General features: G+C 66.9%; 52 protein-coding genes, 4 tRNA genes, 3 rRNA genes, 1 other RNA gene, 1 pseudogene and 1 riboswitch (2 of these 62 running past the window's edge). Of the genes and pseudogenes, 44 read left to right on the top strand and 17 right to left on the bottom strand.

Translation table 11 applies throughout. The features are described 5' to 3' along the window. Positions 1-367, bottom strand: partial view of a hydrolase gene (locus EES48_RS08640; RefSeq protein ID WP_122465979.1) — the start only. The gene continues 887 nt to the left of window position 1, outside the view; only the first 367 of its 1,254 coding nucleotides appear in the window; it begins with the start codon at positions 365-367; the stop codon falls past the left edge of the window. A 120-nt stretch (positions 368-487) separates the two neighbouring features. Here EES48_RS08640 and EES48_RS08635 point away from each other — a divergent pair, with 120 nt between their 5' ends. Then, positions 488-1,030: a hypothetical protein gene (locus EES48_RS08635; protein WP_122465978.1), complete on the top strand. Its 543-nt coding sequence runs from the start codon at positions 488-490 to the stop codon at positions 1,028-1,030. Positions 1,031-1,084: 54 nt separating this feature from the next. Here EES48_RS08635 and EES48_RS08630 read toward each other — a convergent pair whose 3' ends face one another. Together EES48_RS08630 and EES48_RS08625 are read right to left on the bottom strand one after the other, a co-directional pair. Then, positions 1,085-4,675, bottom strand: coding sequence for an ABC transporter permease/M1 family aminopeptidase (locus EES48_RS08630; RefSeq protein WP_122465977.1), 3,591 nt, complete (start codon positions 4,673-4,675; stop codon positions 1,085-1,087). A gap of 12 nt (positions 4,676-4,687) precedes the next feature. Next, complete coding sequence (locus EES48_RS08625) at positions 4,688-5,569, bottom strand: ABC transporter ATP-binding protein (protein ID WP_122465976.1); 882 nt, start codon at positions 5,567-5,569, stop codon at positions 4,688-4,690. A gap of 188 nt (positions 5,570-5,757) precedes the next feature. Here EES48_RS08625 and sppA point away from each other — a divergent pair, with 188 nt between their 5' ends. The 3 genes from sppA to EES48_RS08610 all read left to right on the top strand — a co-directional run bounded on the left by sppA (position 5,758) and on the right by EES48_RS08610 (position 8,716). Next, positions 5,758-7,539, top strand: coding sequence for a signal peptide peptidase SppA (gene sppA / locus EES48_RS08620; RefSeq protein WP_122465975.1), 1,782 nt, complete (start codon positions 5,758-5,760; stop codon positions 7,537-7,539). 96 nt (positions 7,540-7,635) lie between these two features. After that, positions 7,636-7,947, top strand: a complete 312-nt coding sequence (locus EES48_RS08615) for a hypothetical protein (RefSeq protein WP_122465974.1) — start codon at positions 7,636-7,638, stop codon at positions 7,945-7,947. 4 nt (positions 7,948-7,951) lie between these two features. Further along, positions 7,952-8,716: a peptidoglycan recognition protein family protein gene (locus tag EES48_RS08610; RefSeq protein WP_122465973.1), complete on the top strand. Its 765-nt coding sequence runs from the start codon at positions 7,952-7,954 to the stop codon at positions 8,714-8,716. A 6-nt stretch (positions 8,717-8,722) separates the two neighbouring features. Here the strand turns inward: EES48_RS08610 and EES48_RS08605 are convergent, their stop codons facing one another. Then, positions 8,723-9,520 carry a class I SAM-dependent methyltransferase gene (locus tag EES48_RS08605; protein ID WP_162998094.1) on the bottom strand — a complete coding sequence of 266 codons (798 nt, stop codon included), beginning with the start codon at positions 9,518-9,520 and terminating at the stop codon, positions 8,723-8,725. Positions 9,521-9,615: 95 nt separating this feature from the next. Here EES48_RS08605 and rnpB point away from each other — a divergent pair. The 12 genes from rnpB to EES48_RS08545 all read left to right on the top strand — a co-directional run bounded on the left by rnpB (position 9,616) and on the right by EES48_RS08545 (position 22,802). Further along, positions 9,616-9,994, top strand: an RNA gene (rnpB, locus tag EES48_RS08600) — RNase P RNA component class A. Positions 9,995-10,259: 265 nt separating this feature from the next. Continuing rightward, on the top strand, positions 10,260-10,724 hold the full coding sequence (locus tag EES48_RS08595) for a division/cell wall cluster transcriptional repressor MraZ (RefSeq protein ID WP_122465971.1): 465 nt from the start codon (positions 10,260-10,262) through the stop codon (positions 10,722-10,724). Further along, positions 10,721-11,671, top strand: a complete 951-nt coding sequence (gene rsmH / locus EES48_RS08590; protein ID WP_122465970.1) for a 16S rRNA (cytosine(1402)-N(4))-methyltransferase RsmH — start codon at positions 10,721-10,723, stop codon at positions 11,669-11,671. The genes EES48_RS08595 and rsmH overlap by 4 nt, the downstream gene beginning before the upstream one ends. Continuing rightward, on the top strand, positions 11,668-12,087 hold the full coding sequence (gene ftsL / locus EES48_RS08585; protein ID WP_122465969.1) for a cell division protein FtsL: 420 nt from the start codon (positions 11,668-11,670) through the stop codon (positions 12,085-12,087). The genes rsmH and ftsL overlap by 4 nt, the downstream gene beginning before the upstream one ends. Beyond that, on the top strand, positions 12,084-13,826 hold the full coding sequence (locus EES48_RS08580) for a peptidoglycan D,D-transpeptidase FtsI family protein (RefSeq protein ID WP_122465968.1): 1,743 nt from the start codon (positions 12,084-12,086) through the stop codon (positions 13,824-13,826). Before ftsL ends, EES48_RS08580 begins: the two co-directional genes overlap by 4 nt. Further along, the gene (locus tag EES48_RS08575; protein ID WP_122465967.1) at positions 13,823-15,310 is read left to right on the top strand and encodes a UDP-N-acetylmuramoyl-L-alanyl-D-glutamate--2,6-diaminopimelate ligase; all 1,488 of its coding nucleotides are present in this window, start codon (positions 13,823-13,825) and stop codon (positions 15,308-15,310) included. Before EES48_RS08580 ends, EES48_RS08575 begins: the two co-directional genes overlap by 4 nt. Next, entirely contained in the window at positions 15,310-16,740 is a 1,431-nt protein-coding gene (locus EES48_RS08570) for a UDP-N-acetylmuramoyl-tripeptide--D-alanyl-D-alanine ligase (protein WP_122465966.1), read from the top strand. The genes EES48_RS08575 and EES48_RS08570 overlap by 1 nt, the downstream gene beginning before the upstream one ends. Positions 16,741-16,750: 10 nt before the next feature. Further along, a complete protein-coding gene (mraY, locus tag EES48_RS08565) occupies positions 16,751-17,860 on the top strand; it encodes a phospho-N-acetylmuramoyl-pentapeptide-transferase (protein ID WP_122465965.1) in 1,110 nt (369 codons plus the stop codon). Continuing rightward, positions 17,861-19,318, top strand: a complete 1,458-nt coding sequence (gene murD / locus EES48_RS08560; protein ID WP_122465964.1) for a UDP-N-acetylmuramoyl-L-alanine--D-glutamate ligase — start codon at positions 17,861-17,863, stop codon at positions 19,316-19,318. It abuts the gene before it with no gap. Beyond that, positions 19,315-20,502: a putative lipid II flippase FtsW gene (gene ftsW / locus EES48_RS08555; protein ID WP_122465963.1), complete on the top strand. Its 1,188-nt coding sequence runs from the start codon at positions 19,315-19,317 to the stop codon at positions 20,500-20,502. The genes murD and ftsW overlap by 4 nt, the downstream gene beginning before the upstream one ends. A gap of 32 nt (positions 20,503-20,534) precedes the next feature. Beyond that, positions 20,535-21,626, top strand: coding sequence for an undecaprenyldiphospho-muramoylpentapeptide beta-N-acetylglucosaminyltransferase (gene murG / locus EES48_RS08550; protein ID WP_122465962.1), 1,092 nt, complete (start codon positions 20,535-20,537; stop codon positions 21,624-21,626). 60 nt (positions 21,627-21,686) lie between these two features. Further along, positions 21,687-22,802, top strand: a complete 1,116-nt coding sequence (locus EES48_RS08545; RefSeq protein WP_122465961.1) for a mechanosensitive ion channel family protein — start codon at positions 21,687-21,689, stop codon at positions 22,800-22,802. 1 nt (position 22,803) lies between these two features. Here the strand turns inward: EES48_RS08545 and EES48_RS08540 are convergent, their stop codons facing one another. Further along, on the bottom strand, positions 22,804-23,913 hold the full coding sequence (locus tag EES48_RS08540; protein WP_122465960.1) for an ABC transporter ATP-binding protein: 1,110 nt from the start codon (positions 23,911-23,913) through the stop codon (positions 22,804-22,806). A 105-nt stretch (positions 23,914-24,018) separates the two neighbouring features. Between EES48_RS08540 and glmU the strand changes: the two genes are divergently transcribed. Genes glmU through EES48_RS08525 form a run of 3 tightly spaced genes read left to right on the top strand, consistent with a single transcriptional unit; the run spans position 24,019 to position 26,623 of the window. Beyond that, positions 24,019-25,371 (top strand): bifunctional UDP-N-acetylglucosamine diphosphorylase/glucosamine-1-phosphate N-acetyltransferase GlmU, encoded by a 1,353-nt coding sequence (glmU, locus tag EES48_RS08535; RefSeq protein WP_420807946.1) that lies wholly within the window; start codon positions 24,019-24,021, stop codon positions 25,369-25,371. Beyond that, the gene (rpiA, locus tag EES48_RS08530; RefSeq protein ID WP_122465959.1) at positions 25,368-26,051 is read left to right on the top strand and encodes a ribose-5-phosphate isomerase RpiA; all 684 of its coding nucleotides are present in this window, start codon (positions 25,368-25,370) and stop codon (positions 26,049-26,051) included. The genes glmU and rpiA overlap by 4 nt, the downstream gene beginning before the upstream one ends. After that, on the top strand, positions 26,048-26,623 hold the full coding sequence (locus tag EES48_RS08525) for a hypothetical protein (RefSeq protein ID WP_122465958.1): 576 nt from the start codon (positions 26,048-26,050) through the stop codon (positions 26,621-26,623). Before rpiA ends, EES48_RS08525 begins: the two co-directional genes overlap by 4 nt. Positions 26,624-26,639: 16 nt before the next feature. Here the strand turns inward: EES48_RS08525 and EES48_RS08520 are convergent, their stop codons facing one another. Beyond that, positions 26,640-27,611: an NAD(P)H-quinone oxidoreductase gene (locus EES48_RS08520; protein WP_122465957.1), complete on the bottom strand. Its 972-nt coding sequence runs from the start codon at positions 27,609-27,611 to the stop codon at positions 26,640-26,642. Between the two features lie 78 nt (positions 27,612-27,689). Here EES48_RS08520 and EES48_RS08515 point away from each other — a divergent pair, with 78 nt between their 5' ends. The 5 genes from EES48_RS08515 (at position 27,690) to EES48_RS14845 (ending at position 32,635) form a co-directional block, all read left to right on the top strand. Further along, positions 27,690-27,899 (top strand): DUF1192 domain-containing protein, encoded by a 210-nt coding sequence (locus EES48_RS08515; protein WP_122465956.1) that lies wholly within the window; start codon positions 27,690-27,692, stop codon positions 27,897-27,899. 150 nt (positions 27,900-28,049) lie between these two features. Next, a complete protein-coding gene (gene rcdA, locus EES48_RS08510) occupies positions 28,050-28,565 on the top strand; it encodes a protease adaptor protein RcdA (protein WP_122466217.1) in 516 nt (171 codons plus the stop codon). Between the two features lie 29 nt (positions 28,566-28,594). Next, positions 28,595-28,704, top strand: a riboswitch (TPP riboswitch). Positions 28,705-28,770: 66 nt separating this feature from the next. Then, positions 28,771-30,642: a phosphomethylpyrimidine synthase ThiC gene (gene thiC, locus EES48_RS08505; protein WP_122465955.1), complete on the top strand. Its 1,872-nt coding sequence runs from the start codon at positions 28,771-28,773 to the stop codon at positions 30,640-30,642. A gap of 62 nt (positions 30,643-30,704) precedes the next feature. Beyond that, positions 30,705-31,505: a hypothetical protein gene (locus tag EES48_RS14850; RefSeq protein WP_162998093.1), complete on the top strand. Its 801-nt coding sequence runs from the start codon at positions 30,705-30,707 to the stop codon at positions 31,503-31,505. A gap of 176 nt (positions 31,506-31,681) precedes the next feature. Then, positions 31,682-32,635, top strand: coding sequence for a hypothetical protein (locus EES48_RS14845; protein WP_162998092.1), 954 nt, complete (start codon positions 31,682-31,684; stop codon positions 32,633-32,635). Between the two features lie 40 nt (positions 32,636-32,675). On the opposite strand, the gene EES48_RS08500 is transcribed toward EES48_RS14845, so the two are convergent. The 3 genes from EES48_RS08500 to EES48_RS08490 all read right to left on the bottom strand — a co-directional run bounded on the left by EES48_RS08500 (position 32,676) and on the right by EES48_RS08490 (position 34,845). Further along, positions 32,676-33,359 carry a DsbA family oxidoreductase gene (locus tag EES48_RS08500; RefSeq protein WP_122465954.1) on the bottom strand — a complete coding sequence of 228 codons (684 nt, stop codon included), beginning with the start codon at positions 33,357-33,359 and terminating at the stop codon, positions 32,676-32,678. Positions 33,360-33,484: 125 nt separating this feature from the next. Further along, entirely contained in the window at positions 33,485-34,513 is a 1,029-nt protein-coding gene (locus EES48_RS08495) for an alpha/beta hydrolase (RefSeq protein WP_205679408.1), read from the bottom strand. 161 nt (positions 34,514-34,674) lie between these two features. After that, positions 34,675-34,845, bottom strand: a complete 171-nt coding sequence (locus EES48_RS08490) for a YdcH family protein (protein ID WP_122465953.1) — start codon at positions 34,843-34,845, stop codon at positions 34,675-34,677. 127 nt (positions 34,846-34,972) lie between these two features. Here EES48_RS08490 and EES48_RS08485 point away from each other — a divergent pair, with 127 nt between their 5' ends. The 4 genes from EES48_RS08485 (at position 34,973) to EES48_RS08470 (ending at position 36,804) form a co-directional block, all read left to right on the top strand. Then, on the top strand, positions 34,973-35,551 hold the full coding sequence (locus EES48_RS08485; protein ID WP_122465952.1) for a UbiX family flavin prenyltransferase: 579 nt from the start codon (positions 34,973-34,975) through the stop codon (positions 35,549-35,551). After that, positions 35,548-36,042 carry a TIGR02444 family protein gene (locus tag EES48_RS08480; RefSeq protein ID WP_240623285.1) on the top strand — a complete coding sequence of 165 codons (495 nt, stop codon included), beginning with the start codon at positions 35,548-35,550 and terminating at the stop codon, positions 36,040-36,042. Before EES48_RS08485 ends, EES48_RS08480 begins: the two co-directional genes overlap by 4 nt. 55 nt (positions 36,043-36,097) lie before the next feature. Next, positions 36,098-36,325 (top strand): YdcH family protein, encoded by a 228-nt coding sequence (locus EES48_RS08475; protein WP_122465950.1) that lies wholly within the window; start codon positions 36,098-36,100, stop codon positions 36,323-36,325. Between the two features lie 164 nt (positions 36,326-36,489). Further along, positions 36,490-36,804: a DMT family transporter gene (locus tag EES48_RS08470; RefSeq protein ID WP_122466215.1), complete on the top strand. Its 315-nt coding sequence runs from the start codon at positions 36,490-36,492 to the stop codon at positions 36,802-36,804. Here EES48_RS08470 and EES48_RS08465 read toward each other — a convergent pair. The 4 genes and pseudogenes from EES48_RS08465 to hfaA form a co-directional block, all read right to left on the bottom strand. Further along, positions 36,721-39,255, bottom strand: a pseudogene (locus tag EES48_RS08465) (helicase-related protein); the annotation flags it as partial. The gene EES48_RS08470 and the pseudogene EES48_RS08465 overlap by 84 nt on opposite strands. 88 nt (positions 39,256-39,343) lie before the next feature. Beyond that, the gene (hfaD, locus tag EES48_RS08460; RefSeq protein WP_162998091.1) at positions 39,344-40,624 is read right to left on the bottom strand and encodes a holdfast anchor protein HfaD; all 1,281 of its coding nucleotides are present in this window, start codon (positions 40,622-40,624) and stop codon (positions 39,344-39,346) included. Continuing rightward, positions 40,554-41,555, bottom strand: coding sequence for a holdfast anchoring protein HfaB (hfaB, locus tag EES48_RS08455; RefSeq protein WP_122465948.1), 1,002 nt, complete (start codon positions 41,553-41,555; stop codon positions 40,554-40,556). The genes hfaD and hfaB overlap by 71 nt, the downstream gene beginning before the upstream one ends. Further along, positions 41,548-41,967, bottom strand: coding sequence for a holdfast anchoring protein HfaA (gene hfaA / locus EES48_RS08450; protein WP_122465947.1), 420 nt, complete (start codon positions 41,965-41,967; stop codon positions 41,548-41,550). The genes hfaB and hfaA overlap by 8 nt, the downstream gene beginning before the upstream one ends. A gap of 90 nt (positions 41,968-42,057) precedes the next feature. On the opposite strand from hfaA, the gene EES48_RS08445 reads away from it, so the two are divergent. The 14 genes from EES48_RS08445 (at position 42,058) to EES48_RS08380 (ending at position 52,997) form a co-directional block, all read left to right on the top strand. After that, entirely contained in the window at positions 42,058-42,822 is a 765-nt protein-coding gene (locus EES48_RS08445) for a rhomboid family intramembrane serine protease (protein WP_240623284.1), read from the top strand. Positions 42,823-42,924: 102 nt separating this feature from the next. Further along, on the top strand, positions 42,925-43,353 hold the full coding sequence (locus tag EES48_RS08440) for a CBS domain-containing protein (RefSeq protein WP_122465945.1): 429 nt from the start codon (positions 42,925-42,927) through the stop codon (positions 43,351-43,353). Positions 43,354-44,097: 744 nt separating this feature from the next. Continuing rightward, positions 44,098-45,581, top strand: a 16S ribosomal RNA gene (locus EES48_RS08435). Between the two features lie 200 nt (positions 45,582-45,781). Then, positions 45,782-45,858 (top strand) — tRNA-Ile (locus EES48_RS08430). Between the two features lie 54 nt (positions 45,859-45,912). Then, a tRNA-Ala gene (locus EES48_RS08425) sits at positions 45,913-45,988 on the top strand. A gap of 205 nt (positions 45,989-46,193) precedes the next feature. Continuing rightward, positions 46,194-48,978, top strand: a 23S ribosomal RNA gene (locus EES48_RS08420). Positions 48,979-49,135: 157 nt separating this feature from the next. Then, positions 49,136-49,250, top strand: a 5S ribosomal RNA gene (gene rrf / locus EES48_RS08415). The 16S, 23S and 5S rRNA genes sit together here with 3 tRNA genes alongside, the layout of an rRNA operon. A 106-nt stretch (positions 49,251-49,356) precedes the next feature. Then, a tRNA-Met gene (locus EES48_RS08410) sits at positions 49,357-49,433 on the top strand. Between the two features lie 161 nt (positions 49,434-49,594). Beyond that, positions 49,595-50,209 (top strand): helix-turn-helix transcriptional regulator, encoded by a 615-nt coding sequence (locus tag EES48_RS15020; RefSeq protein ID WP_205679407.1) that lies wholly within the window; start codon positions 49,595-49,597, stop codon positions 50,207-50,209. A gap of 195 nt (positions 50,210-50,404) precedes the next feature. Beyond that, the gene (locus EES48_RS08400; protein WP_122465944.1) at positions 50,405-50,758 is read left to right on the top strand and encodes an AtpZ/AtpI family protein; all 354 of its coding nucleotides are present in this window, start codon (positions 50,405-50,407) and stop codon (positions 50,756-50,758) included. Between the two features lie 6 nt (positions 50,759-50,764). Continuing rightward, complete coding sequence (locus EES48_RS08395) at positions 50,765-51,550, top strand: F0F1 ATP synthase subunit A (RefSeq protein WP_122465943.1); 786 nt, start codon at positions 50,765-50,767, stop codon at positions 51,548-51,550. Positions 51,551-51,606: 56 nt separating this feature from the next. Beyond that, a complete protein-coding gene (locus EES48_RS08390) occupies positions 51,607-51,831 on the top strand; it encodes a F0F1 ATP synthase subunit C (RefSeq protein WP_122465942.1) in 225 nt (74 codons plus the stop codon). A gap of 64 nt (positions 51,832-51,895) precedes the next feature. Next, a complete protein-coding gene (locus tag EES48_RS08385) occupies positions 51,896-52,483 on the top strand; it encodes a F0F1 ATP synthase subunit B family protein (RefSeq protein WP_122465941.1) in 588 nt (195 codons plus the stop codon). Position 52,484: 1 nt separating this feature from the next. Beyond that, entirely contained in the window at positions 52,485-52,997 is a 513-nt protein-coding gene (locus EES48_RS08380; RefSeq protein WP_122465940.1) for a F0F1 ATP synthase subunit B, read from the top strand. A 76-nt stretch (positions 52,998-53,073) separates the two neighbouring features. Here the strand turns inward: EES48_RS08380 and EES48_RS08375 are convergent, their stop codons facing one another. The 4 genes from EES48_RS08375 to EES48_RS08360 all read right to left on the bottom strand — a co-directional run bounded on the left by EES48_RS08375 (position 53,074) and on the right by EES48_RS08360 (position 54,782). Beyond that, the gene (locus EES48_RS08375; protein ID WP_122465939.1) at positions 53,074-53,556 is read right to left on the bottom strand and encodes a DUF6789 family protein; all 483 of its coding nucleotides are present in this window, start codon (positions 53,554-53,556) and stop codon (positions 53,074-53,076) included. Between the two features lie 99 nt (positions 53,557-53,655). Further along, entirely contained in the window at positions 53,656-54,102 is a 447-nt protein-coding gene (locus EES48_RS08370) for a hypothetical protein (protein WP_162998090.1), read from the bottom strand. 258 nt (positions 54,103-54,360) lie between these two features. Then, on the bottom strand, positions 54,361-54,561 hold the full coding sequence (locus EES48_RS08365) for a hypothetical protein (protein WP_122465937.1): 201 nt from the start codon (positions 54,559-54,561) through the stop codon (positions 54,361-54,363). Between the two features lie 145 nt (positions 54,562-54,706). Next, positions 54,707-54,782, bottom strand: a tRNA-Ala gene (locus tag EES48_RS08360). 164 nt (positions 54,783-54,946) lie between these two features. Here EES48_RS08360 and EES48_RS08355 point away from each other — a divergent pair. Both EES48_RS08355 and EES48_RS08350 read left to right on the top strand, forming a co-directional pair. Next, positions 54,947-55,255 (top strand): YggT family protein, encoded by a 309-nt coding sequence (locus EES48_RS08355; protein WP_122465936.1) that lies wholly within the window; start codon positions 54,947-54,949, stop codon positions 55,253-55,255. After that, a protein-coding gene (locus tag EES48_RS08350; RefSeq protein ID WP_122465935.1) for a polysaccharide deacetylase family protein crosses the window boundary here: on the top strand, positions 55,255-55,515 show its start. It continues 729 nt past the right edge of the window; only the first 261 of its 990 coding nucleotides appear in the window; the start codon lies at positions 55,255-55,257; the stop codon falls past the right edge of the window. The genes EES48_RS08355 and EES48_RS08350 overlap by 1 nt, the downstream gene beginning before the upstream one ends.

The following is a 55,515-nucleotide window of genomic DNA, read 5'->3' as shown; positions in this document are numbered from 1 at the left end:
CGCCGTCGGGACGGCTCACGACTGTTTGGAACGGGCTGTCGGCGGGAAAGACGGTGTCGTAGTGGCCGGTCAGGATCACCTGGATCTCGGCCTCGGGACGGGTGGTGATCCTCAGCGCCGGGGCGGTCGGCTCCTCGACCACCCGGCCGTCGTCGGCGACGGTGACGATGGGGGCGGTGGCGACACGCTCGACCATGCCGGGCAGACGTCGCGCCTCGATCTCCAGGGCGTCGAGCACGGCCATCAGCCCGGCGCCGTTGCGGCTGCCGGAGTTGAGATTCGACCAGGCGACGGCGCGCGAGACGAGGCTTTCGGCCCGGGCCTCGACGGCGTCGAGAACGGCCTGATCTGCGGCGGGGATCGGCATGCGCGCGGACCCTAGCCGGGGCGACGGCTCAGGTGAAGGCGGCTGGATGAACGAATCCGGGTGGCGCGCCTGCCAATTATGGCTAGGCTCTTCGTCTCATCAGAAGGGGGCTTCCAGACCATGAGCAACATGATCGCCGCGGCCAATCCGACCGCGCCACTCGACACGCCGGAACAGGCAGAGGCCGCCGCGCGGTCCAGCGCCTGGGGCGCCTGGCTGGGGGCCGCCGTCGGCGTCCTCGGATCCGTCATGACCTATATGCAGCGCGACACCATCATCGAGGTCACCCGTCAGGCGATGGAGCAGGAGTTCGCCAAACAGGGGACCGACCCCGCCCAGGCCGAGGCGGCGATGGCGATGGCGTCGGGCGGCTTCATGTTCGGGATCGGCGTCACCCTATTCTTCGCCTTGGTCTACGTCATTCTGGGCTTCGTGCAGTGGAAGAAGCCGAATGTGGTGATCCCGATCATCCTGCTGCTGCTGACGGCCCTGAACGTCCTGATGACGGTTTATGGACTGGTCTCCAGCCCGGCCAGCATGGCGCTGTTCGGCCCGGCCCAGATCATCGTCTTCCTGCTGACGCTGGTGACCCTGGTTCTGCACTGGGCCGGCCTGCGCGGTGCGCTGGCGCACCGCCGCTTTGTCGAGATGGCGGGCGGCTAAGAGGATCGGTGAGGCCCGGGTCGATCCCGGGCCTCACACGCCGTTACGGCAGCCTCAGCCGATCGCTTCGACGTTGTCGTCAGAGTTGCGATCAATCCACTTGTTGTAGGGGTCGACCCCGCCGAACTTCGGCTCCTGGCTGGTGACGAAGCGGAAGGTCTGGGTCCCGCTGCGGATCGGGCGGCGCTCCATCAGGATGACATCTTCCTGATCGAATACGCCGCGGCCCGGCTCGGCGGTGAACAGGCCGATCTCCATGGTTTCGTTCAGCGGCGCCTCGGTTTCCACGCCCTGCGCATCGGCATAGAGTTTCCGCGCCTCCACCGTCAGTTCGACGTCCCAGCGGCCGTTCGGCAGGCGGGTCGCCTCGGCCTCGGTCACCTTCACATCATACAGGGTGATGCGTTCGAACAGGTCGGTGATCAGCGCCTGTTTCGACGCCGGCGCCTGGGCCCGGATCGCCGCGATCAGGTCGACCGAGCGCGGATAGGGCGCCTCGCCGAACTTGTGCGCCTCCAGCAGAGAGCGCAGGGCGGCGTTGACCGCCTCCTCGCCCAGCTGGTCGCGCAGCAGATAGAGGACGTGGCCGCCCTTCTGATAGTGGATGTAGCCCTGGCCGGCCTCGACGCGGACCAGCGGGAACTCGCCCAGCCGCTCCGACCCGCGTGAGCGCAGATAGGTGTCCAGGTCGTACTTCAGGAACCGCCGAATCTGGTCGGGGCCGTACAGCTTCTCCATCACCATCAGGGCCGAATACTCCGCCAGGGTTTCCGACAGCGTCGTCGCACCCTGGACATTGGCCCCGACGATCTGGTGCGCCCACCACTGGTGGCCCAGCTCATGGGCGGTGACGAAGCTGACGTAGTCGATCTTGTCCGGATTCCTCAGGTCGGCGATGAAGCCGATGTCCTCGGAGTAGGGCATGGTGTTCGCGAAGGCCTGGGCGAAGGACGCATAGGCCGGGAACTCGATGATCCGCGCCTGGCGGAACTGATAGTCGCCGAACGCCGGCTGCATGTAGTCCAGCCCCGCCTTCAGCGCGTCGATCATGCGCTGGACGTTCTGGTCGTGGTCGGGGTGGTGATAGATTTCCAGAGCCACCCCGTCGTGGACCTCGCGGGTGATGTCGTAGTCGGCCGACTGCACCGAGAAGAAATGCAGGATCGGCGCCTCGGTGACGAACCGGGCTGTGCGACGGTCGCCGGTGGTCACGTCCGACACCTTGTAGCCCGGCGCGATCGGCGTCTGATCGGCATCGGTGGTCAGGGTGATGTCCGCGTTCACCCAGTCGACGCCGATGTAGTTCTCGGTCAGCCCTTCGGGGTCGTTCAGGTCACGCATGCGCAGCTCGGCGGGCAGACCGAACTTGCGGCGCTTGGTGCGATCGGTCAGCAGGCCGCCGCGATCCATGCCGATGTCGATAGCGAAGCCGCCGTTGTTGATGAAGGTGCCGTTGTCGACGATCGAGGTTAGATTGCCGCCATTGGTGAACCCGCGCTGGGATCGCACCGTCTGGAAGTCGATCGTGCGGCGCTCGCCCGGCTGCATCGGCTGATCGAAGCGATAGATGCGGTACTGATAGTCCGGCCACTCCCGCTCGATGGTCGCGCCCTGGACGTCCAGTCGGGTGACGTCCAGGTCCTCGATCCAGCGAAGGTGGACGGCCGGCAGCGGCGCGCCGGTCTTGTTCTGGATCACATAACGGCCGGTGGTCTCCAGCCGCGGCGCATGGGGATAGAGGTCGAGGTCCAGGGTGACGTCGACCACCGCCGGCTGCGGCGTGTCTTCGTACTGCAGCAGCGCCTTTTCCATATTGGCCAGGCGCAGTTCGCTGTCGTCGCGGCTGCGATAGTCGTTCCAGACATTGGTGTTGACGAAGACAAAGGCGCCGAGGCCGACGAAGGCCACCAGGGCCAGGCCGGCGATGACCCCGGCCGGTCCCTTCAGGCGCTGCGGCGCGCGCTTCAGACGAGGCTTGAACCGCGTCTCGGTCCCTCGCCGCCACAGGGCGAAGGTGACCACCAGCAGCAGGATCGCAAAGGCGCCCCAATAGGCATTGGTCACCGCCTCGAAGCCGATGAAGTCACCCGCTCCGTTCAGGTCCGACAGCGGCACCCCCGGCCCGACCCCGTAATTATAGAGGTAGTGGTCGAAGCCGAGATTGCCCAAGACGATCGTGGCGATCAGATAGACCACCATCAGCGCCCAGCCGACGAACTTGTTGGGAGACATCGCCTGGATGAAGATCGCCAGGGCCGCCAGCAGCGACATGCTGATCGTCTGACGCCAAACGTACCAGTACAGGTACTGGCCCAGCTGATAGTCGAAGTTGCCGCGAATGGTCTGCCAGATGATCCCGGCGATCATCGCCACGATCAGGGTCGAGGCCAGGACCAGGGCCAGGGCCAAGGTCTTGGGAAGCAGGAAGGTCCAGTCGGGCGCCGAGGAGGCGTCGACGATCTCGTGGACCTTGCGGTCGCGGTCCCGCCAGACCAGCTCGCCGGCGTAGTAGATGGCGATGATGACGGTGATCAGGCCGAACGCGCCCTCCAGCGTGCCGATCACTGCTCGCGTCACAGGAATGGATGGCGTGCCATAGACCTCGCCCGAGAACACCAGATTGGCGAAGGCGAAGGCGGCGCCCAGCAGGATCAGCACCAGATAGGCCGGGCTCCTGAAGATCAGGGCCATCTCGAACCGGGTCCGCGCGGTCAGCTGGGCCCAGGCCGTCTTCAGATCGTGGCGGGTGTCGGGCAGGCGGGCGCTGCGGACGGCGACGGGCGCGGCCTTGGGCGCCGTCTCGGCCATCTTCCTGAGCTTGTCTTCCTTTTTGGCCTTGGCGCCGCGCGCCGAGGGTGAGAACAGGGCGTAGGCGCCGGCCAGGAACACCAGGCCGATGCCGGTCCAAAGCAGACGGTTATACAGCAGCACCCCGACCAGTTCGGGGTTCAGCGTGTTGCGCTCCTCGGGCGTCCAGTAGCGGCTGACCAGGCCATAGGCGGCGCTGCCGAACGGCTCGACCCAGGCCGAGATGTCGATCAGCTCGGGCCGCGAGCCCAGCGTCCCGCCGGCGATCAGATAGGCGATGATCAGGCCGACGACGCCGACATAGGTCGCCATCATGGAACGGGTGGCCGTGGCCAGGGCGAACAGCACCGAGGAGGTGAAGAACAGCCCCGTCAGGCCGAACACGCCATAGGCGTAGAGATAATCTAACGGCCGGAACGCCCCCAGCGTCTCCGAATCCACCCACGGCATCACCGTGCCCAGCATCATGCCCAGGCTGATGGACAGATAGGCCAGGGCCGCCACGGCGAAGGCGCCGAAGAAGCGGCCATAGACATAGTCGAACTTGGAGATGCGGGTGGCGTGGATCAGGGGGCCGAAGCCGGTCTGGGTGTCACGCGCCACCGCATTGGCGACGATCGCCGCCGTCGCCAGCATGAAGAAGACGTTGAAGACCTGGTTCGCGACCGAGATCGCATAGGGGGCGTTGACGTGGGTGTTGCCGCCGCCGCCCAGGCTGATGTTCTCGCTGGCCGCGATCAGGCCGAAGCCCATCAGGCCGAACAGGATGCAGATGACCCAAAAGGCCGGTTGTTTCAGCTGGTAGCGGAACTCGAAGGCCGCGATCTTGAAGAACATGCGTCCGGCCCCTTACGCGGCCTGGCGGCGCGAGGCGCTCAGGGTCGAGAAGTACACGTCCTCGAGCCCGCCCGGGACCGGCTCGAAGCCGAGGCCCGGCGAGGTGTCGGCCAGCACGTGGATGACCGTCTTGCCGGCGAACAGCCGGGTCGAGATGACCTCGTAGCGCTCACGGTGATCCTCCAGCTGTTCGGAGGGGATGGTCTTCTTCCACACCCGGCCGTCCAGACGGCGCATCAGTTCGCCCGGCGCGCCCTCCAGCTGGATCTTGCCGCCGGCCAGCACGGCCATCTTGGGGCACAGGTCGGCCACGTCCTCGACGATGTGGGTCGACAGGATGATCACCACCTGTTCGCCGATCTCGGCCAGCAGGTTGAGGAAGCGGTTGCGCTCTTCCGGGTCCAGGCCCGCCGTGGGCTCGTCGACGATGATCAAGCGGGGGTTGCCGATCAGGGCCTGGGCGATGCCGAAGCGCTGGCGCATGCCGCCCGAGAAGCCCGCCAGCGCCTTCTTGCGCACCGACCAGAGATTGGTCTGGTTCAGCAGGGTCTCGACCGTTTCCTTGCGGTCCTTGTGACCGGCCACGCCCTTCAGCACCGCCATATGGTCCAGCATGTCGTAGGCCGAGACGCGCGGATAGACACCGAAATCCTGGGGCAGGTAGCCCAGCGTGCGGCGCAGCTTCTCCGGCTCCTTGATCACGTCGATGCCGTCGAACTCGATCGAGCCCGAAGTCGGCGTCTGCAGGGTGGCGACCGACCGCATCAGGGTCGACTTGCCCGCGCCGTTCGGCCCCAGCAGGCCATACATGCCGCGCGGCACCTCCAGGCTCACGTCGTCGAGGGCGCGTGTGCCGTTGCCATAAACGTGGACGAGATTCTTGATCGACAGCATGACGGTCCCCCTGGATCGAACCCCAAGGCTGTCGGCTCGCGGCGCGCGGGGCAAGTTACGATTGAGAAAGATTGCACACCGGATCGGCGAAAAGGTTACGCCGCCGTCATTTGTGCGGTCCCGTCCGGCCCCCTATGCTCACAGGAACGGCCATCTGGCGCCGTCATTCCTTCGCCTGACCGGGGTCCATGAAGCAGTTCTTCCTCACCATCGCCGGCGTCTTCGCCGGGCTGATGCTCTTTTTCGTGGTCCTGCCGATCCTGCTGATCGTCTCCGTCGCCGCCTCGGCGTCCAGCGATACCGGCGTGCCCGCGCGGTCGGTGCTGGAGATCGACCTGCGTCAGGGGCTGACGGATCAGGCCCCAACCAATCCCTTCGCGGCGCTCGGCGGTGGCGGTCTGTCGGTGCTGAACATCGTCGAGACCCTGGATCAGGCCGAGGACGACGACCGCATCAAGGCCGTGCTGATCCGCCTGCCGGAAATGGGCATGAGCCCCGCCGCCGCAGACGAGCTGCGCCAGGCCGTCGACCGCTTCGAGGCGTCGGGCAAGCCGATCGTCGCCCACAGCCAGGGCCTGTATCCGATCGGCGCCTCGGTCTCGACCTATATGCTGGGCGCTTCGGCGGGCGAGCTGTGGATGTCGTCCACGGCCCAGCTGGGGGCCACCGGCCTGTCGATCGACGAATTCTTCCTGGGCCGCGCCTTTGACCGCTACGGCGTCCAGCCGGAGTTCGAGCAGCGCTATGAGTTCAAGAACGCCGTCAACACCTTCACCCAGAGCGACTACACCGAGGCCCACCGCCAGGCCCAGACCGCCTGGATGAGCTCCATCTACAACGCCTCGATCGCGGCCGCCGCCGTTGGTCGCGAGATGGAGGCGCCGGCCCTGCGCGCCGCCCTGGAGTCCGGTCCCCATTCCGCCGAGGAAGCCCGCCAGCTGGGCCTGATCGACCAGATCGGCGAGGCCGAGGCCGTCGAGGCCTCCCTGCTGGAGCGGGCCGGCGACAACGCCGAGATCCTCGAATTCCACGACTACGCCTCGGTCGTCGGCGAGCGCGCCGGCTCCGGCTCGGACGCCATCGCCATCGTCGGCGGGGAGGGGGCCATCGTCACCGGCCGCACCTCGGCCGACCCGTTCGGCGGCGGCTCCATGATCGCCTCGGACGACACCGCCGAGGCCATCTACGACGCCATTGAGGACGACGCGGTCAAAGCCATCGTCTTCCGCGTCTCCTCGCCCGGCGGCTCGCCCGAGGCGTCCGAACAGATCCTGACCGCCGTCCGCGCCGCCAAGGCGGCGAACAAGCCGGTGGTGGTGTCGATGGGCGACTATGCCGCGTCCGGCGGCTACTGGATCAGCGCCGAGGCCTCGGCCATCGTCGCCCAGCCTTCGACCCTGACCGGCTCGATCGGCGTGTTCGGCGGCAAGTTCGTGTTCGACGAGGCTTTGGCCCGCTTCGGCGTCGACATGCGCCACATCGCGGTCGGCGGTCCCTACGCCGACGCCTTCTCGGTCGACCAGCCATTCACCGACGCCCAGCGTCAGGCCTTCTCCGGCAATATGGACGCCATCTACGCCCAGTTCCTGACCCGGGTCTCCACCGGTCGTGACATGACGCGGGACCAGGTCCACGAGGTCGCCCGCGGCCGGGTCTGGACCGGCGCCCAGGCGCGTCGCCTGGGTCTGGTCGACGAGATCGGCGGCCTGTTCGAGGCCGTGGCCCGCGCCAAGCAGCTGGCCGGGATCGACGCCGACGCCGACGTCCGCTTCAAGCGCTTCCCCAAGCCGCAGTCGGCCTTCGAGGCCTTGTCCGAGGTGTTCGGCGTCTCGGGCGAGGCGGCCCAGGCGCTGGTCGCCATCGGCGCGGTGACCCGTGATCCCGACGCCCAGGCCGTGCTGTCGCGCATCCGCACCGAGCGCGCGCGCGCCGGCGGCGCCTCGGTCCTGGCCGACCAGCCGCTTGGGTGATCGACGGGAACTGCGACGTCGCGCCACGGATTGACGATCGACGACGCGAAGCCGACATTGGCGTTGAGGCGTTAAGACGCTGGAAAGGTTATCCGCATGCCCGACACCGACCGCCTGACTGGATCCAGCTCTCCGCGCGGCGCCGGCCTGCTCGCGCCGCTGGCCTGGCTGGGCGGTCTGATCGCCGCCGGCGTGGCCGTGACCGTCGGCGCCATGCTGGCCATCTTCACCGCTGCGGCCGTGGCGCTGATCGCGGTGGTCGCGGGCGTGGTGGTCTTCCTGGGCGGGATCGCTCTTCGCGCCCGCCGCTCGCTGCGTCCCCGCCCCGTGGCGGCCGAGGGCGTCATCGAGGCCAGGAAGGTCGGCGACACCTGGGTGACCTACGGCTGGGAGCGGCAGGACCGCTGACCCCGTGACTCTGGAGCTGATCGCGGCCCCCTCGCCGAACTTCGACGCGCGCCGCGCGCCCCCCGACCTGATCCTCCTCCACTACACCGGCATGCAGACGGGCGAGGCCGCCCTTGAGCGCCTGCGTGATCCCGAGGCGCGCGTGTCGTCCCACTACCTCGTCGAGGAGGACGGCCGGCTGTTCCAGCTGGTGCCCGAGGAGCGCCGCGCCTGGCACGCGGGGCAGGGGGCCTGGCAGGGAGAAACCGACGTCAACGCCGTCTCCATCGGCATCGAGATCGTCAATCCCGGCCACGAGTGGGGCTATCGCGATTTCCCCGAGGCCCAGATCGCCACAGTGACGGCCCTGGTCGCCGACATCCGCACACGCTGGTCCGTGCCCGACGCCCGCATCGTCGGCCACTCCGACACCGCGCCCCACCGCAAGACCGATCCCGGCGAGCGCTTTCCCTGGAAACGCCTGGCCGAGGCCGGCCACGGCCTGTGGTTTGAGCCTGCCCCCGAGCGCATCGCCGCCCTGGGCCAGCCGCTGGGGCCGGGCGACGAGGGTCTGGGCGTCGTCGTCCTGCGCTCGGCCCTGCACCGCCTCGGCTACGGCCTCATGCCCGGTGGCGACTACGACGACGACACCCGCCTGACGGTGGAGGCCTTCCAGCGCCACTGGCGGCCCGAACAGGTGGACGGCGTCGCCGACGGCGAAACCCGCGCCCGCCTCGTCGGCCTGCTCCAGCTGGCCCAAGTCGAGAGTGTCACGGGCGTGCTGAACTGACGCGGTTCAGTCGGGCAGGGTCAATCCGCCCGGTTCGGGCTCCGTGGGTTTCCAGGCTCCATATGATCCAGATCGATCCCGGATCGTCTCGGCCAGCCGCTGCCGCATCGCGGCGCCGTAATGGGCGCCGATGGTCGTGAATCGCTCCAAGGCGCGCGGTGGAATGGCCACATCCCAGTCCGGGGCCAAGCTGGCGATCACGCTGTCGGCGATCCGCTCCGGCGTCGGTTGGTCGAGGATCGCCAGGCCTGTCGCACCTTCGTAGCGGGTCTTGGGTCCGGTCCAGGCCCGATAGAGATCTCGCGCCCCGTTCTTGCCGCCCTGCCGCCAGCGCGGCTGGAAGGTCATCTCCACATCGTCCAGGGCGATCCAGCCGCCGGGCTTGAGGAACCGTCCCAGCGACAGCACGTCGAAGGCCGGCCAGGGCGTGGCGTGGCTGCCGTCGATGAAGAGGAAGTCGAGGGGCGGCTGGGCCTCGATCGCCGCCGTCGAGGCCCCGGTGGTCAGGTGAAAGCCGGTTGTGTCGCCGTGAATTTCCGCGACCGCCTGCCCCGTCGCCCGGCCGGGGTCGAAATAGCATCGCTCGGCCGTGTCGAAACTGTGCAGGTTCGTCTCGCCGGCATTGGCCGCCATGGCCGCGATCAGGACTGCCGAGGAGAAGCCCGACGCCACCCCGACCTCCGCGCCCCGCACGGCCCCGGTCGCTCGGATCCGCCGCGCCAAAATCGCGGCCTCAGGTCGGGAGATTTCCCGCTTCACCCAGGCGGGCTTGCGACGGAACACGTCGTTCAAGGATGTCAGCATGGCTCCTCCGACAGCGGCGCCACACCATGGGGCGAGCACGCGGCGCGGTCGAGCGTGCTTGACCAATCTCGCCTTCCAGCCCATCTGTCGCCCCGCCAGACGGCCGGGCGGTCGCGGCGGGATTTCGGTCTCGTCGAGGAAAGTCCGGGCTCCACGGTGAAGAGGCGGCGGATAACTTCCGCCCGGGGCGACCCGAGGGACAGCGCCACAGAAAGCAAACCGCCCGGGCTTCGGCCGGGGTAAGGGTGAAAGGGTGGGGTAAGAGCCCACCGCGGTCTCGGCAACGCGACCGGCATGGCAAGCCCCGCCTGGAGCAAGACCGAATAGGGACGTCGCGCGAAGCTCGCTTCGCAGGGTTCACCGCCCGAGGCGTCCGGGTTGGTCGCGAGAACCGGTCCGCAAGGGCCGGTCCAGAGGAATGATCGTCGCCGCCTTCGGGCGGAACAGAACCCGGCTTACAGGCCGTCTGGCCCTCTCTCTAACGTTAACTATTCCGGCGGAAGCTGGGCGGCCATGCTGTCCACAGCCTGTGAATACTTGCGATGTTCCAGCTTTGTTCATGGTTTTGACTGTGTTGCGCGGTCGTCACGGCCCGAATTTGGTTAAAAGGTGTCAATCAATCCCATTGTCGCCCATCTGAGCCCATGCTATCCCATTCAAGTCGATGGGTGGGGTGAGTGTCGACGCCTTCGGTGCGTGACGATCAGGGACGGGCCTCGCGGCCCGAGTGGGCTGAACCTTGTTTTCCGGAACCTATGAGAAGCAGCTGGACGGCAAGCGCCGTCTCCTGATTCCTCAGGAGTTCCGCTCGGCCGAGCTGGGCGCCCAGCACGGCGTCTTCGTTTTCCCCTCGATCGAGGCCGATTGCCTGGAAGCGGGCGGCGACAAACTGTTCGGCGAATATCGCGCGGTGATCGAAGGCCTGCCGTTCGGCGACCCCTACCGTTCGGCGCTGGAGGCCTCGGTCTATGGCGAGCTGCGCTCCCTGACCTATGACGCAGGCGGCCGCATCGTCCTGCCGGAGATGCTGTGCCGGGAAATGGGACTGGACGACACCGTGGTCATCTACGGGGTTGGTGAGAGGTTCCAGATCTGGAACCGCGAGCGCTGGACCGCCCACCGCACCGAGCAGCGCCGTCTCGCCAACGAGGGCCGGGCCCGCTACGCCGAGATGCGCCGGGCCGTGATCGGGGGCGGCGCATGAGCGCGCCTCACGCCCCCGTCCTGCTGGCCGAGGTCGTCGAGGCTCTGGCCCCCGCGCCCGGCCAGGTGATGATCGACGCCACCTTCGGCGCCGGCGGCTACACCCGAGCCCTGCTTCAGGCCGGGGTCGAGGTCGTCGCCCTGGATCGCGATCCGACCGTCGAACCCCACGCGGAGGCCGTGGCCCGCGATTTCCCCAACCGCTTCCGTCTGGTCCGCACCCCCTTTTCCGGTCTGGCCGAGGCCTTCGCGTCCACCGGCCTGCCGCGCCTGGACGGCGCCGTGTTCGACATCGGCGTCTCTTCGATGCAGCTGGACCAGGCCGAGCGCGGCTTCTCCTTCATGCGCGACGGGCCGCTGGACATGCGGATGTCCTCGGAAGGCGAGAGCGCCGCCGACATCGTCAACGGCTGGGAGCACGGGCCGCTGGCCCACATTCTCAAGCTCTATGGCGAGGAGCGGCAGTCGGGCCGTGTCGCCACCGCCATCCTGCGCCGCCGCGCCGAGCGGCCGTTCGCGCGCACCCTCGACCTCGCCGAGGTGGTGGAGAAGGCCTTGGGCGGCCGCCGCGGCGCCGCCATCCACCCGGCCACCCGAACCTTCCAGGCGCTGCGCATCGCCGTGAACGACGAGCTGGGCGAGCTGCGCGCCGGGCTCGAGGCCGCCGAGGCGGCCCTGGCGCCCGGCGGTCGGCTGGCCGTCGTCACCTTCCATTCGCTGGAGGACCGGATCGTCAAGGCGTTCCTGGCCGAGCGTTCAGGAAACACGCCCGCCGGATCGCGCCACGCGCCCCAGATCGTCGAAGCGCGTCAGCCGTCGTTCGAGCTGTTGTTCAAAGGCGCGCGCGAGGCGGGTGAGGCGGAACGCGCCTCGAATCCCCGCGCGCGCTCCGCCAAGCTGAGGGCCGCGCGGCGCACCGACGCCCCCGTCTGGAGGGCGGCCGCATGACCGCGCTCAAGCGCCTGTTCGACTGGAAGCTGCGCGGCGTTCGGGTCGTCGAGATTTTCGGCGCGGTGATCGCGTGCGCCCTGATCTTTTCGGTCTATGTCACCAAGGCCGCCGCCGACCGCGAAAACCGCCAGATTGCGTCGCTAGAGGCCGAAATCGCCGACGACGCCGAGCGGGTGCGTCTGCTGCGCGCCGAGATCGCTCGACTCGAGCGCCCCGACCGTCTGGAGAGCCTCTCGCGCCAGGCCGGCCTCCAACCCGTCAATGTCGAACAGCGCGCCTCGGTCGGCCAGATCGAGACCCTGGCCCCGGCGAATGAGCCCGCGCCGTCGCCCGCCGCTGTCGATGCGGCCGCCACGCCCGCCGCCACGGCGGCGACGGCCGCTGCGCGCGCGGTCACGGAGGCGCGCCCATGAGCCACCAGCCTCTGCGCGAAACGCCCCGGGTCGTCGCCCCGTCCTTCCGCTGGGTGTCGCGGCTGATCCTGTCGCTGGAGCACAGTTTCCAGCGCGCCAAGGCCGCCGGTCGGGCCGAGGAGGACACCCGCGTCCGCATCTTCCTGATCCGCATCGTCTTCGGCGCCCTGTTCGTCGCACTATCGGCCGGAGCGGTGAACTCCGCCCTGTTCCGGGGCGAGGCCCCGACCTTCGGCGTCGGGTCGCCGGGCGCGGTGTCGCGTGCCGACCTGGTCGATCGCAACGGCCACCTTCTGGCCTCCAACATCGAGCACCACGGCCTGTTCATCGATCCGGCCGAGGTCTGGGACCGTGAACTGGCCAAGACGCAGCTGAAGCGCGCCCTGCCGAAGCTGTCCGACAGCCGCCTGCAGCGCGTTCTCTACGGTGACCGCCGCGCCATGGTCATGGGCGGCCTGACTCCCCAGGAAAAGGCCCGCGTCCACGCCCTGGCGCTCGGCGGGATCAGCTTCGAGCCCGAGGATCGCCGCGTCTATCCGCTGGGCCCTTCGGCGGCGCATGTGATCGGCCTGACCGAGACCGGCGGCAAGGGTCTTTCCGGGGCCGAGGCCGCCTTCGACGCCGACATCCGCGCGGCGGGCCGCATGGGTGAACCGTTCGCCCTGTCGATCGACCTGCGCGTCCAGGGCGTGCTGGAGAACGAGCTGCGCGCGGCCGCCGTTGAGAACGCGGTCAAAGGCGCCGTCGGCATCGTCACCAACGCCAACACCGGCGAGATCCTGGCCCTGGCCAGCTATCCCGAGTTCGACCCCAACGACCGCTCGGCGTCGATGGACGCCCGCATGAACCGCGCCGCCGCCGCCCACTACGAGATGGGCTCGGTGTTCAAGAGCTTCACCGTCGCGGCGGGTCTGGACGCGGGCTACGCCGACCTTGCCACCACCTTCGACGCCTCGGACCCGCTCAAGATCGGCAGCCGCTCGATCCGCGATTTCCACGCCCAGAACCGGATCATGACCCTGGAGGAGGTGTTCATCCACTCCTCCAACATCGGCACCTCGCGCCTGGCGGTGGAGATGGGCCCGGCGGTCATGCGCCGCTATTTCCAGAACCTCGGCCTGCTGGACGCAACGCCGGTGGAACTCAAGGAATCCGCTGCGCCGGTCACCCCGCGCAACTGGACCGACACCACCCTGGCCTCTCTGTCCTTCGGCTACGGCCTGATGGCCACGCCGCTTCAGGCCGTGGCCGCCACGGGCGCCTTGGTCAACGGCGGCGAGTTCGTGCCGCTGTCGCTGAGGAAGGGCGGCCAACAGGGTGGACGCCGCCGCGCCGTCAGCGCCCAGACCTCGGCCACCATCCTGCAACTGATGCGCGCCAATGTGATCAAGGGGTCGGGCGGCCGCGCCGACGCGCCGGGCCTGCGCGTCGGCGGCAAGACCGGTTCGGCCAACAAGCTGGTCAACGGCCGCTACAGCTCGGTCCACGCCCTGGGTTCCTTTGCCGGGGTCTTCCCGACCGACGGTCCGGCCGACACCCCCCGCTATGTCGTCTTCATCCTGATGGACGAGCCGGCGAACTATCCGCGGACCGGCGGCTTCGTCGCCGCCCCGGCGGTGGGCCGGGTGATCGACCGCTCGGCCGGCTTCCTGGGCGTGGAGCGCGCCGCCGACCGCTGGCGCACCGCCACGGGCGAGAAGATTCCCCAGCCCGAAGATCTGACTGAGGCGGCCCAATGAGCGCCGTCGCCATCACGCGCGAAACGGGCGTGCGCCTGTCCGACCTGCTGAAGCGGGACGTGGCCTCCGATCCGGTGATCACCGACGTCACCGCCGACAGCCGCCGGGTCGGTCCCGGCGCCCTGTTCGCCGCCCTGCCGGGCGCGCAGTCCGACGGCCGCGCCTTCATCCCCCAAGCCCTGTCCCAGGGCGCCGCCGCGGTGCTGGCGCCCCAGGATACCGCCGAGGGCACGGCGCCGGTGCTGGTCACCTCCCTGGATGTGCGGCGATCCTACGCCCTGGCCGCCCACGGCTTCCACGGCGCCCAGCCCAAGGTCTGCGTCGCCGTCACCGGCACCAACGGCAAGACCTCGGTCGCCTCCTTCTGCCGCCAGATCTGGGCCACTCTCGGGAGGTCGTCGGCCAGCATGGGGACGCTCGGCGTCATCACCCAGACGGGTAACGTTAATCAATCATTGACGGGGCCGGGCCTGACCAGTCTCGACGCCGCCGACAACGCGCGCGTCCTGGCCGATCTGGCGGGGCGGGGCGTCACCCACCTATGCCTCGAGGCCTCGTCCCACGGCGTCGATCAGCGTCGCATCGACGGGGTGCAGCTCAAGGCCGCCGCCTTCACCAACCTGACCCAGGACCACCTCGACTACCACGGCTCGATGGACGCCTATCAGGCGGCCAAGCTCCGGCTGTTCGACACCCTCCTGCCGCGCGGCCGCACGGCGGTGCTGAACGCCGACAGCGGTTCCTATTCGCGCTTCGCCGCCGCCAGCATCATGGCCGGCCTGTCGATCGTGGGTGTGGGCGAGCGGGGCCGCGACCTGACCCTGATCGAACGGCGGGCCACGCCCGAGGGTCAGCGCCTGACGCTCGATCTGCGCGGCCGGACGGTCGAGGTGCTGCTGCCGCTGGCCGGCGCCTTTCAGGCCTCCAACGCCCTGGTGGCCGCCGGTCTGTGCATTGCCGGAGGCGAGGACGCCGAGGCCGTGGTCGGCGCCCTGGAGAGCCTGCAGGGCGCGCGCGGACGCATGGAGCGGGTGCCGGGAAGCGGGCGAGGCGAGGTCTATGTCGACTACGCCCACACCCCCGACGGTCTGCAGACGGTGCTCCAGGCCCTGCGCCCCCACGCCGCCGGTCGGTTGATCGTCGTGTTCGGCTGTGGCGGTGACCGCGACAGGGGCAAGCGTCCGATCATGGGCCAGATCGCCGCCTCCATGGCCGATATCGCCATCCTGACCGACGACAATCCCCGTTCCGAGGACCCCGCCGCCATCCGCGCCGAGGTCCTGGCCGGCGTCCAGAATCGCGGCGGTCTGATCGAGATCGGCGACCGCCGCGCCGCCATCCGCGAGGCCATCGCCATGATGGGCGACGGGGATGTGGTGGTCGTCGCCGGAAAAGGGCATGAACAGGGCCAGATCGTCGGGGGAATCACCTACCCCTTCGACGACGCGACCGAAGCCGCCGAGGCCCTGAAGGACGCCCAGTGATGACCGCGACCAAGCCGCTCTGGACCGGGGCGGAGATCGCCGCCGCGACGGGCGGGCGGCTCATCGGTGACGATTTCGCCGTCTCCGGCCTGACCTATGACAGCCGCGAAATCGGGCCGGATCAGCTGTTCCTGGCGCTGAAGGGCGCGCGCGACGGCCACGACTTCGCGGGGCAGGCCTTCGCCGCCGGCGCGGCGGGCGCCCTGGTCGATCACGCGGTCGAGGGCGGCCCCCAGGTGGTGGTCGCCGACACTCTCAAGGGCTTGGAGGCCCTCGGCGCCACGGCCCGCACCCGGGCTCATCTGCGGGGCGCCGTCACCGGCTCGGTCGGCAAGACCAGCGTGACCCAGGCGATCAAGGCCGGGTTCGATCTGGCCGGACCCGCCCATGCCTCGATCAAGAGCTACAACAACCACATCGGCGTGCCCCTGACGCTGGCCCGCACCCCGCGCGGAACCGAGCGGGCGGTCTTCGAGATCGGCATGAACGCGCCCGGCGAGATCGCGCCGCTGTCCCGCATGGTCCAGCCCCACGCCGCCTGCGTCACCACCATCGGCCCGGTCCATGTCGAGGGCTTTTCCGACGGCGAGGCCGGCATCGCGGCCGAGAAGGCGGCGATCTTCGAGGGCCTGTCGCCGGGCGGCGTCGCCGTTATCAACCTCGATACGCCCTGGACCGAGGTTCAGGTCGCGGCGGCCGAGGCGAGGAAGGCAGAGGTCTGGGGCTTCGGTCGCCATCTGTCGGCCCGCGCCCGCCTGACCGGCCACCGCGTGACCGAGGGCGGCGCGGTGGTCTCCGCCGAGATCGACGGCCGATCCATCGAATTCCCGCTGATCCAGACCGGCGCGCATTGGGCGATGAACAGCCTGTGCGTCGCCCTGATGCTGGAGGCGCTGGAGGTGCCGCTGGACACCGCCCAGGCGGCGCTGGCGGCCTTCTCGCCCCTGGCCGGGCGGGGCGAGACGCGTCAGGTGGCGATCCCCGGCGGCGCCTTTACCCTGATCGACGAAAGCTACAACGCCAATCCGCTGTCGATGACGGCCGGCTTTCTGACCCTGGGCCGTCGCCCCGTGCCCCAGGGCACCCGCCGCGTGGTCGTGCTTAGCGACATGCTGGAGCTCGGCGAGCGCTCGACCGAATTGCATCAGGGCTTGGCCGGCCCCATCGCCGAGGCGAACATCGATCTCGTCCACACCGCCGGCCCACGCATGAAGGCGCTGCACGACGCCCTGCCGCCTGACCGGCGCGGTCTCTGGACCGAAACCGCCGCCGAACTCGCCGCCCAGGCCGCGCACCTGATCCGCCCCGGCGACGTCGTCATGGTCAAGGGCTCGAACGGCTCCAAGGCCTCGCTGGTCGCCAAGGCCTTAGCCGCCCTCGACGCCGACACCCCTCCCTCAAGCAGCGGCTCGCCGCGCGAGCCGCGATAGGGAACGCATAATGTTCTACCTGCTCTACCTGTATTTCGCCGACATCGCCTCGGGCTATCCGCTGCTCAACCTGATCCAGTACCAGACGGTCAGGGTCGGGCTGGCCATGGTCACCGCCATGATCGTCGCCGTGGCGATGGGCAGCCGCTTCATCAACTGGATGCGGGCGAAACAGGGGCGGGGCCAGCCGATCCGCGACGACGGGCCGGTGACGCACCTGTCCAAGGTGGGCACGCCCACCATGGGCGGGCTGATGATCCTGGCGGGCATCGGCGCGGGCGTGTTTCTCTGGGCCGACCTGACCAATCCCTACATCTGGATCGTGTCGCTGGTGACCGCCGCCTTCGGGGTGCTGGGCTTCATCGACGACTACGCCAAGGTGTCGAAACAGACCTCGGCGGGCCTGACCTCGAAGCAGAAGCTGCTGGCCCAGGTCGTGGTCGCCGTGGTCGCGGGCGTGCTGACCGTTCTGTGGATGACCGTCTCGCCGACCTCGCCTGGGCTGGAGACGTCGATCGCCTTCCCCTTCTTCAAGGCGGTGCTGCTGAACGTCGGCTGGTTCTATGTGGCCTTCGCCGCCTTCACCATCGTCGGCTTCTCCAATGCGGTGAACCTGACCGACGGCCTCGACGGCCTGGCCATCGTGCCGGTGATGATGGCCGCCGCCGCCTTCGGGGTGATCAGCTACCTGGTCGGCAACTTCCTGTTCTCGGAATATCTCCAGGTCCACCATGTGCCGGGCGCGGGCGAGCTGGCCATCTTCTGCGCCGCCATCATCGGCGGGGGCATGGGCTTTCTCTGGTACAACGCCCCGCCGGCCAAGATCTTCATGGGCGACACGGGCTCCCTGGCCCTGGGCGGCGCGCTGGGCGCCATGGCGGTGGCCACCAAGCACGAACTGGTGCTGGGCATCGTCGGCGGCCTGTTCGTGATCGAGGCCGCCTCGGTGATGATCCAGGTCGCCTATTTCAAGATGACCGGAAAGCGCATCTTCCTGATGGCCCCGATCCACCACCATTTCGAAAAGATGGGCTGGCCGGAATCCACCGTGGTCATCCGCTTCTGGATCGTGGCGGCCTTGCTGGCCCTGGTCGGGCTCAGCACGTTGAAGCTGCGCTAGATGATCCCCGTCCCCGGCTTTGAAGGACAGACGGTCGCCGTCTTCGGCCTGGGACGGTCCGGCCTGACGGCGGCGCGCGCGCTCAGGGCCGGCGGGGCGAACCCCGTGCTCTGGGACGACAGCGTCTCCAGCCGGATGCAGGCCGAGGCCGAGGGATTCGAACTCCGCGACCTGACCACCGCCGACTGGTCGGGCTTCGCGGCCCTGGTCCTTTCGCCCGGCGCCCCCCTGACCCACCCGGCGCCGCACTGGACCGTGGATCGAGCGCGCGAAGCGGGCGTCGAAATCATCGGCGACCTGGAACTGTTCGCCCGCGCCCTCGCCGCCCTGCCGGACGACGCCCGCCCAAAGGTGATCGGCATCACCGGCACCAACGGCAAGTCCACCACCACCGCCTTGATTGGCTGGGTGCTGAAACAGGCGGGCATGACCGTCCACGTCGGCGGCAACATCGGCATCGGCGTCCTGGCCCTGCCGGCGCCCACGCCGGACGCCGTCTATGTGATCGAATGCTCCAGCTACCAGCTGGACCTGACCACCAGTTTCGCCCCCGATGTCGCCACCCTGACCAACATCTCGCCGGATCACCTCGACCGGCATGGCGACATGGCGGGCTATGTCGCGGCCAAGGCGAGGATTTTCCAATCGCAGGGCCCGAAGGCGCTGGCTCTAGTTGGGGTGGACGGTGGCTTCGACGTGGCCATTGCCAGAGACCTCGCCACCCTGCAGCGTCGTAACATCATCGCCGTTTCGACTAGCGTGCACGGGCCGACCACGGTCGAGTTCGTGAAATCGTATCTCTGGGCATCAGGGCCTTCGGTTATTGATGTGACCGAATTGGTTTCGGGCCCAACCTGGCCTCCGCCAGCCGATAGCCGGTTGTTCGACACAACGAGCGCCCGCTCTCTCCCCGGTCGCCACAACGCCCAGAACGCCGCCTTCGCCTATGCCGCCGCTACCGCACTCGGCGTATCGCACGAGGATGCGGTTGCGGGGCTGCTATCCTTCCCCGGCCTGGCCCATCGCATGGAGCATGTCGGGACCCTCGGCCGCGTCCGCTTCATCAACGACTCCAAGGCCACCAACGCCGACGCCGCACGCCAGGCCCTATCCTCTTACGACCGCATCTTCTGGATCGCCGGAGGCCGCGCCAAGGCGGGCGGCATCGACGACCTGGCCGACCTGTTTCCGCGCGTCACCGAGGCCTTCCTGATCGGCGAGGCGGCCGGACCCTTCGCCGCCGCGCTCGGAGAGACCCCCCACCGCGTCAGCGGCGACATGGCCTCCGCCGTGGCCGCCGCCGCCAAGGCTGCCGCCGCGACCGGCCGCGACGAGGTGGTGCTGCTCTCGCCCGCCGCCGCCAGTTTCGACCAGTTTCCCGACTTCGAGGCGCGCGGCGAGGCTTTCCGCGCCGCCGTCCTGTCCTTGGGCGCCGCCCCGCCGGAGGTCCGGCCATGACCGACCGCTCCCACCACGCCCCGGCCTATACCCCGGCCTTCTCGCGCAACGATCAGTCGCTGATCGCCCGCTGGTGGTGGACCATCGACCGGGGCCTGCTGGGCGCGGCCTGTCTGCTGATCTTCATCGGCGTGGCCCTGTCCTTCGCCTCCAGCCCGGCGGCGATCAACGCCACCGAGGCGATCACCGACCCCTTCTACTATTCGTGGCGGATGATGGTGTTCTCGGGCGCCGGCCTGGTCGCCATGCTGGTGATTTCGGTCTTCTCGCCCAAGGGGGTGCGGCGCCTGGCCGTGCTGGCGCTGGGCTGTTCGATCCTGGTGATGATGGCCCTGCCCTTCATCGGCGACGAGGTGAAGGGCGCCGCGCGCTGGATCAATCTCGGCCCCTTCAGCCTGCAGCCCAGTGAGTTCGCCAAGCCGGCCCTGATCGTCTTCGCCAGCTGGATGTTCGCCGAGACGCAGAAGGGCCAGGGCGTGCCCGGCGTCTCCATTGCGTTTGGCGTGTGGGCCCTGACCGTCGGCCTGCTGCTGATCCAGCCCGATATCGGCCAGACCCTGCTGATCACCACCATCTTCATGGCGGTCTTCTTCATGGCCGGGGTGCCGCTGAAATGGATGGCCGGCATCGCCACCGTGGCCATGGCGGGACTGGTGTCGCTGTATTTCACCTTCGGCCACATGCGCGACCGCCTCAGCCGCTTCCTGTCGCCCGAGAGCACCGACACCCACCAGATCGACCGCGCGTCGGAGGCCATCCGCGCCGGCGGCCTGGTCGGCCGCGGGGTGGGGGAGGGGGTGATGAAACGCTACGTCCCCGACCTGCACACCGACTTCATCTATTCCGTCGCGGCCGAGGAGTTCGGCCTGATGCTCAGCCTGGTCATCATCGCGCTCTATGGCTTCATCGTATTGCGCGGCCTGGGCAAGGCGATGCGGCTGAACGATCCGTTCGAACAGACGGCGGCGGCGGGGCTGTTCCTGCTGATCGGCCTGCAGGCCTCGATCAACATCGCGGTCAATCTGAACCTGATCCCGACCAAGGGCATGACCCTGCCCTTCGTCAGCTATGGCGGCTCCTCCATGCTGGCCATGGGGCTGACCATGGGGCTCGCGCTGGCCCTGACCCGCAAACGCCCCGGCGCCTATGAACCCGGCGCGCACCTGAGGCGCGGGGTGGTCTAGCGGCCACCGGCCATCTCGGGCACACAGCGCCCATGACCTCACGTCTCTGCGTTTTGGCCGCCGGCGGCACCGGCGGGCACATGTTTCCGGCCGAGGCCCTGGCCCGCGAGCTGGCCGATCGCGGCTGGCGCATCGTCCTGGCCACCGACAAGCGCGGCGAGGCGTATGCCGCGACCTTCCCGGCCGAGGAGCACCTGGCCCTCAACGCCGCCACCGGCTCGGGCGCCGTGGCTCTGGTCAAGGCCGGGGCGGCCATCCTCGGCGGCGTCCGACAGGCGCGGTCAGCCTTCAATCGCCTGAACCCGGACATCGTCGTCGGCTTCGGCGGCTATCCCTCGGCGCCCGCCCTGCTGGCGGCGATCAGCCAGGGCCTTCCCACCGCCATTCACGAACAGAACGCCGTCCTTGGCCGCACCAACCGTTTGCTGGCGTCGCGCGTCGACGCCGTCGCCTCGGCCTTCCCGACGCTGGAGCGCGCCTCCGCCCGGGTGAAGCGAGACGCCCGCGTGGTCGGCATCCCGGTGCGTCCCGCGATCCGCGCGTTGTACGAGACACCCTATCCGACGCCGAAGGCCGGCGGGCCGATCGAGCTTCTCGTCACCGGCGGCAGCCAGGGCGCCCGCATCCTGGCCGAGACCGCGCCGCGCGCCCTCGCCGACCTGCCGGAGCCGCTGCGCGCCCGCCTGCGCGTCGCCCAGCAGTCGCGGCCCGAGGGCGTCGAGGCGGCCCAGGCTGTCTATGCCGACGCGGGCATCCAGGCCGAGGTCCAGCCCTTCTTCGCCGACATGGCCGAGCGTCTGGCGCGCACACACCTTGTCATCGGCCGCGCCGGCGCCTCGACCTGCGCCGAGCTGGCCATCGCCGGGCGGCCCGCTGTCCTGATCCCCCTGGCCATCGCCACCGACGACCACCAGACCCTGAACGCCCGCCTGCTGACCGATGTCGACGCCGCCGCCGTGATCCCCGAGCGTGAGCTGACGCCGGAGCGGCTCTCGGCCGTGCTCGCCGACTGGCTGGCCGACCCCGAGGCGCTGACCCGCCGGGCCACCGCCGCCCATGCCGTCGGTCTGCCCCACGCCGCCGCCGCCCTGGCCGATCTGGTCGAGGCGACCGTGGGGTGCTGAGCGGCTGACGCGCAGGCTTGGCCGTTTCGCCTCGGCCTGTGAGGCGCTACAAACGCCGCCATGCCCGCCTTCGTCACCGATCTGACCCGCGAGGTCTTCCGCCTGTGGCGCGAGTTCTACTGGCTGCCCGAGTGGGTGGTCATATCGACCATCGTGGCGGTCTTCGTCTTCGTCGGCTGGGCGGCCAACCAGATCGTCTTCGCCCTGCTGACCTTCGCGGTGCGCAAGCGGGACGTCTTCTGGCGCGGCATCGTCAGCCGGGCGCGGCTAAAGGTCCGGATCGTGGTGATGATCCTGGCGCTGGGCCTGGCCGTCACCGTCTCGCCGCTGGACCCCGATCCGTCGCTGTGGATTCGCCAGACCCTGCTGTTCCTGCTGGTTCTGACCCTCGGCTGGATGCTGGTGGGGGCGGTCGACATGTGGGCCGTGGTCTATCTGCGCCGCTTCAACATGGAGACCGAGGACAATCTGATCGCCCGGAAGCACGTCACCCAGACGCGCATTCTTCAGCGCGTCGCGGCTCTGCTGATCGGCGTCATCACCCTGGGCCTGGCGCTGCTGACCATCCCCGAGGTCCGCCAGTGGGGCCTCAGCCTGCTGGCCTCTGCGGGGGTCGTCGGCATCATCGCCGGCCTGGCGCTCCAGCCCTTCCTGACCAACCTGATCGCCGGCGTTCAGATCGCCACCGCCCAGCCGATCCGCATCGACGACGCGGTGATCGTCGAGGGCGAGTTCGGCAACATCGAGGAGATCACCTCGACCTATGTGGTGGTCCGCCTGTGGGACTGGCGCAGGATGATCCTGCCGCTCAGCTATTTCATCACCACGCCCTTCCAGAACTGGACGCGCGAGAACACTCGCCTGATGGGCTCGGCCTTCCTCTATGTCGACTACGAAGCGCCGATTGACCGGCTGCGCGAGGGGTTCGAGGCCATCGTCCGCGCTTCGCCGCACTGGGACGGCGACGTCATCACCCTGCAGGTCACGGATGTAATGGAGCGGGTCGCTCAGGTGCGCATGCTGGCCAGCGCCAAGAACGCCGGCGTCGCCTTCGACCTCCGCTGCGAGATCCGCGAGGGCATGCTGGCCTTCATGCGTGACCACTGTCCCGAAGCCCTGCCGCGCGACCGCCTGGCCATGGATCGCAACCGCGAGGCGATCTCGATCGGCGGCTAGATCAGGCCGCCATCTTCCGGCTCTCCAGCCGGCCAAAGGCGCGGCCCTCCGCGTCGAACAGATAGGTCTTGTCGGCCGGCGCGTGCAGGGTAAGGGCGTCGCCGGCGGCGGGCCTGACCTCACCCGGCAGCTGCACCGTCAGGGTCTCGTCGCGTCCCTCGCGCGCCACATAGGCATAGGTGGCGTTGCCCAGGCTCTCGACGAAGGACGCCGTGACCGGCAGCTGACCGCCCGCGCCCGTGGTTGACAGATGTTCGGGCCGCACACCCACGGTCACGGCCTCGCCCGGCCGGGCCGATGACGCATCGACGGCCGCCTTCAGCGTCTCGCCGGAGTCCAGCCGCACGGTCGCGCCGCGCGCGCCGGCCTCGACGATCTCGCCGGGGATCAAGTTCATCTTGGGGCTGCCGATGAATTCGGCGACGAACAGATTGGCCGGGTTCTCATACAGATCCATCGGCGCCCCGACCTGTTCGATCACCCCGCCGTTCAGCACCACGATCCGGTCGGCCAGGGTCATGGCCTCGACCTGGTCGTGGGTCACATAGATCATGGTCGTCTTCAGCCGCTGGTGCAGCCCGGCGAACTCGTAGCGCATCCGCACCCGCAGCGCCGCATCCAGGTTCGACAGCGGTTCGTCGAACAGGAAGACCTCGGGCTCGCGCACAATGGCCCGGCCGATGGCCACGCGCTGGCGCTGGCCGCCCGACAACGCCTTGGGCTTGCGGTCCAGCAGGTGGGCGATGTTCAGCACCTCGGCCGCCGCCTTCACCCGCCGCGTCGTCTCGGCCTTGTCCGCCTTGGCCAGCTTGAGGGCGAAGGCCATGTTCTCGGCCACCGTCATGTGCGGATAGAGGGCGTAGGACTGGAACACCATGGCGATGCCGCGCTCGGCCGGCTCCTGATCGTTCATGACCTTGCCGCCGATCGCCACCGTCCCGGCCGTGACCTCCTCTAGCCCGGCGATCATGCGCAGCAGGGTCGACTTGCCGCAGCCGGACGGGCCGACGAAGACCACGAACTCGCCGTCGGCGACTTCCAGATCGACGCCCTTGATGACCTGGACCGGTCCGAAGCTCTTCCTGACGCCCGAAAGGGTGACCGCGGCCATGCGCATACGCTCCTGCTGACTGACCCGATTGCTAACCCCTTGTGCGCGCGGGGGCCAGCGCCCGCGCATCGACAGGTTTCCCGTCGCCTCCCGCCGCGCTAGGGAATGGCCATGAGCACCACGCCCCGCGCCGCCGTCATCCTCGCCGCCGGACAGGGGACGCGCATGCGCTCTCCGGTCCCCAAGGTGCTTCACCGGGTCGGCGGCCGCGCCATGCTGGACCACGCCATCGAGGCCGCCGAGGCGCTGGGCTGTGAGCGCATCGTTGTGGTCGTCGGCGACCATTCGCCCGAGGTCCGCGCCCATGTCGTCAAACGCCTGGGCGAAGCCGCCGTGGCCGTTCAGGATCCGCCGCTCGGCACCGGCCACGCCGTCCTGGCGGCGCGTCAGGCCCTCGCCGGCTTCACCGGCCGCGTCGTCGTCACCTATGGCGACGTGCCCCTGCTCAAGGCCCGCGACATCGAGCCCGTGGCGGCGGGCGAGGGCCTGGCCGTGCTGGGGTTCGAGGCCCGCGACCCCGCCGCCTACGGCCGTCTGGTGCTGGGTTCCGACGGCGGACTGGAGGCCATCGTCGAGGCCAAGGAGGCGACGCCCGAACAGCTGGCCCTGACCCTGTGCAACTCCGGCGTTCTGGCCGCCGAGGCCGAGCTGTTGTTCTCCCTGCTCGACGACGTGACCAACGAGAACGCCAAGGGCGAATACTATCTGACCGACGTGGTCGGCCTGGCGCGCGGCCGCGGTCTCGCCGCCCGCACCGCCACGGCGAACGAGGACGCCGTCATGGGCGTCAATGCCCAAGCGGAACTCGCCCAGGCCGAGGCCCTGTTCCAGTCGGTCCAGCGCGGCGCCCTGCTCGAGGCCGGCGTCACCATGCCCGCCCCCGACACCGTCCATCTCAGCTGGGACACGAAAGTAGGCTCCGGCGCGGTGATCGAACCCTATGTCGTCTTCGGCCCCGGCGTCGTGGTCGAGGGCGGCGCCCGCATCCGCGCCTTCTCCCATCTGGAGGGCGCGACCGTCGCCTCCGGCGCCGAGGTCGGCCCCTACGCCCGCCTGCGCCCCGGCGCGAAACTGGCCGAAGGCGTGAAGGTCGGCAATTTCGTCGAGGTGAAGAATGTCGCCATGGCCAGGGGCGCCAAGGCCAACCACCTGGCCTATCTGGGCGACGGCGAGGTCGGGGCGGGCGCCAACATCGGCGCCGGGACCATCTTCTGCAACTATGACGGCTTCTTCAAACACAGGACGGTGGTCGAGGCGGGGGCCTTCGTCGGCTCCAACTCCTCCCTGGTCGCGCCGGTGACGGTGGGGGCCGGGGCCATGATCGGCTCCGGCTCGGTGGTGACCTCGGACGTGGCCCCCGGCGACCTGGCCCTGGCCCGCGCCCCCCAGCAGGCGCGACCGGGATGGGCCGCCCGCTTCATGGAGCGGATGCGGGCGAAGAAGGCCGCCAAGGCATGAGCGACATTCAGAAGCAACGCGCCGGCGAGGCCGCCGCCCTGCGCGTCGAGGCCGGCATGATCGTGGGCCTCGGCACCGGTTCGACCGCCGCGTGGTTCGTCAAGGCGCTGGCGGCGCGCAACCTCTCCAACCTGCGCTGCGTCCCGACGTCGGAGGCCACCGCCGACCTCGCCCGTTCTCTGGGCCTGCCCCTGACCACGCTTGAGGACGTCTCGCGCATCGACCTGACCGTCGACGGCGCCGACGAGGTCGGGCCTGGGCTGGCCCTGATCAAGGGCGGCGGCGCGGCGTTGCTTCGCGAGAAGCTGGTGTGGGAGGCGTCGGACCGCTGCCTGGTCATCGCCGACGCGGCCAAGGTCGTGACGACGCTCGGCGCCTTCCCACTGCCGATCGAGGTCGTCGCCTTCGGCCACAAGACCACCGGCAACCGCATCGCCGATGTCCTGTCCGACCACGACATCTCCCAGCCCGCCCGCCTGCGTCAGGCCGATCGGGGGATCGTGAGAACCGACGGCGGCAATGTCATCTACGACGCCCGCTGCGGCGCCATCCACGATCCGGCGCGCCTCGCCGACGACCTGAAGCTGATCACCGGCGTGGTGGAGCACGGCCTGTTCCTCGACCTCGCCGACGAAGCCATCATCGGAACGGACAGCGGCGTCGAGACCCTGACCCCGTGACCCGCCGCGCCGTCGCGCTGACGACGGCCATGACCCTCGCCCTGATGGCGAGCGGTTTGGCGACTTGGCATCAGGTGAATCGCCCCGGAATGATCGGGGCCCTTTGCCAGGCCGGCCTGCCGAACCTGTCGCGGCCGCCAAATGTCGATGTGGATGCGCTGGGGTGCGTCGTGCTCGGAGAGAGAGAAGCGCTCACGGGTTTGATCATAACCACCTTTGAAACAGCGGACTTTCTGCCGGACGGAGAGCCGATTAGGGGCGCGTCCTTCGCGCAAACCGAGGGTCTCATGAGCCGCGGGGGCCGCGATCTCAGAGCCGCCGTTGAAATGAGCAAGCCCCTGACGTGTGGCATCGGCCTTTCAAGAGTCAGGGTCGAAGGCTGGATGACGGTCACGCCTGGAAGCTATGGTCATCTGGGAATGGCGCCCCGAGAATTTTACGCCGATCGCATCCTGACCGCACGGGCTCCATCGGCCACCGAGCTCGACCCGATCCTTCCAGCGGTGGCCGAAGTCATGCGGAACGGCGGCTGCGACCGGTTAGGTCGGACGTGGACCCTTGAGCCTGAATGATCGGTCTGACGCTCGGTCACACCGCCAGCACGATCTTGCCCACATGCCCGCCTGCCTCCATCCGCCGGTGGGCCTCGGCGGCCTGATCCAGCGGCAGGACCGTCTCGATCGGCGGCCTGACCCGGCCGTCGATGACCCATGGCCACACCGTCGCCTCGACCGCTCGCGCCAGCCGCGCCTTCTCTTCGACCGGCCGGCTTCTCAGGGTCGAGCCGGTCAGCACCAGCCGCTTCAGCATCACCTGCATCAGGTCGATCTCGGCGCGCGCCCCCGCCTGGGTGGCGATCACCACCCAGCGCCCGCCGGGCTTCAGGGCCCGCGCATGCCCGGCCGCATAGGCCGCCCCGACCATGTCCAGCGCCACGTCGGCGCCGCCGGCCGCGACCACCGCCTCGGCCCAGTCCTCGGCGCTCGCGTCGATGGCGACATCCGCGCCCAGCGCCCGCGCCGCCTCGGCCTTGTCCGCCCCGCGCGAGGTGGCGATCACCCGCGCGCCCGCCGCCCTGGCCATCTGGATCGCCGTCACCCCGATGCCGCTGGTGGCGCCGTGGACCAGCAGGGTCTCGCCGGCCTTCAACCCGCCCGCCTCGAACACATTGGCGAAGACGGTCATCACCGTCTCCGGCAGACCCGCCGCCTGCACCGCATCGACGACGTCAGGAATGGGCAGGCAGCTGCCCTCGTCGGCCACCGCCAGTTCCGCATAGCCGCCGCCGGGCAACAGGGCGCAGACCCGGTCGCCGACCGACCAGCGCGCCACGCTCTCGCCGACCGCCGCGATTTCGCCCGCGACCTCCAGCCCCGGCACATCGCTGGCCCCCGGCGGCGGGGCGTAGAGCCCGCGCCTCTGCAGCACGTCCGGCCGGTTCACCCCGGCCGCCTCGACCCGGATCAGCACCTGACCCGGTCCCGGCGTGGGATCGGGCCGTTCGCCGAGCACCAGCGCCTCGGGACCGTCGGTGGCGGGGTCGATCAGAATGGCGCGCATGGCTCGGACCTTGAAATTTCGGGCGTTCGGGGGCCTAGATAGGGGTTCGGCCGGTCCAGGCCCACCGGGAGGGACGCCATGACTTTGTTCGACGAGAACGAGCCCCGCCCCTCGCGCGGCGCGGCCCTGCTGGCCCTGACGCGCGAGGACCTGACCCTGTTCGGGGTCGAGGAGCTGAAGGAGCGGATCGAGACGCTCCAGTCCGAAATCGACCGCTCCCGCACCGCCCTGGACGGCAAGCAGTCCACAAAAAGCGCCGCTGACGCCCTGTTCAGTTTCAAAAGCTAGGCTCATCCTCCCCCGAGGCGGGAAATCCGTGTCACAGGGGCTGGCACGGCCGTTGCTTCCTCGCCTCGGCAAGCGGATCACGACGGTCCGGAGTAAGGTCTGGACCGAATGGCTGACACCCTGACGCGCGTGGCGGGAGCGACTGCGACCATGACTGAGATCTCCGCTCCGCTCCCGAACGCCGTCGACGCGCGCTCGGCCACGGTGCGCGACTTCGCCCAGTCGGAACTGTTCGAGCGCACCTTCAAGGAGGGCATGGCCCTGGTCGAGGAGACCGCCGCCTATCTGGACGGCGAGGGCCGCCGCGATTCCAAGCTGCTGTCGCGCCAGGCCGCCCTGGCCTATGCCGCCGAGAGCATGACCCTGACCACCCGGCTGATGCAGATCGCCAGCTGGCTGCTGGTCCAGCGCGCCGTGCGCGAGGGCGACATGGAGCCGTCCGCCGCCTGCGCCCCGCGCTATCGCCTGGCCCCGCGCCCGGTCCCGGCCACGCCGACCTCGCTGGACCTGCCGATCGCCCTGATCGAATATCTGGTCCGGGCCGAAAAGCTGCACGACCGCATCGTCCATCTGGACCGCCGCATGTTCGTCGACGCCGCCGCCGACAGCGCCGCCAATCCCGTCCAGTCGCAGCTCGACCGCCTCGCCGCCGCCTTCGGGCGCTAGCCATCCCCGGCGATTGCGCCTAGGCTCCGACCCGTTCTCCCGGGGGCGGCAACGAAGCCGCTGAGATAAGGGTATCTCCCTTGACCGGCCGAACCTGATCCGGGTCATGCCGGCGAAGGGATGGGAACGGGCCGGCCGCCGTCACACGCTTTCAGGCCCCTCGCACCGCTCGTCGGCGCACCCTCTTGAACCGAGAGGCCGCGCCATGAACATCCACGTCACGCCTACAAAGAAAAACCCTTCACGCGCCCCCGCCACCGGCGATGTGACGACGGGCCCCCGCCTGGGCGGCATCAAGGTCTATGAGCCCGGCGTCATCCATCCCGACCTGCGCGTCCCGTTCCGCGAGGTGGCCGTCCATCCCAGCGCCAACGAGCCGCCGCTGACGCAATACGACCCCTCCGGCCCCTACACCGACCCGGCCGCCTCCATCGACATCGCCCGGGGCCTTTCCCCCATCCGCGAGGCCTGGATCGCCCGCCGGGCCGAGGCCGAGGCCGTCGCCGATCCACGCCAGGTCAAGCCCGAGGATAACGGCGGCGCGACCGGCCAGGCCCTGGCCCCCGCCTTCGACGACACCCGCCGCCCGGTCCGCCGCGCCCGCCCGGGCGCCCACCTGACCCAGCTCGACGCCGCCCGCGCCGGCCGCATCACCGAGGAGATGGAGTTCGTCGCCATCCGCGAGAACCTGCGGCGCGAGCGCCTCGCCGACGCCCCGCGCGACGGAGAGGATTTTGGCGCCTCCATCCCCGACTACGTCACCCCCGAGTTCGTGCGCGACGAGGTCGCCCGCGGCCGAGCCGTCATCCCCGCCAACATCAACCACCTGGAGCTCGAACCGGCCATCATCGGCCGCAACTTCCTGGTCAAGATCAACGCCAACATCGGCAACTCCGCGGTGCTCAGCCATGTGGCCGACGAGGTCGACAAGCTGGTCTGGGCCATCCGCTGGGGCGCCGACACGGTCATGGACCTGTCGACGGGCCGCAACATCCACAACATCCGCGACTGGATCGTCCGCAACAGCCCCGTCCCCATCGGTACCGTCCCCCTTTATCAGGCGCTGGAGAAGGTCGGCGGCGTGGCCGAGGACCTGACCTGGGAGGTGTTCAAGGACACCCTGATCGAACAGGCCGAACAGGGCGTCGACTATTTCACCATCCACGCCGGCGTCCGCCTGCCCTTCGTGCCCATGACCGCCTCGCGCGTCACCGGCATCGTTTCACGCGGCGGCTCGATCATGGCCAAGTGGTGCCTGGCCCACCACCGCGAGAGCTTCCTCTACGAACGCTTCCCCGAGATCTGCGAGATCATGCGCGCCTATGACGTGACCTTCAGCCTCGGCGACGGCCTGCGCCCCGGCTCCATCGCCGACGCCAATGACGAGGCCCAGTTCGCCGAGCTGCGCACGCTGGGCGAGCTGACCAAGGTCGCCTGGGACCACGGCTGCCAGGTGATGATCGAGGGCCCCGGCCACGTGCCGATGCACAAGATCAAGGCCAATATGGATGAACAGCTGAAACACTGCGGCGAGGCGCCCTTCTATACGCTTGGCCCCCTGACCACCGACATCGCGCCGGGCTACGACCACATCACCTCGGCCATCGGCGCGGCCATGATCGGCTGGTTCGGCACGGCCATGCTCTGCTACGTCACGCCCAAGGAGCACCTGGGCCTGCCCGACCGCGACGACGTCAAGACCGGGGTCATCACCTACAAGCTGGCCGCCCACGCCGCCGACCTGGCCAAGGGCCACCCCGCCGCCCGCCTGTGGGACGACGCCGTCTCCCGCGCCCGGTTCGAGTTCCGCTGGGAGGACCAGTTCAACCTCGGCCTCGACCCCGACACCGCCCGCGCCTTCCACGACGAGACCCTACCCAAGGAGGCCATGAAGACCGCCCACTTCTGCTCCATGTGCGGCCCCAAGTTCTGCAGCATGAAGATCAGCCACGACATCCGCGACGCCGCGCGCGGCCAGAACGACGCGGGGGGAAGCCTTGAGGAGGCCGAGGCCGGGATGAAGGAAATGGCGGAGAAGTTCAGGGCCGGAGGCGGGGCGTTGGAGGTGAAGGTGTGAGGCTTGCAACTTGGTGGAGTTTGAACGCGCAACCTGCTTAGCTACAACTAGGAGCGCATCACATGACGAGCCCGAGTTCGCGGGAGGATTTCAGAGACTGGGTGAACGGCCTTCCTTTACCCGCTTGGCCGGTAATGCCGCTTACCCACATAACTAAAGCCTTCGTCGCTCAAGACATAGTCCGTAAAGGCATGATTGAGCCGAATGAGGTAGGCCCTCTAGGGATTCCTCTAGCCTACATGTTTTATGGCCGCCCTGGTTACCGTGTATCGGGCGACGGGGCCATCAAAGTCGCAGCGGCTTGTCCGATTTGTTTCATATTTGATCCAGATACATTGAAATCCGCCGAGCTCATTCATGGGTTCGACACCGGCGCATTCGGAAAGCGCCTTTATAGCCACGTGCTGCTCGACGAGATGTCTGTCGATGACTTCCGTCTAGGACCGGATTTAGATGACGCTAATCGAATAATATCTGCGCTATTCAAGTCACGGGCTTCTTACTTCGATGGGGACACGACTAAAATAGGTGAACCTAACGATTACGCCCCCGACTGGAATTTTTTAGCACAGGCATACATTCAGCTCTTGGCGTCAAAAGGACGAAACGAGCCAGACGATCGCCTCGGTTCCATCGAAATAGCCTTTTCGGATGCCGTTGCCCTGTCGAAAAGCCTTAAAGCGATCATAGTTCCTCACTCAATCTGGGATGGAACAGATAATGCTCCGTGGCTGAATGAATTAGATGGAACGGGAATTGAAGTAATTCCCTATAAGTTTACCCCAGGCAAATCTCCTGAACATTACTTTACACTTATCGAGTCTGAAGTTCGTGCTCTTTTCAAAGATTGGGGCCACCTATGAATCCTAAGCTGTTCGGGATTTACCCATTTTCGGATAAGAGGCCTACGTTCGGAATTCCGATATTCCGTTTTGGCGATGAGTGGCTCATTCAGAGACCAAAATTTCAAAATGAGGAAAAATTTTCATTCGAGTCAATATCAGAATCGGACGTGGAATCACATGTTATACCTACACGCATGAACGTAAACCATAACGACCGGATATTCGCGATCGTTGGTGTTGGAGATGTTATCCATGTGGGATCAAAGGACCAGCTTTCAGATAAGCTAGCCAGTCTTTCAAACTGCAGTGGAGGGGCAGCCATGGCTTTACAGGCATCCGAATTACTGGATCGGAATGCTGATCGTAAGAACGCCATCGCTCAGGTTTCCAAGGCTTTGCAGAACAGGCGTCAAATACGTGCAGCATCTTCATTCGCTAAATCAGCAGCATTGGCTGTGGCGTGGGATCATATACAGAGATCTGATATTAGCGATGAGAATAAAAAATCTGTGCTGTCTCAGCTACATTTGATCAACATTGATGTGACTGGTCCCTCTGCGAAAATAGATTTATCTGATATCAATCACGAATTGAGGCAATTTATCGATGTAGAGAGTATATGCCAGTCGATAAATTCGGATGTTATTGAGCCAATACTATCTGTAGCAGATAATGACAGGGGGCTGAATTTCGATATAGCTGGTGAAGTAGCTCTTCTTAAGCGGGCTTTGGATGATGTTTTAGGTCCGGACAAACGAATCACATCATCCACCTATTATCGCTTTGTGAGGCTTGCAGGCGTTATGGGCATTCATGGGGTTGGTGAAATACTTGATATGATCCGCGGATATGACGATTCCGAGATAAGCCACATAGCGACAGGTGCACGACAAGGTCAGATTGGACGCGTGGAGCTTATGATGATTGCAGCGATGGGGGATGAGTTCATCAATAGATTCCCGTACTATAATGGGGAGCACCACCGAATGTATCACAGAAATATACTCGAGCGCTTGCGCGCAGAAGGGGTATCGACGGGCAAGAAGAAACCAAGGCACCCGCTAAATCGAAGGTTTGGCTCCGTCAGAAAGAGTTCCAAGAACGCATCAAGTCCGTCGCTTTTCGATTTAGACCCCCCTTCCGCGTAGGCATCATAAATTTACAGACATTGGGAAGGGATCTCGGAACTTATTCTGGCCTACCTCCCGCCATCTTCCGTAACGCCTCCTCAAACACCCCCGCCGGCTGGCCACCCGAGATCAACCACTTGCCCTCGACCACCACGGCCGGGACGCTGGTGATGCCGCGCCCGCGCCACAGGGCCTGTTCGGCGCGCACCGCCTCGCCGTGGCGGCCCGAGGCCAGGACCTCGGCGGCCTCGGCCTCGTCCAGCCCCGCGAGCGCCGCCGCCGCCGTCAGCACGCCGGGGTCGGTCAGGTCGCGGTTGTCGGTGAAATGGGCGTGGAACAGGGCGGTCTTCAGCGCCCTCTGCGCCTCCGGCCCCACTTCCCCGGCCCAATGCAGCAGGCGGTGGGCGTCGAAGGTGTTCCAGATGCGGCTGTCCTCGCCCATCCGCATCTCGAACGGTTTTCCCTCGTCATCGGTCATGGCCTCGGCCGCCCGCGCCCGGATCATCTCGCGGTTGGCGGCCGACTGCTCCGGCGTCGCGCCGTATTTGCGGCCGATATGCTCGACGATGTTCTCGCCCTCCGGCGCCATGTCGGGGTTCAGCTCGAACGGCCGAAACGCGATCTCGGCCGTGATCCCCTCGGGCGCCAGCCGCCTGAGCGCCGTCTCCAGCCCGCCCAGCCCCACCACGCACCACGGACACACCACGTCCGAAACAAAGTCGATCTTCAGCATCCGGGCCATGGCGCATCCTCATTCCGCAAGGCCCCGCAGATGTGGGCGGGGGGCGGCTGGCGCAACGATCCTTCTCCCGGTGGGAGAAGGTGGCGGGCGAAGGCTGACGGATGAGGGTCGCGCACCCCCAAACCTCAATCCCCCAACACCCCCCGCTCCCTCAGCCAGGTCTCCAGCAGGCCCGGCCAGACCGTGTCCGGACTGTGGTCGCGGCGCAGGCCGAAGGCGTGGCCGCCGGTGGAGAACAGGTGGACCTCGGCCGGGACGCCGGCCTGGTCCAGCGCCCGGGCGTACAGGGTGCTGTTGCAGATCTCGTTGGTCGGATCGTCCCAGGCGGCGATCAGGAAGGTCGGCGGGGCCCGCTCGCTGACCGGCAGATCGGGGGCGAAAACCCCGCCCCGGCGGCAGATGTGACCGGGAAAGAAGGCGATGGCGAAGTCGGGCCGGCTGCTGACCCGATCGACCACGTCGATGGGCGCATAGGCGGGCTCCAGGATGTTGCTGGTCTGGGCCACCAGATAGCCGCCGGCGGAAAAGCCCATCACTCCGATCTTGCCGGGGTCGACCCCCAGCGCATCCGCCTGGGACCGGACCAGCCGGATGGTGCGCTGGGCGTCCTGCAGCGCGCGCGGCACGTCCGGCGTCACCGCCCGACCCAGCTCCGGGTCGAAATAGTGGTTGCTGCGCGGCACGCGGTATTTGGACAGGATGCAGGTGATCCCGCGCGCGGCGATCCAGCTGCAGATCTCGGTGCCCTCCAGGGTCACCACCACCGCCCGGAACCCGCCGCCGGGAAACACCACGATGGCCGCGCCGGTGTTTTGCCCTCGCGCCGGGAACACCGACATCGTCGGCTCGGTGACGTCGAACACCGCCTGGGAATAGTCGCCGTCGACCGCCTCGGGCGAGTGGCGGGTCAGCACGCTCTCGGGCGGCTGGTCCACGCCCGCCATGTCCGGCGCTCCGTCGGGCCAGATCGGAACCTGGCGCACGCCCGCGGGCGCCTGCCACACGCCGGCCACCTGGCCCTCCGCGGGTGAGGCGGTGGCCGGTGAGGGTGCGACGCCCGGCTGGACCTCGGCACCCCGCGTCAGGGCGAACCCGCTCGCCAGCGCCGCCGCCCCCGCCACACAGCCCACCACCGTCCAGGTCCGACGCGACATCAGGCCCCAGCCTCCAGGGAAACGATGGAGCCCGGTCTAGACCCGTCCGGACGGGCGCACAAACCCGCCATTCACACACGGCCAGCCCGGCTCACGTCCCACGAAAAAGGGCCCCGCTGGGGAGCGGGGCCCTTTCATGCACCTCGGCGCTGTTCGTCGGGTCAGACCCGGGCTTCCAGCGCGCTGATTTCTTCCTTGATCCTGAGCTTACGCTGCTTGAGCTCCCTCACGTGAAGCGAGTCCGCGGTGGGTCGGGTCACCTCCCTCTGGATCTGTTCGTCCAGGGTTCGATGACGATTTCCCAGTTCGCGAATGCGAGCGTCTACAGCCATGGCTTGCGCCTCCTCTGCTAAGGGACCACACACAGAACCCCCGTTGAGCTTGACTGTGGAATCACATTCCGGTGACGCCACGGCCGGCGGGGGCAGGGGAATCCTCGGACCCAAATGAGCCGCTGACATGACCTCCTCGCCTGATCGCGTCGTCGTCGGAATTTCCGGAGCGTCCGGCGTGACTTACGGCGTGCGGGCGCTGGACGCGCTGCGCGAGATGGGGGTCGAAAGCCATCTGGTGGTCACAAAGGCGGCCCTCCTGACCCTGGCCCAGGAAACCGATCTGACGGCCGATGATCTGTCGGGCCGGGCCAGTGTGGTGCATCGGCTGGCGGATGTCGGGGCGTCGATCGCGTCGGGCTCGTTCCGCACCCGGGGCATGATCGTGGCGCCGTGTTCGGTGCGGACCATGGGCGAGATCGCCACCGGCGTGACCTCGACCCTGCTGACCCGCGCCGCCGACGTCACCCTGAAGGAACGCCGCCCGCTGGTGCTGATGGTGCGCGAGACGCCCCTGCACCTGGGTCACCTGCGCACCATGGCGGCCCTGGCCGAGATGGGCGCGATCATCGCCCCGCCGCTGCCGGCGATGTACGCCCGCCCCGACTCGATCGAGGCGATGGTGGATCAGTCGGTCGGGCGAGCGCTGGACCTCTTGGGCCTGGACTGGGACCGGGTCAGCCGCTGGTCTGGGCTCAGCGCGTGAGCTTCGCCTCAGCTAACGGTTCATTGTGGGACTGGGCGGTGGCCGCCTACGGCGCCTCGGGTGTCCAGGCCGCGTCGCTGATGCTGCAGGACACGGCGGGCCAGAGCGTGCCGCTGTTGCTGTGGGCCGCCTGGACGGCGCGCACCGGCCGCGCGGTCGACGACGAGACGATGGAGGCCGCCGTCGACACGGCCACGGCCTGGACCGAGGCGGCGGTGGCCCCGCTGCGCGCCGTTCGCGTGCGGCTCAAGGCGCCGCTCTCGGACCTGGAGCCCGAGGCGCGCGAGCGGGTGCGCACCGAGGTCAAACGGGTCGAACTGATGGCCGAGCAGGCGCTGCTGGCCGACCTGGAGATGCTGACGGACGGAGCGGCGGGTGAGCCGCTGTCGGACGACGCCACCCTGGACCGCCTGGTCGAGGCGGCGCGAGCCTGGAACGGTCGGGTGCCGCGAGAAGGCCTGAAGGCGTTGCGGGATCGGCTTCCGGCCTGAGGCAGGCGCGGCTATAACTGCACATCGGTGCGGCGTGAGGGGTGAGTCTCGGTTCATGGAAGACGACGACGATCCGCTGACCCCCGCCGAAGAAAAGGAACTGAAAGGCCGGCTGCGCTTCCTGCAACAGGAGCACGCCGATCTCGACGCCGCCATCGAGGCCCTGGGCGCCGTGCCCATCCCCGATCAGCTCCGCATCGCCCGCATGAAGCGCCGCAAGCTTTCCCTGCGCGACGAGATCGTGAAGATCGAGGACCGCATCCTGCCGGATATTATTGCGTGACCTCCGGCCTTCGCTGGGGAGGCGGATGATGCCGAAGTCTTGCCACCCCTGCGCCATGCCCTAGATAACCCGGATCAGTCGGGACCACGTTCCCGCCCCGGTCGCCGCCTTCGGCGCCGGGTTTCAAGACCGGGACGGCCCGGCCCTTCGGAAGGAGGGCCACCATGGCCTGGATCGCTCTGTTTATCGCCGGTCTGCTCGAGGTTGTCTGGGCCTCGTCGATGAAGGCGTCCTTTGGCTTCACCCGGCTGGGGCCGACGGTCATCACCCTGGTCGCCATGATCGCCAGCTTTGGCCTGCTGTCGTTTTCGATGCGGACGCTTCCGCTTGGCACGGCCTATACGATCTGGACCGGCATCGGGGCGGTCGGCGCCTTTGTCGTCGGCGCCGCCTGGCTGGGCGAGCCGCTGAGTCTTGGCCGGATCGCGGCGGCGGTTCTGATCGGCTCGGGCCTGGTTCTGATGAAGCTGTCGTCCTGACGGATTGAGGACGGCCAGCGCCGCGAAAGGCGAGTCCTTTCGCGGCCGCACCGGCCGAGCGTCATCGCGCACGGGCTTGAGGGCGGCGGCGATCTGGCGGGCCTGATCCAGCGTCCAGCCCAGTTCCGCCAGGGCGGAGTCGCCCAGAATCGGCTGGCCCTTCTGGAGCGGCAGGGTCTCGCGCCTGAGCGCCTCGAACCGCTCCAGCGCCTCGACCGGGGCGGACAGGCGGCCGACGGCGCGGCGGCCCAGGGCGGCCAGCACCTGGGGAGAGGGCACCGGGTCGGGCAGGGCGGGCAGGGCGGCCTCGGCGTCAGGCCGGAAGCCGCCGCCCGAGGCGTTCTTGGCGAAGGCCAGGGCCACGGCGCGGGCTCGGGGCTTGAGCACCCCGGGCAGCCACACCGACTGCAGCCCGACCCGGATCGCAAAGCTGCGCAGGGTGCGGCGCTCGGCCTGGCTGAGAGCGGCCAGTTCGGCCGCCACCTCGCGCCGATCGATCACCCCGCCGCTCTCGATCAGTCGATAGGCGATGCCGCGCGGCAGGCCCTTCAGCGCCCCCGAATCGACGGCGGCGCGCAGGCGGCGCAGCTCGCGCAGGGCCCGACCGCTCTCGGCCGCCGCCCAGGCTTCCAGCCGCCGCCGCGCCCGCTCGCGCGCCGGGCCGGGTCCCATCTCGCCGATCAGGGCCAGGCGCGGCGCGAAGGGATCGGGGCCAACGGTGCGGGCCACGGCCTGGCCCTGCCACAGCACCTGGCCGTCGGGCGTCAGGGCGAAGGCCTCGTCCGGTTCGGCGGCGATTCGTCCCAGCCTGCGGGCGATCTCCGGCCCGGCGGCGCGCGACGCGGCGACACGCAGGGCGCGGGCCTCCAGCGAGGAGCCGGCGGCCTCGGCGGCGAAGTTCAGCCCGTCCAGTCGGCCGACCGTCTGGCCCTCGACCGTCACTTCGCCGTCGGTCGAGACTTCGGCGCCCAGGTCCGGGGTTTCGGCGCCCAGATGCAGCGCGCGCAGAAGGGCGGTGGTGCGGCGATCGACGAAGCGGGCGGTCAGTCGCTCGTGCAGCACGTCCGACAGGCGCTGCTCCAGATCCCGCGTACGGTCGCGCCACTCCTGGGGCTGGTCCAGCCAGTCGCCGCGCGCGGCGATATAGGACAGGGTGCGCACCCCTGACAGCCGCGCCGACAGCTGGTCGATCTGACCGTCGTCACGGTCCAGATCGTTGAAGCGGGGCTCGATCCAGTCGCGGGTCAGGCGGCCCCGTCGGCTGGTCAGGGCCTGAAAGATCTCGCGCGCCAGCCGGGCGTGCTCGTCGGCGGTGGTTTTCTGGAAGTCCGGCAGCTGGCAGGCGTCCCACAGGCGGATCAGGGCCCCGCGCGAGCGGGCCACCTTCTTGACCTCCGGGTCCTGGGCGGCGCGGCGCAGCAGCTGTTCGTCCAGGGCCGGCTGGGTCAGGCGCAGGCCCTCGATCCCCGGCGCCAACTCCAGCGAACGCAGCAGGTCGGGCAGGGTGTCGAAGTCCAGCCGGGCGTTGCGCCATTCCGCCGCCTCGACCGGCTCGAAGCGGTGTTCCACCACCTGTTCGATCAGGTCGGGGTCCAGCTCGTCCGATTCGCCCGTCACCCCGAACGTCCCGTCGCGCAGGTGGCGTCCGGCGCGGCCGGCGATCTGGCCGATCTCGTGGGCGTGGAGCCAGCGGGTGCGCCGGCCGTCGAATTTCCTGAGGCCGGCGAAGGCGACATGGTCGACATCCATGTTCAGCCCCATGCCGATGGCGTCGGTGGCGACCAGGAAATCGACCTCGCCGGACTGGAACAGGCCGACCTGGGCGTTTCGGGTGCGCGGGCTGAGCGAGCCCATGACCACGGCCGCCCCGCCCCTCTGGCGCCGGATCAGCTCGGCGATGGCGTAAACCTGCTCTGTGCTGAAGGCGACAATGGCGCTACGCGGCGGCAGGCGGGTCAGCTTCTTCGAACCCGCGTAGCTGAGCACCGACAGCCGGTCGCGCGTCACGATCTCCGCGTCGGGGACCAGGCGGCGAATCAGCGGGGCCATCGTCCCGGCGCCCAGCAGCATGGTCTCGAACCGGCCCCGCGCGTGCAGCATGCGGTGGGTGAAGACGTGGCCGCGCGCCGGATCGGCGGCCAGCTGGATTTCATCGATCGCCAGGAAATCGACCGTCCGCCCAAGCGGCATGGCCTCGACGGTGCAGACGAAATAGGCCGGCCGGGCCGGGACGATCTTCTCCTCGCCGGTGATCAGGGCCACGGCCGCCGCGTCGCGTCGGGCCACCAGCCGGTCGTAGATCTCGCGCGCCAGCAGCCGCAGCGGCAGGCCGATCATGCCCGAGGCGTGACCCAGCATCCGCTCGACCGCCAGGTGGGTCTTGCCGGTATTGGTCGGTCCCAGAACGGCGGTGATCCGCGAGGGCGCCTGGCCTGTGCCGCGATCGCTCATGACGTCTAAGGTGGCGACGCCGGCGAGTCGTTCCAAGGCGCCGAAGCTCGGGCGCCCGCTTCAGCCGGCGCCCGAGGTCTTGCGGCGGTCAGTGCCCCGAGGGACGGCTGACGTAGAAGGTCGCGGCGTTGCCGACGGCGTTGGCGCCCCCGACGATGGAGCGGGCCGTGCCGGTGACCTGGGCGTTGGCCTGGGCCGAGATATCGCCCGAGTTGGTCTGGTCGTTGGTGGCGTAGAGCTCGCCCGTGCAGGTCGAGCACACACCGCCGGTGACCTGGTTGCCCACCGCGTCGGCTCCGACCATGACGTCATAGCCGTTGTGGCCGGTGAAGGTGGAGACCACCTCGACCCCGCCGGAGTTCACCTGGGCGTTGTCGATCTTCAGATAGATGTCGTTGTTGATCGCGTTCAGGACGTTGCCCGCGCCGTTGGCGTAGGCCGTGGCGGCCCCATAGTCATAGGCGGCGACCCGCACGGCGGACCGTACGTCGGCCGCGTTCGATTGCTGCGACGCCACGACCAGCGAGCCGCCCTGATTCTGCGCGGTCGCCTGGTTGGCCACGGCGTGGGCCTTGCCGGCGATGTCCCAGGCGTTGGCGGCCGACACGGCCGTCGAGGCGTAGGTTCCGGCGCCGGTGGTGGTCTGGCTGATGTCCAGCTGCTGCCCGCCATAGGTCACGGCCGAGGACGCGACGTTGCCGATCGCCTGAGACGTGAACAGCGCCGAGCCGGGGACGTAGCCGTTGTCGGCCTGGACGTGCGCCGTGGTGCGGCCCGAGCGCTCCTGCTCGACCGAGCCCTCGACCCAGGCGTGATCGCCGCCCAGCGCAGCGGTGTTGCCCAAGGCGGAGGAGGCCACATAGGCCCCGCCCAGAAGACGGGAGGTGCGACCGCTGGCGTCCGTCGTCGCCGAGACATCGCCCGAGGACGACTGGCGCGCGTCGACGGCCATCTCGCCGTCATAGGCGGCGGCCTCCAGCCGGTTGGCCCCGGCCTGGGTGACCACATTGACCGCGCCCTGGATCTCACCGCCGATGGCGAGATCGGTCGAAGCCGAGACATCGCCGGACGAGGTCTGGTTCGAGCTCAGCGTCATGGCGTCGCCCTGGACCGCGCCGGACAGGACATTGCCCTGGGCGTTGGTCGAGGCCGAGACCTGGCCGGTGGCGTGAACCACGCTCAGCGACTGGTTCATGCGGACGTCGCCGGTCTGGACCTGGCGGTTGTCCACCGCGATCGCCGGGGCGGCGCGGCCGAAGCCGCCCGATCCGGTCAGGTTCCAGGGCTGGGCGGAGGCCTCAGTAGCGACCGCGCACAGCGCCATCGCGGCTAGCGTGCCAGCGGTTCGGATCGGCGCGGGTCTGGCCATTGTTGGTCTCCACATTCTGATAGGCGGGATAGTAGCCGCCGGTCGCTCCGACCGTGTTCAAGGGATCGCCGGCGCCCAGGCAGACTTCCGGCCCGGGGGCGCCGTAGAGATTGGCCATCATTTCCAGCACCGCGCGCTCCACCAGGGTGCGCACCGCCAGCTGGACCGGCTCCATGCCGCCCTGGCCGGCCGAGATGTCGAAGACATTGCCGTTGAGGAAGTCGAAGACGCCCGCCGAGATTTCACGGCCGACGATCTGCTTCTGGTAGGAGATGACATCCACCACCTCCATCGAGGTGGTCTGGACCATGCGCAGGTCCAGGGCGATGTTCATGACGAAGGTGCGGCCCTGGACGATGCCGGAGAAGCCGACATCCTCGCCGTCACCGCCGGCGACGTCGAAGCCGCCCGAACGGATATTGTAGTTCACCTCGGTCAGGCCGCCGACGATGTAGAAGTCCGAGCCCGGGACCTGGCCCGCCATGATCTGACGGAACGGCGGGGCGTCCGGATTGGCGGTCTCTTCGCCGATCAGCTTGTTGTTGGCGTAGCGCAGCTCCAGCTCCGACACCGAGGTGTCATAGCGTTCGACGATGCGCGCGCCGGCCTTGGCCAGGGCCGTGTTGGCCATCAGCGAGGCGCCCTGTGTGATCTGGCGACCGCCGTCGGCCGAGACCGTGCCGGTGTAGTCGCTGATCCGACCGACCGCGATGCGCGGCGACGGCAGATCATACTGACGGGCGTAGTCGGCCAGGCAGAACAGGGCGGTGGAATAGGGCGTCGAGTTCGTCGTCACCGGGGCGTTGCCGATCGGCGTCGCGTACAGCCCGTTGGATCCGGCCGAGGTCGAGACGCAGCCGCTGAGCAGGGCGGCGGCGGCCACGCCGACGCCGAGCAGGCGCAGGGGGCGCGATGTCAGGAGCTTAGTCATCGAGGTCGATCTTTCCGTTCAGGGACGTGCCGGCGGTGACATCGCCGTTGTTGGTCTGCCGGGAGTTGACGATCACCGTGTTCCAGTTGCCCTGGACCACGACGTTGAGGCTGTTGCCGATGGCGGTGGAGCCGGCGATGCCGCCCGAGCCCGATCCGGCGTAGCTGGAGGCTGCGCCGCCCGAAGCCTGGGAATAGGCGCTGGCGCCGGACTGGATCAGGCCGTCGACGATCAGGCGGTTGCCATTCTCGTCCCGCGTCGAACCGCTGGTCACGCCGCCGGTCTGATAACGGGCGGCGCCGTAGCCAGCCTGGAACCGCGCCATGTCGCCCGAGCTCGAGGGCTGGGCCAGGGCGGGGGTCGCCATCAGGGCGGCGGTCGCGGCGGAGACGAAAAGGATCGTCTTTGTCATTGGGGTCTGCTCCAAACCCGACAGGGTCAACGGGTCGGAAAGCAACCCGCGTGCCACTCAGTGACAGCCACGGCTTAAGATCGGCTTGAGATGGCGAGACTTTTCTCCCATCTGGGTTGCATGAGCCGCCAACCGGGTCCGTGGGACCTGCCCGCCGAACCCGATTCGACCCCCGCCGAGGAGGCCGTCGCCCCGCCGCCTGCCGGGCGCGAGTCAGCGGTCGATCCGCGTGACGCCCCGGCCTTCAATGCCCCGTGGCCCGTGCTTTTGCTGGCTCTGTCGATGCCCGCCCTCTACTGGTTTCAGGCGCGCGGGGGCGATCCGATCGGCCCCATCCAGACCTGGGGCCTCGTGCCTGCGCGGGTAATGCAGGGCGACTGGACCGGCCTGATCGGCGCCATGCTGCTGCACGGCGGCTGGGCCCATGTCGCTATGAACGCCGTCGGCGCGCTCGCTTTCGGCACGGCCGTGGCCCGACTGTTCGATCGTCGGACAGGTGTTCTGGGATTTGTCTCATTTTACGCCATCTGCGGGATTCTCGCCGGACTGGGGTATGTGGCCCTACATCCCGCCAGTCAGATTCCCCTGGTGGGCGCATCCGGGGCTGTGTTCGGTCTGATCGGAGCCTCGACCCGGCTGGTCGGCCGCCGCAGCCTCGCCCCGATGTTCGACCGACGGGTGCTCAGCCAGATGATGATGTGGACGGTGCTGAACGTCGCGATCGGCCTGGCCGGGTCACTGATGGCCGGTGTCGCCGGCGGGGCGGTGGCCTGGGAGGCGCATATAGCCGGCCTGATCGTCGGCTGGCTGCTGGTCGGACCGTTCGCAAGGATCTTCGCCGCTCGCCGCGGCTGACCGGCCCGCATCGACATTTGATTCGCGCGCGGATTCGCGCGAGCCTGTCCTTCTGGAGAAGCGGCCGAGCCCGCGGCCGCCCCGATTGATGGGAGACGCGCCGTGCTGGTCACCGAAATTCTCAAGACGAAGGGCGACGCGGTGTTCACCATCGCGCCCGACGCCTCCCTGAAGACCGCCGCCGAGCAGCTGACGAGCAAGGGGGTCGGCGCTCTGGTGGTGTGCGAATCGGATCGTGTGGTCGGTGTCTTTTCCGAACGCGACCTGGTTCGGGCCGTGGCCGAGGGCGGGGAGGGGGCCCTGGATCAGCCTGTGGCCAGTCAGATGACCGGCCAGGTCGTGTTCGCCCAGCCGGCCGAGGGGGTCGAGATCCTCATGTCACGGATGACCGAGCACCGAATCCGTCACCTGCCGGTGATGCGCGACGGGCGTCTGTGTGGGGTGGTGTCGATCGGCGATGTGGTCAAATGTCAGATCGCCGAGGCGTCGCAGGAGGCCGAAAGCCTTCGATCCTATATCGCGGCGGGCTGAGCCACTCTCTATATATAGGCGAGCGTCGCCTATCGGTCGGTGACCGTGAGTCCGTGAGAAAATCCGCAAATCCGCGCCTTTGGGGTTGCGGCCAAAAGGGCCCCCTCGTATATCGCCGCCTCGCTCGGAGACGGGCTGGCCGCCGGGGCCGACGATCCCAGGATCGATCGGAAACGGAAGGAAAAGAGAGGAAGTTTCCTCTTGCTTTCGCGGACCGGTTCACATAGTCTCCGCGCTCTTGACCGAATCGTCGGACCGATCTGAGGGAAACCCCTTCGTTTCCCCGGCGGTTTCTTGCGGCCTCAAGGAGCCTGGCTCCGAAAGATCGCAGGATGGCTGAAAAGCCCGGTTGACACGGAGTTTGGCCCTCTCTAGAGACGCCGCTCCCGCCGCCCAGGGGTTCTTCTCCAGGGCGGTTCCGGAAAAAGAGGTTCTTCAAAAAGAACCGCTTGACACGGAAAACCGAGGCGACTAAATCGCCGCCTCCGCCGCACCGGGCGCTAAACGGTCGGAGCCGCCCAGCGGTTCCGGGGTCTTTGAAATCGTTGATCTGGAAAGAGAAACGCAGGCGGCGGTGTTCTAGCGATAGTCCTCGAGACTATCTCGACACTGACACTCTGCGGTCTCTTGAAGACAATACCATGTAGTCGGTCTTCGGATCGACGAACGTGGGATCTCGTCAAGAATACGTAGAACTAATGCCAGACAGTCTTCGGACTGTCATGCTTAGGTCAGAAGTCAACTCAACCTGAGAGTTTGATCCTGGCTCAGAGCGAACGCTGGCGGCAGGCCTAACACATGCAAGTCGAACGGACCCTTCGGGGTTAGTGGCGGACGGGTGAGTAACACGTGGGAACGTGCCCTTTGGTTCGGAATAAGCTCGGGAAACTGGGTCTAATACCGAATGTGCCCTTCGGGGGAAAGATTTATCGCCAAAGGAGCGGCCCGCGTCTGATTAGCTAGTTGGTGGTGTAAAGGACCACCAAGGCGACGATCAGTAGCTGGTCTGAGAGGATGATCAGCCACATTGGGACTGAGACACGGCCCAAACTCCTACGGGAGGCAGCAGTGGGGAATCTTGCGCAATGGGCGAAAGCCTGACGCAGCCATGCCGCGTGAATGATGAAGGTCTTAGGATTGTAAAATTCTTTCACCGGGGACGATAATGACGGTACCCGGAGAAGAAGCCCCGGCTAACTTCGTGCCAGCAGCCGCGGTAATACGAAGGGGGCTAGCGTTGCTCGGAATTACTGGGCGTAAAGGGCGCGTAGGCGGACATTTAAGTCAGGGGTGAAATCCCGGGGCTCAACCTCGGAATTGCCTTTGATACTGGGTGTCTTGAGTATGAGAGAGGTATGTGGAACTCCGAGTGTAGAGGTGAAATTCGTAGATATTCGGAAGAACACCAGTGGCGAAGGCGACATACTGGCTCATTACTGACGCTGAGGCGCGAAAGCGTGGGGAGCAAACAGGATTAGATACCCTGGTAGTCCACGCCGTAAACGATGATTGCTAGTTGTCGGGCTGCATGCAGTTCGGTGACGCAGCTAACGCATTAAGCAATCCGCCTGGGGAGTACGGTCGCAAGATTAAAACTCAAAGGAATTGACGGGGGCCCGCACAAGCGGTGGAGCATGTGGTTTAATTCGAAGCAACGCGCAGAACCTTACCACCTTTTGACATGCCTGGACCGCCAGAGAGATCTGGCTTTCCCTTCGGGGACTAGGACACAGGTGCTGCATGGCTGTCGTCAGCTCGTGTCGTGAGATGTTGGGTTAAGTCCCGCAACGAGCGCAACCCTCGCCATTAGTTGCCATCATTAAGTTGGGCACTCTAGTGGGACTGCCGGTGCTAAGCCGGAGGAAGGTGGGGATGACGTCAAGTCCTCATGGCCCTTACGGGGTGGGCTACACACGTGCTACAATGGCGACTACAGAGGGCTGCAAACCAGCGATGGTGAGCCAATCCCAAAAAGTCGTCTCAGTTCGGATTGTTCTCTGCAACTCGAGAGCATGAAGTTGGAATCGCTAGTAATCGCGGATCAGCATGCCGCGGTGAATACGTTCCCGGGCCTTGTACACACCGCCCGTCACACCATGGGAGTTGGTTCTACCCGAAGGCGGTGCGCTAACCAGCAATGGAGGCAGCCGACCACGGTAGGGTCAGCGACTGGGGTGAAGTCGTAACAAGGTAGCCGTAGGGGAACCTGCGGCTGGATCACCTCCTTTCTAAGGATGTTCCTCCAGGTCTCACGACCTATTGGAACTCCAAATAGCGAAGGCGCTTGTCGCCTGAGCAAAACTGGCGGAACGCCGCCGTCTTCGTTTCTCTTTCCTCTTTCGCTTCTCGACACCGTCGGCATTCGGCCGGCGATGACGGGAAGCGCGATCGCGAGCCCGGGTCTTCAGCCTGGCTGTCGCGCTGCCATAGGCCCGTAGCTCAGGTGGTTAGAGCGTACGCCTGATAAGCGTAAGGTCGGCAGTTCGAGTCTGCCCGGGCCTACCAGCCCAACTAGGATGCGTGACGGTCGCCGACAGCTCTCCTGGCTAAACCCTGAATGGGGCCATAGCTCAGTTGGTAGAGCGCGTGCTTTGCAAGCATGAGGTCGTCGGTTCGATCCCGTCTGGCTCCACCATGCTCGTTGATCGCAAACAGGTTTCGTCTTCGGCCTTCTGGCCGGCGGCGACTGACATTGTGAAGGAAGAATTTGACCGGCCCCTCATAGGCTTTCAGGTCAGGTTCGAGATGACATCGTCTGGCATAGTAAAAACCAGGCGTGGACCCAGGGCCCACCTCTTTCCAGGCCCCGGATCATCCATGCATGGGTTTTGCTGAGAAACGATCAAACGTTGAAGGGCTTCTGACGGATGCCTTGGCGTAGAGAGGCGAAGAAGGACGTGGCAAGCTGCGATAAGAGCCGGGGAGGCGCTAGCACCCTTTGATCCGGCTATTTCCGAATGGGGAAACCCACCTTTACGGTCTTCCAACTTTGCTCACTTCGGTGAGTACGGATTGGCGGATCGTTCAAAGGTATAATGACCTGAATACATAGGGTTCATTAAGCGAACCCGGGGAACTGAAACATCTCAGTACCCGGAGGAAAGGACATCAACCGAGACTCCCGTAGTAGTGGCGAGCGAACCGGGACCAGGCCAGTGCTCATGTGAAATAAAGGCGAACGACTTGGAAAGGTCGGCCATAGCGGGTGATAGCCCCGTAGCCGTCAAACAGCATGAGACTCGAGTAGGGCGGGACACGTGAAATCCTGTCTGAACATGGGGGGACCACCCTCCAAGCCTAAGTACTCCTCTACGACCGATAGTGAACAAGTACCGTGAGGGAAAGGTGAAAAGCACCCCGACAAGGGGAGTGAAACAGATCCTGAAATCGGAAGCCTACAAGCAGTCGGAGCCCCCATGCGGGGTGACGGCGTACCTTTTGTATAATGGGTCAGCGACTTCATGTGTCGAGCAAGCTTAAGCCGTTAGGCGTAGGCGCAGCGAAAGCGAGTCTGAATAGGGCGCTTAAGTTCGACGTATGACGACCCGAAACCAGGTGATCTATCCATGAGCAGGATGAAGGTAAGGTAACACTTACTGGAGGTCCGAACCCGTGAATGTTGAAAAATTCTGGGATGACTTGTGGATAGGGGTGAAAGGCCAATCAAACCTGGACATAGCTGGTTCTCCGCGAAATCTATTTAGGTAGAGCGTCCGACGAATACCCTGGGGGGTAGAGCACTGGATGGATGCGGGCTGCGCGAGCGGTACCAATTCTAACCAAACTCCGAATACCCAGGAGTAATATCGGGCAGACACACGGCGGGTGCTAACGTCCGTCGTGAAAAGGGAAACAACCCTAACCATCATCTAAGGCCCCCAAGTAACGGCTAAGTGGGAAACGATGTGGGATTGCTTTGACAATCAGGAGGTTGGCTTAGAAGCAGCCATCCTTTAAAGAAAGCGTAACAGCTCACTGATCAAGCGATCCTGCGCGGAAAATGTAACGGGGCTCAAGCCGTTCGCCGAAGATATGGGTTTGCAGTTTACTGCAAGCGGTAGCGGAGCGTTCCGTAAGCCTGTGAAGGTCAACCGTGAGGTTGGCTGGAGGTATCGGAAGTGAGAATGCTGACATGAGTAACGATAGGAGTGTGAGAGACACTCCCGCCGAAAGACCAAGGGTTCCTGCGTAAAGCTAATCTGCGCAGGGTTAGTCGGCCCCTAAGGCGAGGCTGAAAAGCGTAGTCGATGGGAAGCAGGTAAATATTCCTGCACCAGCTGGAAGTGACGGATGGCATAAGTTGTCGGGTCTTATTGGATTGATCCCGGCAGTGGCGTTGTCCCTGGAAATAACTCCAGCAGAGACCGTACCCGAAACCGACACAGGTGGTCAGGTAGAGCATACCAAGGCGTTTGAGAGAACTGTGCTGAAGGAACTCGGCAAATTGCACGCGTAACTTCGGAATAAGCGTGACTCACTCTGGGCAACCGGAAATGAGTGGCACAAGCCAGGGGGTAGCGACTGTTTAGCAAAAACACAGGGCTCTGCGAAGCAGCAATGCGACGTATAGGGTCTGACGCCTGCCCGGTGCCTGAAGGTTAAAGGGAGTTGTGCAAGCAACGAACTGAAGCCCAGGTAAACGGCGGCCGTAACTATAACGGTCCTAAGGTAGCGAAATTCCTTGTCGGGTAAGTTCCGACCTGCACGAATGGCGTAACGACTTCCCCACTGTCTCCAGCACAGGCTCAGTGAAATTGAATTCCCCGTGAAGATGCGGGGTTCCCGCGGTCAGACGGAAAGACCCTATGAACCTTTACTATAGCTTCGCCTTGGCGTTAGCGACCGTATGTGTAGGATAGGTGGGAGGCTATGAAACCGGGGCGCCAGCTCTGGCGGAGCCATCCTTGAAATACCACCCTTACTGTCGTTGACGTCTAACCGAGGGCCGTTATCCGGTCCCGGGACATGGCGTGGTGGGTAGTTTGACTGGGGCGGTCGCCTCCCAAAGTGTAACGGAGGCGCGCGATGGTGAGCTCAGAACGGTCGGAAATCGTTCGTCGAGTGCAATGGCATAAGCTCGCCTGACTGTGAGACTGACAAGTCGAGCAGAGACGAAAGTCGGCCATAGTGATCCGGTGGTCCCGCGTGGAAGGGCCATCGCTCAACGGATAAAAGGTACTCTAGGGATAACAGGCTGATTTTGCCCAAGAGTCCATATCGACGGCAAAGTTTGGCACCTCGATGTCGGCTCATCACATCCTGGGGCTGGAGCAGGTCCCAAGGGTATGGCTGTTCGCCATTTAAAGTGGTACGTGAGCTGGGTTCAGAACGTCGTGAGACAGTTTGGTCCCTATCTGCCGTGGGTGTTCGAAGCTTGAGAGGATCTGTCCCTAGTACGAGAGGACCGGGATGGACATACCTCTGGTGGACCTGTCGTGACGCCAGTTGCGCAGCAGGGTAGCTAAGTATGGAATAGATAACCGCTGAAAGCATCTAAGCGGGAAACTAACCTCAAAACAAGGCTTCGCTGAGGATCGTGGAAGACTACCACGTTGATAGGCCGGGTGTGGAAGTGCGGCGACGCATGAAGCTTACCGGTACTAATAATCCGATCGGTTTGATCGTTTCTCAGCAAAACTCATTCGGTTTTTACTTTTCGCTCAGGCGATGTCATCTCATCATTCCTTCTTGGGCTACCGCGCTTCGCGCTAGTTGAGCCCGGAAGGCGCCGGCCTCCCGCCTTGCGCGGATTTGGGCCGGTGATTTCTGTCCTACCGGTTGACCTGGTGACTATGTCGGAGGTTCCCCACCCGATCCCATTCCGAACTCGGTCGTTAAGCCCTCCAGAGCCGATGGTACTTCGTCTTAAGGCGCGGGAGAGTAGGTCGTCGCCGGGTCTACCGGTCGGACAGAAACATGATGCCTGGCCTATGCTCGCGACGCGGTTGCTCGCGGCATGAGGCCATGATCTCGAACCCTTTCTTCCTTCACACACAGGTTTGCCGCGGGATGGAGCAGCCCGGTAGCTCGTCAGGCTCATAACCTGAAGGTCGCAGGTTCAAATCCTGCTCCCGCACCCAAATCTTGAGAACGCCGTCCGGATCCCGGGCGGCGTTTTCGTGTATTTCGGCTCGAACCTCTCCCAGATCGTCAAACCTGACATTGCGTGATACCCAAAACTGGTCACGCGCAGGCCGGGAATCCCGCTTAACCTTCATGGTGAACAGGGGAATCGGGGCGGTTGGGCACACAGGGACTGGCGAAAGCCGCACGCACGAGCCTGCTCGCGGACGATGATCCGGAGGGCCTGGCCTATCTCCAAGCCTGGTCTGACCGGTCGTTTCTGCCGTGCCTGATCCTGACGCCCCAGGCCGGCGTCATCTGGCGCAATCAGGCGGGTCGGATCCTGCTCACCGAAGCTGACCGCCTGATGGAGCACAACGGGCGTCTTGCCTGCGCCGACAAATCCCAGGCTCAGGACCTGCTCGACTTCGTCGCGCGCGCCGCGGCCGAGGGGGCGATCTGGGTCTATCTGGACGCCGCCGGAGGTAATCTGGTGATCCGGGGGGAGCCCGTTCGGCGGCGGGGTCACGCGGCGGCCGGCCTGATGATCCATTCGATCGGGGAGGCGTCCGAGGCGACCTGGGCCGATCTCACCCGCGTCTTCCCTCTGACCCGGGCCGAGGCCGCCGTGGTGCGAAACGCAGCGGCCGGCGCGCGGGCCGACGCCATCGCCGCCGCCCTGGGTGTGTCGCTGGAGACGGTGCGGACCCATTTCCGCCGAATTTACGCCAAGCTGGGCGTCTCCAGCCGCGAGCAGCTGTTCGCTCTGGTCACCCCCTATCGCCTTCCGTAGGGCGGGCCGGCCCGCGACGAATCCGCGCCGCAGCCGCAGTGCTCGCTAAATGCCCGTAAGATAAGAGAAAAATGGCTCAAGCCGATCCGCGCCCACGCCTTGACCTAGGGCCGTTCCGACAGTAGGTTCCGCGCCGATTTCAGACCCCGCCCCGGGCGCTTGCGCAGGGGGGCGCCGACAGACGGTCCAAAGTCCATGCCCGAGGAAACGCGTGAAGAGGCGATCAAGCGCCTCACCGAAAGCGCATCCTCGCTTGAGACCCGCACCACGCGGGATTTTTCTCAGGAGGCGGCGGGCCACAAGGCTGCCGGCCAGGCGTGGCGGATTCTCGCCGACCTGTTCGGTGGCGTGTTCGTCGGCTTGCTGATCGGCTTTCTGCTCGACCGGTTTGCCGGCACGACGCCGTGGGGGATGATTGGCGGGGTCCTGGTGGGCTTCGCCATATCGATATGGATGGCGCGTCGCACGGCCAATCGGCTCATGGCGCAGGCGAAATTGGAAGGCGAGCCGAAGTCGGTTCCCTTCGATGACGAAGACGAGGGACGATAAGGCTCAATGGCCGATCCGATTTATCAGTTTGAGATCGTCAAGATCGTCGACCTGCCTGACGTCACCGTTCCGGGCCTGGGCGTGGTCGATCTGGCCATCACCAATTCCCACGTCGCCATGACCATCGCCTTTGGTCTGGTCGTGCTGTTGATGACGCTGGTGACCGCGCGCGCCAAGGTCGTGCCCGGCCGCCTGCAGGCCGCCGGCGAGACCCTGTTCGGCATGATCGACAACCTGACCCAGTCGATTATCGGCCATGATGGTCGCAAGTATTTCCCGTTCGTCTTCACCATCTTCATGCTGATCCTGGGCATGAACCTGCTGGGCATGTTCCTGACCTTCACGGCGACGGCCCAGCTGGCGGTGACCGCGACCTTCGCCCTGCTGACCTTTGGATTGGTGCTGGCGATCGGGTTCGCCAAGAACGGCTTCAAGTTCTTCCTGCTGTTCTGGCCAACCGGCGCGCCCCTGGTGATGCGCCCCATCGTCGGCTTCATCGAGTTCATCGCCTTCATGCTTCGCCCGCTGACCCTGGCGCTTCGCCTGTTCGGCAATATGCTGGGCGGTCACGTGGCGCTGAAGGTGTTCGCGGGCTTCGTGGTGTCCTTGGGCGCCTTGGCTGCCGGCGGTGGTCTGGGTCTGCTGGGCCTGCCCGCGGCGGCCCTGTCACTGGGCATGGTCCTGGGCCTGACCGCGCTCGAGTTTCTCGTGGCCTTCCTTCAGGCCTTCGTCTTCGCTGTTCTGACCTGCATCTACCTCAACGATGTGGTCAATCTGGGCGAGGGGCACTAAGCCCCGACCCCATTCTTCACCCTCAACCGCAACTGACTGACTAGGACTAGAGACCCATGGAAGTAGAAGCCGCCAAGGCCATCGGCGCCGGCCTCGCCACCCTCGGAATGATCGGCGCCGGCATCGGCGTCGGCAACATCTTCGGCAATTTCCTGGCGGGCGCGCTGCGCAACCCGTCGGCCGCCGGCTCGCAGATCGGCAACCTGTTCGTGGGCGCGGCCCTGGCCGAGGCCCTGGGCATCCTGGCCTTCGTGCTGGGCCTGCTGATCTACTTCGTCTAATTCCGCGCGCGGCCTCCTCGGTATCCGAGGGGGCCGTCGCTGACTCTCTGGCATTCGAGCGTTCATGAGCAGCCCCCTTCCCCCTGAGGTTCCTACACCCGTCGAGGCTTCGGCCGGCGTGGGTGAGACCTACACGTCCACCACCGAGCCCGCTCACGGGCCGGAGGAAGGCGGCGGCCTGCCTCAGTTCGAGTTCCAGCACTGGGGCGGGCAGATCATCTATCTGCTGTTCCTGTTCGTCGTTCTGTATCTGCTGATGGCCAAGGTGTTCGCGCCTCGGCTGCGTCGCGTGTTCGAAGAGCGGGAGGCCACCATATCCGGCGCCATCGCCTCGGCGCGGCAGGTCCAGGCCGAGGCCGCCGGCCAGGCCGAGGCCGCCAAGGCCGAGGTCGAACAGGCGCGGGCCCAGTCTCGCGCCACCGCAGCGGCCGCCAAGGCTCGGGTAACCGAAGCCGCCAATGCCCGCGCCGCCGAGGAAGAGGCCGTGGTCGCCGCCCGCATCGCCGAGGCGGAGGGCCAGATCGCCAAGACGCGCGATGCGGCAATGACCAATGTCGCGACCATCGCCGCCGACACCGCCTCGGCCATGGTCGAGCGCCTGACCGGAACCTCGGTCAAGCCCGCCGAAGCCGCCGCCGTGAAGGGCGCCTGACATGCTGTTCTTCGATCCGCACCTGTATGACCTCGCCAACGCCGAACTCTGGGTGGCCGCCGGGCTGTTCCTGTTTTTCGGCGTCCTGATCTTTGCCGGCGTTCCCAAGCTGGTCGCTGGCAAGCTCGACGAGAAGGCCGCCAAGATCCAGTCCGAGTTGGACGAGGCTGCTCGACTTCGCGCCGAGGCCGAGGCCCTGCTGGCCCAGATCCGCAAGGAGAAGGCCGAGGCCGAGGCCCAGGCCGCCGAGATGCTGGCCGCCGCCGAGGCCGACGCGCGCCGCATGGAAGAAGAATCGCGCGCCCGCCTCGAGGAAAGCCTCGCCCGTCGCCAGCAGCTGGCCGAGCGTCGCATCGCCCAGGCCGAGGCCCAGGCCACGGCCGAGGTGAAGGCCGCGGCCGTCGATCAGGCCGCGAAACAGGCCGAGGCCATCCTCGCCGCCCGCCTGTCGGCCCAGTCCAAGGATCCGCTGCTGGATCAGGCCATCGCCGGCCTGGGCTCCAGGCTGAACTGACCCGAACGACGACCCAAACGATCACGGCCCCGCTGTCGCCAGCGGGGCCGTTTTCGTATGCCGGGGTTCGCGTCGCTCAGGCGGCCGCGGCGGCTCCCGGGTCGGAAGCGGCGGCCCGCTCGGCGGCGCGCGCCTTCTTCCTCTGTTCGCCATAGACCGTGCCCAGCACGATGCCGAACACCACGTGGATGGCCAGCATCCAGGCGATGGTGCCGAACCCGGCCCTCACTGCGAACAGGCCCAGGTCGGCCATCGGCGCGACGGTGAACATCATCAGGATCCAGGCGGCGACCGAGAACAGAATGCCCTTGGTGCCCGAGGTGTCGGTGGGCAGACGCGGCGCGACATAGGCGAAGGCCGGTCCCAGGATCAGCGTGCCGGCCAGGATGTGCAGCACCCATCCCACGGCGGGCTGGTCGGGCATGCCGGCGATCGTCGCCAGAAGCGTCGGAAACTCGGTGATGGTCGGAAGCGCGAACATGTTCACCACCTCCATCGCCGCGACGGCGATCGAAGCGGCGAATCCCGCGATGGCGCCCATCTTGAACTGTGACTGCATGACGTCGGCTCCTCCCAAAGCTTTCTTAGCGTCAGGAATCGAGCATACGCCCCTGAGAGCGACCCGCGTTCACGTTTCCGTGCTCGCCGTTCTGCGGGTTCAGGCGGAGGCGGTCGCGGTGTCGGAGGCCGCCTTATCGCGGCCGAAGCGGCGCTTCAGCGCCAGGCGACCGCGCCGCAGAAAGCCTCGCGATTCCCTGAGGATCAGCCGCTCGATTCGCAGCGCCTGTTGCCAGAACACCGGCGCTACCTCCGGCTCCTTGCGCAACAGCCGCCGCACCGGAAACACCCAGTTCGGCCGCCAGCGCTGGGCGCGGATGAACAATCGCTTGGCCCGGTAGCTGTTCTTCAGCACCAGAATCAATCCGGCTACCGTCAGCGGCATACCGAGAGGTCCGGGCAGGGGCGCCAGCACCGCGCCGCCCAGCAGCAAAAGTCCTCCCACCCCGATCGACACAACCTTCATCCCGCCCATCAGCAGGCGGCGAAAGCCGCCCTTCGGCGGGGCGTGCTCGGCGTGTCGGGGCAGGGCGATCAGATGCGTCACGGTCAGCTCCGGCGGCCAATGAGGGCCCAGCATTTCATTGGAAATGCGCCGCGCTTCTTTCGGTTCGGCCTTGAACGTCCCGAAAGAAAGAACGGCCCGACGCCAGGTGCAGGGACGTCGGGCCGCTCGCGCCGGTCGGGTCATCCCGCCCGCCGACGACTACGACCCCGAAGCGCCGCGAGCGGGAGGGCCCGCGCGCCGCCGAAATCGTGAGAACACCCTATCCGCGACCGCGTGTCGCAACCCTGAGGCGGCCGTTCATCTTCGGGTCACCTCGTCCGGCGCGACCCGAGCACAGGCCACGGCTCTCAACTGCACCCGCGCCGCCGCTTGCACCAGCGCGTCGGGCGCCCGGTGCTCCAGTTCGCGCAAGAGCCCGCCCAACCCCGCGCGCCCATCCGCGCTGCTCAGGTCGATCCGCGCCACGGCCTCGCGGAGAGAGATAAGGGTGTCTGACATCGTGTTCGGCTCCTCGAAGGAAAGCCACCGATCCCCACGATACCGCGCCCGGCTTTCGCCGCCAGCCCAATGTTCATGAAATGTTCTAACGATCCACAGCCGCCCGCGACCGCTGTTCCGCCATCCTTTAGCGAGAAAAATCGCCTGGTGGAGCCGAGGGGAGTCGAACCCCTGACCTCGTCATTGCGAACGACGCGCTCTACCAACTGAGCTACGGCCCCGTTTCCGGGCCCCCAGGCGAGGGCGCGACATAGAGGGGCGGGGGAAGGGGTGTCAATAGAGCGCGCACAGGCCGTGGCGACCCGTGTTGGCGTATGGCTCCGGCCGGGCTAGGAAGCCCCGTCGGCCCCGCGCCGAAACCTCTTTTCGGAGACCGCATTCGGGCATGGCCGGCTTCATCTGTTTCATCATCGGGTCGCTGCTGACCCTGCTCTGGATCGCCATCATCGCCCAGGCGATCCTCAGCTGGCTGTACGCCTTCAATGTGGTCAATCCCCACAACCGCGTGGTCGGCCAGATCGCCGGCTTCCTGGACGCGGCCACGGGCTGGCTGCTGCGACCGTTTCAGCGGATCATTCCGCCGCTGGGCGGCCTCGACATCTCGCCGATCATCGTGCTGCTGCTGATCCGCGGCGTTCAGATCTACCTGCTGCCGATCTTCTGCAACTTCCTCTACAGCCTGTTCGGCGCCTGATGGTCCGGGCGCGGCAGGTCAGGCCGCGCCTGTCGCACCTCGCGGCGGCCGCGCTCGCCGGTCTGCTCCTCGCCTCGTCGGCCCATGCCCAGGTCCAGGCCCAGGCCCCGGTCGAACGCCGCGTCGCGGTCACCTTCGATGACCTGCCGTACCAGGCCTCGGACGCGGTCCTGTGCGATCCCGAGGCGACCCTCGCCCTGACCCGCGACTTCCTGGCCATGCTGGCCCCGCTGGACAGTCGCGCGACCGGCTTCGTCAAC

Origin of the sequence: Brevundimonas lutea, from assembly GCF_003704105.1 — a bacterium.
GTDB classification, from domain to species: domain Bacteria; phylum Pseudomonadota; class Alphaproteobacteria; order Caulobacterales; family Caulobacteraceae; genus Brevundimonas; species Brevundimonas lutea.
The sequence above is the reverse complement of the archived record's forward strand: the minus strand, read 5'-3'. Positions and strand labels throughout refer to the sequence as shown.

Excerpts from the sequence above, each read along its gene's own strand:
- hfaB (WP_122465948.1), bottom strand. The coding sequence starts at position 41,555 with ATGACTAAGCTCCTGACATCGCGCCCCCTGCGCCTGCTCGGCGTCGGC.
- hfaD (WP_162998091.1), bottom strand. The coding sequence starts at position 40,624 with ATGGCCAGACCCGCGCCGATCCGAACCGCTGGCACGCTAGCCGCGATG.
- ftsL (WP_122465969.1), top strand. The coding sequence starts at position 11,668 with ATGACCGCGCTCAAGCGCCTGTTCGACTGGAAGCTGCGCGGCGTTCGG.
- EES48_RS14845 (WP_162998092.1), top strand. The coding sequence starts at position 31,682 with ATGAACGTAAACCATAACGACCGGATATTCGCGATCGTTGGTGTTGGA.
- EES48_RS08375 (WP_122465939.1), bottom strand. The coding sequence starts at position 53,556 with ATGCAGTCACAGTTCAAGATGGGCGCCATCGCGGGATTCGCCGCTTCG.
- EES48_RS08625 (WP_122465976.1), bottom strand. The coding sequence starts at position 5,569 with ATGCTGTCGATCAAGAATCTCGTCCACGTTTATGGCAACGGCACACGC.
- murD (WP_122465964.1), top strand. The coding sequence starts at position 17,861 with ATGATCCCCGTCCCCGGCTTTGAAGGACAGACGGTCGCCGTCTTCGGC.
- EES48_RS08495 (WP_205679408.1), bottom strand. The coding sequence starts at position 34,513 with ATGTCGCGTCGGACCTGGACGGTGGTGGGCTGTGTGGCGGGGGCGGCG.
- EES48_RS08365 (WP_122465937.1), bottom strand. The coding sequence starts at position 54,561 with ATGTCAGACACCCTTATCTCTCTCCGCGAGGCCGTGGCGCGGATCGAC.
- murG (WP_122465962.1), top strand. The coding sequence starts at position 20,535 with ATGACCTCACGTCTCTGCGTTTTGGCCGCCGGCGGCACCGGCGGGCAC.
- hfaA (WP_122465947.1), bottom strand. The coding sequence starts at position 41,967 with ATGACAAAGACGATCCTTTTCGTCTCCGCCGCGACCGCCGCCCTGATG.
- EES48_RS08445 (WP_240623284.1), top strand. The coding sequence starts at position 42,058 with ATGGCGAGACTTTTCTCCCATCTGGGTTGCATGAGCCGCCAACCGGGT.
- EES48_RS08400 (WP_122465944.1), top strand. The coding sequence starts at position 50,405 with ATGCCCGAGGAAACGCGTGAAGAGGCGATCAAGCGCCTCACCGAAAGC.
- EES48_RS08545 (WP_122465961.1), top strand. The coding sequence starts at position 21,687 with ATGCCCGCCTTCGTCACCGATCTGACCCGCGAGGTCTTCCGCCTGTGG.
- EES48_RS08580 (WP_122465968.1), top strand. The coding sequence starts at position 12,084 with ATGAGCCACCAGCCTCTGCGCGAAACGCCCCGGGTCGTCGCCCCGTCC.
- EES48_RS08470 (WP_122466215.1), top strand. The coding sequence starts at position 36,490 with ATGGCCTGGATCGCTCTGTTTATCGCCGGTCTGCTCGAGGTTGTCTGG.
- EES48_RS08390 (WP_122465942.1), top strand. The coding sequence starts at position 51,607 with ATGGAAGTAGAAGCCGCCAAGGCCATCGGCGCCGGCCTCGCCACCCTC.
- EES48_RS08570 (WP_122465966.1), top strand. The coding sequence starts at position 15,310 with ATGACCGCGACCAAGCCGCTCTGGACCGGGGCGGAGATCGCCGCCGCG.
- EES48_RS08395 (WP_122465943.1), top strand. The coding sequence starts at position 50,765 with ATGGCCGATCCGATTTATCAGTTTGAGATCGTCAAGATCGTCGACCTG.
- EES48_RS08380 (WP_122465940.1), top strand. The coding sequence starts at position 52,485 with ATGCTGTTCTTCGATCCGCACCTGTATGACCTCGCCAACGCCGAACTC.
- EES48_RS08605 (WP_162998094.1), bottom strand. The coding sequence starts at position 9,520 with ATGCTGACATCCTTGAACGACGTGTTCCGTCGCAAGCCCGCCTGGGTG.
- EES48_RS08575 (WP_122465967.1), top strand. The coding sequence starts at position 13,823 with ATGAGCGCCGTCGCCATCACGCGCGAAACGGGCGTGCGCCTGTCCGAC.
- EES48_RS08385 (WP_122465941.1), top strand. The coding sequence starts at position 51,896 with ATGAGCAGCCCCCTTCCCCCTGAGGTTCCTACACCCGTCGAGGCTTCG.
- glmU (WP_420807946.1), top strand. The coding sequence starts at position 24,019 with ATGGCCATGAGCACCACGCCCCGCGCCGCCGTCATCCTCGCCGCCGGA.
- EES48_RS14850 (WP_162998093.1), top strand. The coding sequence starts at position 30,705 with ATGACGAGCCCGAGTTCGCGGGAGGATTTCAGAGACTGGGTGAACGGC.
- EES48_RS08615 (WP_122465974.1), top strand. The coding sequence starts at position 7,636 with ATGCCCGACACCGACCGCCTGACTGGATCCAGCTCTCCGCGCGGCGCC.
- EES48_RS08485 (WP_122465952.1), top strand. The coding sequence starts at position 34,973 with ATGACCTCCTCGCCTGATCGCGTCGTCGTCGGAATTTCCGGAGCGTCC.
- mraY (WP_122465965.1), top strand. The coding sequence starts at position 16,751 with ATGTTCTACCTGCTCTACCTGTATTTCGCCGACATCGCCTCGGGCTAT.
- EES48_RS08540 (WP_122465960.1), bottom strand. The coding sequence starts at position 23,913 with ATGGCCGCGGTCACCCTTTCGGGCGTCAGGAAGAGCTTCGGACCGGTC.
- EES48_RS08630 (WP_122465977.1), bottom strand. The coding sequence starts at position 4,675 with ATGTTCTTCAAGATCGCGGCCTTCGAGTTCCGCTACCAGCTGAAACAA.
- EES48_RS08355 (WP_122465936.1), top strand. The coding sequence starts at position 54,947 with ATGGCCGGCTTCATCTGTTTCATCATCGGGTCGCTGCTGACCCTGCTC.
- EES48_RS08635 (WP_122465978.1), top strand. The coding sequence starts at position 488 with ATGAGCAACATGATCGCCGCGGCCAATCCGACCGCGCCACTCGACACG.
- EES48_RS08475 (WP_122465950.1), top strand. The coding sequence starts at position 36,098 with ATGGAAGACGACGACGATCCGCTGACCCCCGCCGAAGAAAAGGAACTG.
- EES48_RS08520 (WP_122465957.1), bottom strand. The coding sequence starts at position 27,611 with ATGCGCGCCATTCTGATCGACCCCGCCACCGACGGTCCCGAGGCGCTG.
- thiC (WP_122465955.1), top strand. The coding sequence starts at position 28,771 with ATGAACATCCACGTCACGCCTACAAAGAAAAACCCTTCACGCGCCCCC.
- rcdA (WP_122466217.1), top strand. The coding sequence starts at position 28,050 with ATGACTGAGATCTCCGCTCCGCTCCCGAACGCCGTCGACGCGCGCTCG.
- ftsW (WP_122465963.1), top strand. The coding sequence starts at position 19,315 with ATGACCGACCGCTCCCACCACGCCCCGGCCTATACCCCGGCCTTCTCG.
- rsmH (WP_122465970.1), top strand. The coding sequence starts at position 10,721 with ATGAGCGCGCCTCACGCCCCCGTCCTGCTGGCCGAGGTCGTCGAGGCT.
- EES48_RS08500 (WP_122465954.1), bottom strand. The coding sequence starts at position 33,359 with ATGGCCCGGATGCTGAAGATCGACTTTGTTTCGGACGTGGTGTGTCCG.
- EES48_RS08490 (WP_122465953.1), bottom strand. The coding sequence starts at position 34,845 with ATGGCTGTAGACGCTCGCATTCGCGAACTGGGAAATCGTCATCGAACC.
- sppA (WP_122465975.1), top strand. The coding sequence starts at position 5,758 with ATGAAGCAGTTCTTCCTCACCATCGCCGGCGTCTTCGCCGGGCTGATG.
- EES48_RS08515 (WP_122465956.1), top strand. The coding sequence starts at position 27,690 with ATGACTTTGTTCGACGAGAACGAGCCCCGCCCCTCGCGCGGCGCGGCC.
- rpiA (WP_122465959.1), top strand. The coding sequence starts at position 25,368 with ATGAGCGACATTCAGAAGCAACGCGCCGGCGAGGCCGCCGCCCTGCGC.